The 57671-nt window shown below is 33.5% G+C and carries 60 protein-coding genes (2 of these 60 running past the window's edge); 39 read left to right on the top strand and 21 right to left on the bottom strand.

The window, feature by feature from the left end:
- From E0H99_RS09075 to E0H99_RS09180, 22 genes are all read left to right on the top strand, one after another.
- Window positions 1–337, top strand: partial view of a hypothetical protein gene (locus tag E0H99_RS09075; RefSeq protein WP_131994108.1) — the 3' portion only. 47 nt of this gene lie to the left of the window's left edge; 337 of the gene's 384 nt are visible here — the last part of the coding sequence; the start codon falls outside the window, past its left edge; the stop codon is at window positions 335–337.
- A 44-nt stretch (window positions 338–381) separates the two neighbouring features.
- Window positions 382–603: a hypothetical protein gene (locus tag E0H99_RS09080; RefSeq protein WP_131994111.1), complete on the top strand. Its 222-nt coding sequence runs from the start codon at window positions 382–384 to the stop codon at window positions 601–603.
- 167 nt (window positions 604–770) lie between these two features.
- On the top strand, window positions 771–1226 hold the full coding sequence (locus tag E0H99_RS09085) for a PA2169 family four-helix-bundle protein (RefSeq protein ID WP_131994114.1): 456 nt from the start codon (window positions 771–773) through the stop codon (window positions 1224–1226).
- A gap of 104 nt (window positions 1227–1330) precedes the next feature.
- The gene (locus tag E0H99_RS09090; RefSeq protein ID WP_131994332.1) at window positions 1331–2089 is read left to right on the top strand and encodes an MlaE family ABC transporter permease; all 759 of its coding nucleotides are present in this window, start codon (window positions 1331–1333) and stop codon (window positions 2087–2089) included.
- A gap of 1 nt (window position 2090) precedes the next feature.
- Window positions 2091–2867, top strand: a complete 777-nt coding sequence (locus E0H99_RS09095; protein ID WP_131994117.1) for an ABC transporter ATP-binding protein — start codon at window positions 2091–2093, stop codon at window positions 2865–2867.
- Window positions 2868–2885: 18 nt separating this feature from the next.
- Window positions 2886–3770: an MlaD family protein gene (locus E0H99_RS09100; protein ID WP_131994120.1), complete on the top strand. Its 885-nt coding sequence runs from the start codon at window positions 2886–2888 to the stop codon at window positions 3768–3770.
- Between the two features lie 204 nt (window positions 3771–3974).
- Window positions 3975–4742 (top strand): DUF4382 domain-containing protein, encoded by a 768-nt coding sequence (locus E0H99_RS09105; protein WP_165930182.1) that lies wholly within the window; start codon window positions 3975–3977, stop codon window positions 4740–4742.
- 171 nt (window positions 4743–4913) lie between these two features.
- Window positions 4914–5129, top strand: coding sequence for a hypothetical protein (locus E0H99_RS09110; protein ID WP_131994126.1), 216 nt, complete (start codon window positions 4914–4916; stop codon window positions 5127–5129).
- A 199-nt stretch (window positions 5130–5328) separates the two neighbouring features.
- On the top strand, window positions 5329–5514 hold the full coding sequence (locus E0H99_RS09115; RefSeq protein ID WP_131994129.1) for a CsbD family protein: 186 nt from the start codon (window positions 5329–5331) through the stop codon (window positions 5512–5514).
- Between the two features lie 61 nt (window positions 5515–5575).
- Window positions 5576–6037 carry a hypothetical protein gene (locus tag E0H99_RS09120; RefSeq protein WP_131994132.1) on the top strand — a complete coding sequence of 154 codons (462 nt, stop codon included), beginning with the start codon at window positions 5576–5578 and terminating at the stop codon, window positions 6035–6037.
- 198 nt (window positions 6038–6235) lie between these two features.
- Window positions 6236–6871, top strand: a complete 636-nt coding sequence (locus E0H99_RS09125) for a porin family protein (protein WP_131994135.1) — start codon at window positions 6236–6238, stop codon at window positions 6869–6871.
- Between the two features lie 132 nt (window positions 6872–7003).
- A complete protein-coding gene (locus tag E0H99_RS09130; protein ID WP_131994138.1) occupies window positions 7004–7156 on the top strand; it encodes a lmo0937 family membrane protein in 153 nt (50 codons plus the stop codon).
- 66 nt (window positions 7157–7222) lie between these two features.
- Complete coding sequence (locus tag E0H99_RS09135; protein WP_131994141.1) at window positions 7223–7375, top strand: lmo0937 family membrane protein; 153 nt, start codon at window positions 7223–7225, stop codon at window positions 7373–7375.
- A 30-nt stretch (window positions 7376–7405) separates the two neighbouring features.
- Entirely contained in the window at window positions 7406–7738 is a 333-nt protein-coding gene (locus E0H99_RS09140) for a YtxH domain-containing protein (protein ID WP_131994144.1), read from the top strand.
- Between the two features lie 53 nt (window positions 7739–7791).
- On the top strand, window positions 7792–8154 hold the full coding sequence (locus E0H99_RS09145; RefSeq protein ID WP_131994147.1) for a hypothetical protein: 363 nt from the start codon (window positions 7792–7794) through the stop codon (window positions 8152–8154).
- Window positions 8141–8479: a hypothetical protein gene (locus E0H99_RS09150; protein ID WP_131994150.1), complete on the top strand. Its 339-nt coding sequence runs from the start codon at window positions 8141–8143 to the stop codon at window positions 8477–8479. Before E0H99_RS09145 ends, E0H99_RS09150 begins: the two co-directional genes overlap by 14 nt.
- 179 nt (window positions 8480–8658) lie before the next feature.
- Entirely contained in the window at window positions 8659–9549 is an 891-nt protein-coding gene (locus E0H99_RS09155) for a diguanylate cyclase (protein ID WP_240723469.1), read from the top strand.
- Between the two features lie 397 nt (window positions 9550–9946).
- The gene (locus E0H99_RS09160; protein WP_131994153.1) at window positions 9947–11638 is read left to right on the top strand and encodes an Ig-like domain-containing protein; all 1692 of its coding nucleotides are present in this window, start codon (window positions 9947–9949) and stop codon (window positions 11636–11638) included.
- Window positions 11639–11642: 4 nt separating this feature from the next.
- Window positions 11643–13676, top strand: a complete 2034-nt coding sequence (locus E0H99_RS09165; protein WP_131994156.1) for an OmpA family protein — start codon at window positions 11643–11645, stop codon at window positions 13674–13676.
- A gap of 240 nt (window positions 13677–13916) precedes the next feature.
- Entirely contained in the window at window positions 13917–14396 is a 480-nt protein-coding gene (locus E0H99_RS09170) for a nuclear transport factor 2 family protein (RefSeq protein WP_131994159.1), read from the top strand.
- Entirely contained in the window at window positions 14386–14832 is a 447-nt protein-coding gene (locus E0H99_RS09175) for a DinB family protein (RefSeq protein ID WP_131994162.1), read from the top strand. The genes E0H99_RS09170 and E0H99_RS09175 overlap by 11 nt, the downstream gene beginning before the upstream one ends.
- A gap of 114 nt (window positions 14833–14946) precedes the next feature.
- On the top strand, window positions 14947–16035 hold the full coding sequence (locus E0H99_RS09180) for an AI-2E family transporter (protein ID WP_131994165.1): 1089 nt from the start codon (window positions 14947–14949) through the stop codon (window positions 16033–16035).
- A 1-nt stretch (window position 16036) separates the two neighbouring features.
- Here the strand turns inward: E0H99_RS09180 and E0H99_RS09185 are convergent, their stop codons facing one another.
- From E0H99_RS09185 to E0H99_RS09215, 7 genes are all read right to left on the bottom strand, one after another.
- Entirely contained in the window at window positions 16037–17083 is a 1047-nt protein-coding gene (locus E0H99_RS09185) for an o-succinylbenzoate synthase (protein ID WP_131994168.1), read from the bottom strand.
- Between the two features lie 70 nt (window positions 17084–17153).
- Entirely contained in the window at window positions 17154–18359 is a 1206-nt protein-coding gene (locus tag E0H99_RS09190; RefSeq protein ID WP_131994171.1) for a tetratricopeptide repeat protein, read from the bottom strand.
- A 169-nt stretch (window positions 18360–18528) separates the two neighbouring features.
- The gene (locus tag E0H99_RS09195) at window positions 18529–19206 is read right to left on the bottom strand and encodes a metal-dependent hydrolase (RefSeq protein ID WP_131994174.1); all 678 of its coding nucleotides are present in this window, start codon (window positions 19204–19206) and stop codon (window positions 18529–18531) included.
- Window positions 19207–19290: 84 nt separating this feature from the next.
- On the bottom strand, window positions 19291–20241 hold the full coding sequence (menA, locus tag E0H99_RS09200; protein ID WP_131994178.1) for a 1,4-dihydroxy-2-naphthoate octaprenyltransferase: 951 nt from the start codon (window positions 20239–20241) through the stop codon (window positions 19291–19293).
- Window positions 20242–20336: 95 nt separating this feature from the next.
- A complete protein-coding gene (locus E0H99_RS09205) occupies window positions 20337–21851 on the bottom strand; it encodes a PH domain-containing protein (RefSeq protein ID WP_131994181.1) in 1515 nt (504 codons plus the stop codon).
- Entirely contained in the window at window positions 21851–22372 is a 522-nt protein-coding gene (locus tag E0H99_RS09210; protein ID WP_131994184.1) for a PH domain-containing protein, read from the bottom strand. Before E0H99_RS09210 ends, E0H99_RS09205 begins: the two co-directional genes overlap by 1 nt.
- Before the next feature lie 110 nt (window positions 22373–22482).
- Entirely contained in the window at window positions 22483–23313 is an 831-nt protein-coding gene (locus tag E0H99_RS09215; protein ID WP_131994187.1) for a 1,4-dihydroxy-2-naphthoyl-CoA synthase, read from the bottom strand.
- Between the two features lie 257 nt (window positions 23314–23570).
- On the opposite strand from E0H99_RS09215, the gene E0H99_RS17555 reads away from it, so the two are divergent.
- Window positions 23571–23696: a hypothetical protein gene (locus tag E0H99_RS17555; RefSeq protein WP_262708569.1), complete on the top strand. Its 126-nt coding sequence runs from the start codon at window positions 23571–23573 to the stop codon at window positions 23694–23696.
- 347 nt (window positions 23697–24043) lie between these two features.
- Here the strand turns inward: E0H99_RS17555 and E0H99_RS09220 are convergent, their stop codons facing one another.
- On the bottom strand, window positions 24044–24898 hold the full coding sequence (locus tag E0H99_RS09220) for a S1 RNA-binding domain-containing protein (protein WP_114754132.1): 855 nt from the start codon (window positions 24896–24898) through the stop codon (window positions 24044–24046).
- Window positions 24899–25273: 375 nt separating this feature from the next.
- Between E0H99_RS09220 and E0H99_RS09225 the strand changes: the two genes are divergently transcribed.
- Window positions 25274–26626, top strand: a complete 1353-nt coding sequence (locus E0H99_RS09225; protein WP_131994190.1) for a M20/M25/M40 family metallo-hydrolase — start codon at window positions 25274–25276, stop codon at window positions 26624–26626.
- Window positions 26627–26704: 78 nt separating this feature from the next.
- Here E0H99_RS09225 and E0H99_RS09230 read toward each other — a convergent pair whose 3' ends face one another.
- Together E0H99_RS09230 and menD are read right to left on the bottom strand one after the other, a co-directional pair.
- Window positions 26705–27046: a DUF2853 family protein gene (locus tag E0H99_RS09230; protein ID WP_131994193.1), complete on the bottom strand. Its 342-nt coding sequence runs from the start codon at window positions 27044–27046 to the stop codon at window positions 26705–26707.
- 88 nt (window positions 27047–27134) lie between these two features.
- Window positions 27135–28796: a 2-succinyl-5-enolpyruvyl-6-hydroxy-3-cyclohexene-1-carboxylic-acid synthase gene (gene menD / locus E0H99_RS09235; protein WP_131994196.1), complete on the bottom strand. Its 1662-nt coding sequence runs from the start codon at window positions 28794–28796 to the stop codon at window positions 27135–27137.
- Window positions 28797–28890: 94 nt separating this feature from the next.
- Here menD and E0H99_RS09240 point away from each other — a divergent pair, with 94 nt between their 5' ends.
- Window positions 28891–29388 (top strand): GNAT family N-acetyltransferase, encoded by a 498-nt coding sequence (locus E0H99_RS09240; protein ID WP_131994198.1) that lies wholly within the window; start codon window positions 28891–28893, stop codon window positions 29386–29388.
- Window positions 29389–29495: 107 nt separating this feature from the next.
- On the top strand, window positions 29496–30446 hold the full coding sequence (locus E0H99_RS09245) for a tRNA dihydrouridine synthase (protein WP_131994201.1): 951 nt from the start codon (window positions 29496–29498) through the stop codon (window positions 30444–30446).
- 74 nt (window positions 30447–30520) lie between these two features.
- Here the strand turns inward: E0H99_RS09245 and E0H99_RS09250 are convergent, their stop codons facing one another.
- From E0H99_RS09250 to E0H99_RS09270, 5 genes are all read right to left on the bottom strand, one after another.
- Window positions 30521–31066, bottom strand: a complete 546-nt coding sequence (locus tag E0H99_RS09250) for a glutathione peroxidase (protein WP_131994204.1) — start codon at window positions 31064–31066, stop codon at window positions 30521–30523.
- A 139-nt stretch (window positions 31067–31205) separates the two neighbouring features.
- The gene (locus E0H99_RS09255; protein WP_131994207.1) at window positions 31206–33419 is read right to left on the bottom strand and encodes a TonB-dependent receptor; all 2214 of its coding nucleotides are present in this window, start codon (window positions 33417–33419) and stop codon (window positions 31206–31208) included.
- Between the two features lie 3 nt (window positions 33420–33422).
- Window positions 33423–34718, bottom strand: a complete 1296-nt coding sequence (locus E0H99_RS09260) for a tetratricopeptide repeat protein (RefSeq protein ID WP_131994210.1) — start codon at window positions 34716–34718, stop codon at window positions 33423–33425.
- A 109-nt stretch (window positions 34719–34827) separates the two neighbouring features.
- Window positions 34828–35382 carry a DUF4331 family protein gene (locus E0H99_RS09265; protein WP_131994213.1) on the bottom strand — a complete coding sequence of 185 codons (555 nt, stop codon included), beginning with the start codon at window positions 35380–35382 and terminating at the stop codon, window positions 34828–34830.
- 73 nt (window positions 35383–35455) lie between these two features.
- The gene (locus tag E0H99_RS09270; RefSeq protein ID WP_131994216.1) at window positions 35456–36109 is read right to left on the bottom strand and encodes a DUF4331 family protein; all 654 of its coding nucleotides are present in this window, start codon (window positions 36107–36109) and stop codon (window positions 35456–35458) included.
- A gap of 229 nt (window positions 36110–36338) precedes the next feature.
- Here E0H99_RS09270 and E0H99_RS09275 point away from each other — a divergent pair, with 229 nt between their 5' ends.
- Window positions 36339–36869: an RNA polymerase sigma factor gene (locus E0H99_RS09275; protein WP_131994219.1), complete on the top strand. Its 531-nt coding sequence runs from the start codon at window positions 36339–36341 to the stop codon at window positions 36867–36869.
- Window positions 36869–37654 (top strand): anti-sigma factor domain-containing protein, encoded by a 786-nt coding sequence (locus tag E0H99_RS09280; protein ID WP_131994222.1) that lies wholly within the window; start codon window positions 36869–36871, stop codon window positions 37652–37654. Before E0H99_RS09275 ends, E0H99_RS09280 begins: the two co-directional genes overlap by 1 nt.
- A 76-nt stretch (window positions 37655–37730) precedes the next feature.
- Here the strand turns inward: E0H99_RS09280 and ccsA are convergent, their stop codons facing one another.
- Complete coding sequence (gene ccsA / locus E0H99_RS09285; RefSeq protein WP_131994225.1) at window positions 37731–40937, bottom strand: cytochrome c biogenesis protein CcsA; 3207 nt, start codon at window positions 40935–40937, stop codon at window positions 37731–37733.
- A gap of 199 nt (window positions 40938–41136) precedes the next feature.
- On the opposite strand from ccsA, the gene E0H99_RS09290 reads away from it, so the two are divergent.
- From E0H99_RS09290 to E0H99_RS09340, 11 genes are all read left to right on the top strand, one after another.
- Entirely contained in the window at window positions 41137–41910 is a 774-nt protein-coding gene (locus E0H99_RS09290) for a Rossmann-like and DUF2520 domain-containing protein (RefSeq protein WP_131994228.1), read from the top strand.
- Entirely contained in the window at window positions 41894–42421 is a 528-nt protein-coding gene (locus E0H99_RS09295) for a KdsC family phosphatase (RefSeq protein WP_131994231.1), read from the top strand. The genes E0H99_RS09290 and E0H99_RS09295 overlap by 17 nt, the downstream gene beginning before the upstream one ends.
- 29 nt (window positions 42422–42450) lie before the next feature.
- Window positions 42451–43374, top strand: a complete 924-nt coding sequence (locus tag E0H99_RS09300) for a geranylgeranylglycerol-phosphate geranylgeranyltransferase (RefSeq protein WP_131994234.1) — start codon at window positions 42451–42453, stop codon at window positions 43372–43374.
- Window positions 43367–43951, top strand: coding sequence for a Maf-like protein (locus E0H99_RS09305; protein WP_131994237.1), 585 nt, complete (start codon window positions 43367–43369; stop codon window positions 43949–43951). The genes E0H99_RS09300 and E0H99_RS09305 overlap by 8 nt, the downstream gene beginning before the upstream one ends.
- Window positions 43952–43964: 13 nt before the next feature.
- Window positions 43965–44495, top strand: a complete 531-nt coding sequence (locus E0H99_RS09310) for a mechanosensitive ion channel domain-containing protein (protein ID WP_131994338.1) — start codon at window positions 43965–43967, stop codon at window positions 44493–44495.
- 190 nt (window positions 44496–44685) lie between these two features.
- Window positions 44686–45885, top strand: a complete 1200-nt coding sequence (locus E0H99_RS09315; protein ID WP_131994240.1) for an AI-2E family transporter — start codon at window positions 44686–44688, stop codon at window positions 45883–45885.
- A 114-nt stretch (window positions 45886–45999) separates the two neighbouring features.
- Window positions 46000–47820: a hypothetical protein gene (locus E0H99_RS09320; RefSeq protein WP_131994243.1), complete on the top strand. Its 1821-nt coding sequence runs from the start codon at window positions 46000–46002 to the stop codon at window positions 47818–47820.
- A gap of 535 nt (window positions 47821–48355) precedes the next feature.
- Window positions 48356–48838: a hypothetical protein gene (locus tag E0H99_RS09325; protein WP_131994246.1), complete on the top strand. Its 483-nt coding sequence runs from the start codon at window positions 48356–48358 to the stop codon at window positions 48836–48838.
- Window positions 48839–49018: 180 nt separating this feature from the next.
- Entirely contained in the window at window positions 49019–49558 is a 540-nt protein-coding gene (locus tag E0H99_RS09330) for a hypothetical protein (RefSeq protein WP_131994249.1), read from the top strand.
- A 139-nt stretch (window positions 49559–49697) separates the two neighbouring features.
- The gene (locus tag E0H99_RS09335; RefSeq protein ID WP_131994252.1) at window positions 49698–52229 is read left to right on the top strand and encodes a PIG-L family deacetylase; all 2532 of its coding nucleotides are present in this window, start codon (window positions 49698–49700) and stop codon (window positions 52227–52229) included.
- A gap of 122 nt (window positions 52230–52351) precedes the next feature.
- Complete coding sequence (locus tag E0H99_RS09340; RefSeq protein ID WP_131994255.1) at window positions 52352–54076, top strand: sodium:solute symporter; 1725 nt, start codon at window positions 52352–52354, stop codon at window positions 54074–54076.
- A 178-nt stretch (window positions 54077–54254) separates the two neighbouring features.
- Here the strand turns inward: E0H99_RS09340 and E0H99_RS09345 are convergent, their stop codons facing one another.
- The 5 genes from E0H99_RS09345 to E0H99_RS09365 all read right to left on the bottom strand — a co-directional run.
- Complete coding sequence (locus E0H99_RS09345) at window positions 54255–55100, bottom strand: DUF2911 domain-containing protein (RefSeq protein ID WP_131994258.1); 846 nt, start codon at window positions 55098–55100, stop codon at window positions 54255–54257.
- Window positions 55101–55151: 51 nt separating this feature from the next.
- Window positions 55152–55826: an HAD family hydrolase gene (locus tag E0H99_RS09350; protein WP_131994261.1), complete on the bottom strand. Its 675-nt coding sequence runs from the start codon at window positions 55824–55826 to the stop codon at window positions 55152–55154.
- A gap of 62 nt (window positions 55827–55888) precedes the next feature.
- On the bottom strand, window positions 55889–56602 hold the full coding sequence (locus E0H99_RS09355) for a ThiF family adenylyltransferase (RefSeq protein WP_131994264.1): 714 nt from the start codon (window positions 56600–56602) through the stop codon (window positions 55889–55891).
- Between the two features lie 25 nt (window positions 56603–56627).
- Complete coding sequence (locus E0H99_RS09360) at window positions 56628–57284, bottom strand: TatD family hydrolase (protein ID WP_131994267.1); 657 nt, start codon at window positions 57282–57284, stop codon at window positions 56628–56630.
- Window positions 57284–57671, bottom strand: the 3' portion of a protein-coding gene (locus E0H99_RS09365) for a DUF1684 domain-containing protein (RefSeq protein ID WP_131994270.1). Its footprint extends 215 nt past the window's final position; 388 of the gene's 603 nt are visible here — the last part of the coding sequence; the start codon falls outside the window, past its right edge; the stop codon is at window positions 57284–57286. The genes E0H99_RS09360 and E0H99_RS09365 overlap by 1 nt, the downstream gene beginning before the upstream one ends.

Below are 57671 nucleotides of genomic sequence, written 5' to 3' on the forward strand. Positions count from 1 at the left end.
ACATTTAATGGAATTCACCTCTAAGCATTTTGAAATTGAAACGATTGAATCAAAACTTAACAATCAGGAAAAAAATACAAATTCAGCAAAATCCGAAAACTCAAATTTTAGTAAAGAAAAAAAACAACTTTTTGATTACTATAAAAAAATTGGGGAAGCTATAAAAAATTACAAACGCGTAATTCTCTTTGGGCCTACGGATGCAAAAATAGAACTCTTTAATTTTTTGAGTGAGGACACACGTTTCTTAAAAATTAAATTCGAGATAAAAGACACTGATAAAATGACCGAAAATCAGCAACATAGTTTTGTTAAAGAATATTTTTCAAGAGCTTAATTTAAACTGTATAAAATTACATATCAACTTAAAAATTTTAAAAAATGAAAATAAAAACCATAGGAATCGTTATGATTATTTTAGGAATAATTATGTTGTTATATACCAGTTTTAATTATGTAACAACCGAAAAAGTGGTTGACATTGGCCCAATTCAAATCAACAAAGAAGTTAATCATCCCATAAAATGGTCTCCAGCTATAGGAATTGTACTCGCTGTGGGAGGTATCGCTTTAATAGTAGTAAGTAATAAAAAAGAAGCTTAATTCTGATACATACACCTTAACCTATTGAATGTGTGAATAATGAAACATTTTATAATAGTTATGTAACACATTTATCAGCAATTATAATGAACTTTGTAAAGCAGATTATTTTAAATAAAGAGTAGTGTAGTATAACCTAAGTTTAGTTACTGTTAAAATAGAATAAGATGAATAAAGAGAAATCAATTGTAGTATTAAATAATCTTATTGAAATCAATAATGATAGAATTCAGGTTTATGAAACTGCAACAATAGTTACCGAAGAAAGTGATTTAAAAAATTTGTTTTCTGAGTTCCAAAAGACAAGTGAAAATTTTAAATCAAAACTGGCTGAAGAAGTTCAAAAAATGGGCGGAATTCCTGTCGATATAATTAAAAAAAATGGCTTTTTTGTGAGTCTATGGATTAATTTTAAAGCAAGTCTTATCGATAAAGACCGAGAAGATATTTTGAATACTCTTGAATACAAAGAATTTGTAGCTATAAAAAACTACAAAGACACCTTAGCAGATAATTTTGATCATCTTACCGCTGAACTTCTTATTATGCTTAAATCACAACAAATTTTATTAACTGCACATCATGATAAAGTCAAAAAGTTAGGAGATTTAATGTTGTCTTAATCAAAATATTTTCTTCACTAATTTATTTTAAGTAAATGGTTGATTCGCATCCATAAAAAATACAATAATAAATGAATAATATAGTAACAGCAAAAAAAGAAAGTATAATCATCTATTTGAAAGAAACTTTTAATGATGTAGGCAATATTACATTATTTTCAATGCGTTTTTTTAAAGAAGTGATTAAGCCTCCTTATGAATTCAAGGAATTCATTAAACAATGTTATGTGATTGGATACAAATCTTTACCATTAGTAACCATCACAGGTTTTATAATGGGATTAGTGCTTACGTTGCAATCAAGACCTACATTGGCCAAGTTTGGTGCTGAATCTTGGTTGCCAAGTATGGTTGCTCTCTCTCTAATCAGGGAAATTGCCCCCGTAATTACCGCTTTGATTTGTGCTGGTAAAGTTTCATCCGGTATTGGTGCTGAGTTAGGTTCCATGAAAGTGACAGAACAAATAGATGCGATGGAGGTTTCGGCGATAAATCCGTATAAATATTTAGTCGTTACAAGGATTTTGGCCACTACGTTTATGATTCCGCTTTTAGTGATTTATGCTGATGGTATTGGGATCATCGGAGGATATGTAGGTATAAATATTCATAGCGATGTAAATTTGTATCGTTATATATCACAAGTTTTAGAATCTATTACATTTTTAGATATTTTTCCTGCAACTATGAAAACTTTTTTCTTTGGTTTTTTTATTGGCATGATTGGTTGTTATAAAGGTTTTAATGCTGCTAATGGGACCGAAAGTGTTGGAAAAGCAGCTAACTCTGCCGTTGTTACTGCATCGCTTGCGATATTTATTATTGATATGCTTGCCGTACAAATAACTGATTTATTTTTCTAAAATGATACAAGAAAAAACAATAATAGCTCCTGCTCCTATTTCTAAAACTAATGCTCCAGTTATAGAAATAAAAGAACTTTATAAATCCTTCGGGAGTAATGAGGTCTTAAAAGGAGTTACATTTTCTGTAAATAAAGGTGAGAATTTAGTGGTCTTGGGAAAATCAGGTTCTGGAAAATCAATAGCTATAAAATGTTTAGTTGGTTTAGTTGTTGCTGATAAAGGCGAAATACATGTATTTGGTACAGATATCACAAAAATAGATAACAATGAGCTTAATAAAATTAGAGTTCGAATTGGGTTTCTTTTTCAAAATGCAGCGTTGTATGATTCCATGAGTGTTCGAGAAAATCTAGGATTTACTTTGAAACGACACGCCAAAGATTTATCAGCTGAGGAAGTAGAAAATCAAATTAAAGACGTTTTGGAAAGTGTCGGTTTGAGTGAGGCAATTGATAAAATGCCTTCGGAATTATCAGGAGGAATGAGGAAAAGGATAGGTCTTGCCAGAACCCTAATTTTGAACCCGGAAATCGTATTATATGATGAACCAACCACTGGATTAGACACAATAACTTCGAGAGAAATCAGCGAATTATTGTTAGAAATCCAAAAAAAAAATAAAACGTCTTCCATTATTATTACTCATGATATGGCTTGTGCAAAACACACTGCTGATCGGCTTGTAATTTTAAAAGATGGGGTGATACATGCTGAAGGAACTTACGAAGAATTGGAAAAAAGCGATGACGAATGGGTTCGCTCTTTTTTCATATAACCAATAAAGAAAGAAAAAATGAATAAAGAATCTGGATACCAATGGAAATTAGGAATGTTTGTAACTATAGGGTTGATACTTTTTGTGACAACAATTTATTTTGTTGGAAAACAGAAAAATTTATTTGGTGCTACATTTGAATTAAATTCAAAATTTAATTCAGTGAACGGGCTTGAAGTAGGTAATAATGTTCGTTTTTCGGGTATCAATATAGGTACAGTAGAAGAAATTGAATTTCTTACAGATACTTCTGTAGTAATTAAATTAATCATAAAAGAGGAAGTTCGCAAATACATTAAAAAAGATGCTATTGCAAGTATCAATTCAGATGGTTTAATGGGCGACAAAGTACTCACAATATCTTCAGGAAAAAACTCTAAAATAATTGTAGAAGACAACGATAACATAGCTTCAAAACCAGCCATAGAAATGGATGATTTAATGGTTAGTGTTAAAAAAAGTGTTGATAATGCTGGTGTAATTACGGCTCAACTTGCCCAATTCAGTTATAGTATGAATAATGGAAATGGGGCATTATCTAAATTAGTCTCCGATGAGGAATTTGGAAATAGTATAAAAAACATGGTTGCTAATCTGGAAAATAGTTCAAGCGAATTTAAAAAATTTACTGTCAAAATGAATAATGGAAAAGGAGCACTGTCAAAATTAGTGAGTGATGAAAAAATGGGCCAGATGATTGATTCTACCTTGACAAACGTTAAGACCGGAACAGTGGGACTTAATGAAGTGATCGAGGCTGCAAAACATAATTTCCTGTTAAGAGGTTATTTCAATAAAAAGAAAAAAGCAGAAGATAAAAAACTGGAAGATCTAGAAGATCAGGAAGAAATAGAAATGAAAAAGGAATTAAACATAGGAGCAAAATCAGATACCATAAAATAGTTTTTTGACTAGTAACTTTGGGTAGCAAAACCTTAAAAAATTCATTCAAAAGCACACCGAATTAAGAAACCATTTCTTTTTTTAAAATACTTAGAAGTGAGAATCCTACAACTTTATAGCATAGTTGCATAACATTTGATTTTAAAGCGCATAGTATCTTTACAAACCTATATAAATATTTTGAACCCCTAAATTAAAATGGAAATGAAAAAAATGCAAATTATTCTGTCTTTCATCATGCTTGGATTTTTAATAAATTCTTGTAACAATGATGATACCAATGGTGGGAGCTATCCCTATGCTGTGAGATTGACTGATGCTCCAGGTCCTTATGATGAAGTAAATGTAGATATACAAGGAGTGGAAGTTACCGGTGAATCAGGAGAAAGTGTTTCTCTGAATGTAAACAAAGGAGTTTATAACCTACTCGATTTTTCTAATGGTGTCGATACGCTAATTGCTACTGATTCATTAGGAACAGCTAAAGTGAAACAAATAAGACTTATACTAGGGCCCAATAATACAGTAGTTCTTGATGGTGTAAGCTACCCTTTGAGTACTCCAAGTGCGGAACAAAGCGGATTAAAACTTCAAGTTAACCAAACGCTTCAAGAAGGTATATTGTATAGTGTTCTTTTGGATTTTGATGCCAATAAATCAGTTGTTAAATTAGGAAATGGCGGGTATCAATTGAAACCAGTTATCAGAACTATAGAAAAAGCAATTAGTGGTTCTATAAAAGGTAAAATTACTCCAATAGGAACAACGGCGGTAGTTACAGCAACTTCATCAACAGCTGTGAGCTATACAAGTAATGTAAATGAAAATGGAGATTTCTTAGTAATGGGACTTCCTCCCGGAACGTATACAATTACCATAACTCCTGCTCTACCGTTATTACCGGTAACAAAAACTGATATCGTGGTTACAGCTGGTATTACAACTGACATAGGAGCTTATATTTTATTATAAGATGATTGTTAAAAATGCTGTTTTTTAATTAAAAAAAGAGCATTTATATATAACCTGATAAATCTAAAATCATTAAAAACATCATTCAATATTACGATGTTTTTAATGATTTTATTTTTTTTGGGATTCGAATAAAAATACCAATTTAAATAATCTCAAATTTAATTCATCATGAAAACAGAAAAAGAACTCAATGAAGCAATTCTTAAAATTACTATGAAAATACGGAATGAGTATCCTGAATTATCTAAATATTTATCAGAGATGCCTTTAACAATCCCGGACATTTCAAATCCTGAAATAAACAATAAAATACTAACGGATTATTACGAATCATTAGAAAATATTTTGAAAAAATATATTCCCAATCATAACGAAACCTCCTAATTAATCAGCAAATTAATTATTGATTTTCAATGTCATGAAAATGTTTTTTTAGTCAAATAGTATCCTTTCTAGGAATTCTGTTAATTTTTATAAAATCAGTGAATAAAACAAGTTATTCCAAAAGTTATATAACTGATTTAATGCTTGAAAGCATCAACTTTGTAATGTGAAAACTATTTCGCATACAATACATAAAAAAATGAATTCAATAGAACTAAAAGGAAATTGGGTAGAGCAAAAAGGAAAATTAAAACAAAAATTTGCAGCTTTGACCGAGAATGATTTACTTTTTACAGAAGGTAAGAAAGAGGAAATGATTAGAAAACTTCAAATCAAATTAGGCTTAACAAAAGAAGAATTACTTAAGATTCTTGAGTCTATTTAATAATTTCATTTCAAAAAAATTTTTAATCACATCCAAAAATTTAATATTAAAATTATATAAAATGAGAAAGACACTTTATACCCTTGCAATAACAACTTTTATGACTGGAACCGTTTTAATTGGTTGTCAGAATTCTTCAAAAAAAGAAGAAGCAGCTCAGGATAATGTAGAAGACGCAAGAGAAAATCTTGATGATGCAAAAGAAGAATTGACTGATGCTAGAAAAGTAGCAACCCAAGAAGAATGGGAAACATTCAAAGCAAGTACTAATGCTACAATTACTCAAAATGAAATTCGAATAGCAGAAATGAAAGCTAGCATGAAAAAAACGGGTAAATCAATCGATGAGGTATATACTAAAAAAATTGATGATTTAGAACGAAAAAATAATGAGATAAAAGCTAAGATTCAAACTTATAAAAATGATACCGATAGTGATTGGGAATCTTTTAAACAGGAATACAATCGCGATATGGACGAACTTGGCGAGGCTTTGAAAAACCTCACAGTAGACAACAAATAGCAAATTAAAAAGACGAGTTTTTCAACTCGTCTTTTTTTTGTCTAATTATTTTTTTTCAATCCAAAAAACACTTGTAAAATGCTTGATAATAAATCATTAAAGTGTGAATAATGTAAATTTAACCAAAAGTATTGTAACAAAGTTAGACCGTAAGATGCTGATATTTGTAGTATAGAAATTCAATATAAAACAAATAAAATGAAAAATTCAAAAAAACTAATTTTTGCTTCATTAGTCATAACATTCATGACTTTAACTAATGCTAACGCTCAAGAAAACGTTTCGAAATTTGGTATAAAAGGAGGTGTAAACTTCTCTAACTTATATACTGAAGATGTTGATGACAATAATATGTTAACAGGATTTAATGTTGGTTTTTTTGCCAAATTACCTATTGCGAATAACATCGCTTTGCAACCTGAGATTTCCTATACTGGAAAAGGGGCAGAACTAGTTTACAATAATGCTTTTGTAAGTGGAACAGCTCAGTTCAAATTAGATTATATTGAAGTTCCACTTTTATTGGTAGTAAATGTTACCGAGAATTTTAATATTCACGCTGGTCCGTATGCTGCTTTTCTGGTTAGTGCTAAAACTACAAATAAGTCAGATGATGGTAGCTATAATTTTGAAGATAATATTGACACGGATGATTTTAACAAATTTGATGCAGGTCTTGCCGGTGGTGTTGGGATTGATTTAGAACCAATTAGTTTTGGAATACGCTACAACTATGGATTAACTAAAATTGGAAAAGAAGACTCATCAACTAGCTTTAGCTCTCCAGATGCTAAAAATAGTGTCTTGAGTTTCTACGCTGCTTTTGCATTTTAATTAGCAGAAAAAACATAGTCTTAATTTTATCATAAATGTACATAAAACACTGTAAAACAAATCGATACATATTTGTTTTATATGTAACTTTACTATATTTAATCTAAAAATAATCATTAAAAACTAAAAATCATGAGCAACCTTCTTTACACAATCGCAGTAATTTTAGTCCTTTTTTGGGCTATTGGATTCTTTGCATACAGCGCAGGATCAATTATTCATATACTTCTCGTTATTGCAGTTATTGCAGTTATATTTAGAATTATACAAGGAAGAAGAATCTAATGCTTCTTCCTATTAATTAAATTACAAAAAAACAAATAAAGTATAAATCATTAAAAACTAGAAATCATGAGCAATCTTCTTTACACAATCGCAGTCATTTTAGTCATTTTTTGGGCAATCGGATTCTTTGCATTCAACGTAGGGTCAATTATTCACGTACTTCTTGTTATTGCAGTTATTGCAATACTATTTAGACTTATACAAGGTCGAAGTATCTAATCAAATAATAAATAATCAAAATATATAATTATGAAAGCAGATAAAATAATATTAGGAGTTTTAGGAGGCGTAGCCGTTGGGGCATTATTAGGAGTATTGTTTGCACCTGAAAAGGGTGATAAAACAAGAAAAAAAATCATGGACAAGAGCAACGATTATGCTGATGAATTAAAAGACAAATTAGATACTTTATTGGGGACAATAAATAAAAAGTACGAAAAAATTTGGAGCGAAGGCGAAAATTTAATCGCTGAAGGAAAATCAAAATTTGGTGATGCAAAACACGAAGGTGAAACTTTAATAGCTGAAGGGAAATCAAAATTTTATGATGCAAAAAACGAAATTAAAAATACAAGTATCTAAAAAGAGGCTTCAATATTGAAATTTCTCAAGTAAATACGTTTACAATTTATATCATGGAAAACAACGCAACAACAATAGAAATGCTTTTTGAGAAAGCAGAGGATTATACTAAAACAACGATAGAATTGGTGAAGTTAAATGCGGTTGATAAAACTGCTGATGTCATGTCCTCACTTCTTTCTCGATTAACTGTTTCTATTGTTTTTGTTATGTTTGCCTTCCTTGCTAATATTGGTCTTTCCTTATGGATAGGCGAATTATTAGGTAAAGTATATTATGGCTTTTTTATAGTATCCAGCGCTTATCTTCTGATTTCAGTAGTGTTATACATTTATAAAGATCAATGGCTTAAAATACCAATCAGTAATTTTATCATTGTCAAAATGCTTAAAAAAAGTCAATATGAAAACGATTAACGAGACAGACACTCTTAAGGAAACGATACAGTTGCTTAAAATAAAACAAGCTAACGAATTAGTATATCTTAAAGATCAGTACTATCATACGTATGAAAGTTTAAAACCTTTGAATTTAATCAAAAATGCTTTTGGACAAATGGCTACCTCATCTGATTTTAAAGGAAATATACTTAGTAATGTTATTGGCATATCAACAGGTTATTTGACTAAAAAAGTTTTGTTGGGATCAACCCATAATCCCGTCAAAAGAATATTAGGAACACTACTACAATTTGTGATTACTAACCTTGTCACAAAACATTCAGATACTTCAAAATCATAACTACGATTAGAATTTTAGTATTGAATTGATTTATTCAAATACAAGGTTTTCCATAAATCAATAAATCCAGTATTATCAGTATAAATCATTCATTTATTCTCTTTTAACTAAGCTTATAAACAACGGTTTTTAGCTTGTTGATTTATTTAATTTAAGATATATATGGCTTCAAAACTAATTTGAAAGACGATGGGAAAATACTAAAAAAGGAAGCATTAATATTATTAAATAAAGAACTTGCGTTTCAAAACTTAGAAAAAGAAAAACGAGCTGCTGAATTGATTATAGCCAATAAAGAACTTGCCTTTCAAAATCAAGAAAAAGAAAAACGTGCCGCTGAATTAATTATAGCCAATAAAGAACTAGTTTTTCAAAACTTAGAAAAAGAAAAACGAGCTGCTGAATTGATTATAGCCAATAAAGAACTTGCCTTTCAAAATCAAGAAAAAGAAAAACGTGCCTCTGAATTGATTATAGCCAATAAAGAACTTGCCTTTCAAAACTTAGAAAAAGAAAAAAGAGCCACTGAATTGATTATCGCTAACAAAGAGCTTGCGTTTCAAAATGATGAAAAAGAAAAACGAGCCAATGAATTAATTATCGCTAATCGAGAACTTGCGTTTCAAAACCAGGAGAAAGAAGAGCGAGCAAGAGAACTAGATCTTGCAAATAAAAGACTTGCGTTTAAAAACCAAGAAAGAAGAATTCAAACAGCGGAACTAAACATTGCTAACAGAGAACTCCTTTTACAGAATGGAGAAAAAGAAAAACGATCAGCAGAATTAATAACAGCTAATTTAGAACTTAAAAGAGCCCAAGAATATCAAAAAGAATACATCAATGGACTGGAAGAAATGATGTTTATGACTTCCCATAAAGTGAGGCAGCCCATTGCTAATATTTTAGGTTTATCTTATTTGCTAAATGATCAATCTGTAAATTCACCCGATGAGCTGAAAGAATCGTTAGATTATATCAAACAATCTGCTTTGAGTCTTGATACTTTCACAAAAGAACTTACCTTATTTATTTTTAATTTGGGAGAAAAAGGAAAAATTGTATTCAAATAAAAACATTTCGGATATTACAATTTAATAATAAACACGACACATAAAAGTGTGTCCGTTTAAAAATTAAAGGGTTTAACTTTTGCATTAAAGTTAAACCCTTTTTTATGTCTTTTCCAATATCTATGTGAATCTTTTTCTTCAAAAGTATTTCTAACACAATATGTTCCAGATTAATTTTTTTTAGACATTCCTGATTTTAGGAAGAAAAAAATTTAAATAGAAAGATCCGTTTTTAACACCTTTTAAATTACAACTAATTGACTATCAATCACAAAATTGAATTTTACATTTTTAATAAGTGAATCTTACAACATCCATTTTTAATTATGTAACACTTCCAGCCAATAACTAAACAATCTTTGCTGTACAAAATACTTAATCCCCTAAAATCAATAAAATGAAAACTAAAAATTTACTATTAACGTTCGCAATACTATTTATTGCATTAATTTCAGGCTGTGCAGAAGACGATTTTATAGAAATCGAAGGCGTATGTCCAGTTGTGTTATCAACAGATCCTGACAATGGTACTATTAATGTTCCACTAGACAAAACTATTACAGTAATCTTCAATGAAGAAATGAATGCGGCAACTTTTAACCAATCCTCTTTTACTTTACAAGGGACAACGGCAGTTGCAGGAACAGTTTCTTTTAGCGGAACAACTGCTTCGTTTGACCCAACAAGTCCACTTGCGGCAAATACTACTTATACTGGCGTAATTAAAACATCGGTTAAGGATATAATGGGTAATGCTTTACAAGCGGATTATGTTTGGACATTTAGTACCGGTTCAACTTTAACACCTATGGTGATTTCAACAGATCCGGCTAACAATGCTACGAATGTATTCCTTAATAAAATAGTTGCTGTTAATTTTAATATGCCAATGAATCAGGCAACTATAAGCGCTACAACTTTTACATTAAAACAAGGAACAACATTAGTTGCAGGATCAGTTGCATACAATGGAACAACTGCTTATTTTGCCTCTACGGCTCTTTTAGCTGCCAATACCATTTATACAGCTACCATAACAACCGGAGTAAAAAATGTTCAAGGAACAACAATAGCAAGTAACTATACATGGACATTTACTACAGGATCTATTACTGCTCCTAACGTAACAATTACTGACCCTATTAACAATGCCTCGGGAGTTGCACTTAATAAAACCATTACAGCTAATTTTAGTATGGCAATGGATCCTTTGACTATTAGCGCCACGACATTTACTTTAAAAAATGGTTCCGCAATAATTACTGGAACCGTATCTTACTTAGGAACAACGGCTACATTTAATCCAAATAGTGATTTATTACCCGGAACTACTTATACTGCTACAATAAATACCGGTTCTAAAAACTTGGCAGGTATTTCTTTAGCAAATGACTACGTTTGGGATTTCAATACTAATCCAGCTGTAGTTGGTAATACCGTAAATCTTGGATCAGTTGAAAGATTTGGAATTATAGCAGGTGTTGGAGTAAGCAATAATGCTGGTTTCAGTATAATAAATAATATGGATGTTGGTATAAGCCCAGGAGTTCGTTCTTCAATTACAGGATTTCCTCCTGCAATTATAGTCAATGGTGCAATTTACGCTTCTGACGACATTGCCCCTGTAGGAATTGCTGCCATGCTAACGCAAGCAAAACTAGATCTTACTAATGCTTATCTTTTTGTCGAAGGAGCTTCTTATAGCGCACCAATAACTGTTTCTGGTGATCAAGGTGGAAAAACGCTTGTTGCCGGTATTTATAAATCAACATCTACACTTTTAGTACAAAATGGAGATTTAACTCTCAGCGGTAGCGCAACTGATGTTTGGATTTTCCAAGTAGCATCTGCCTTCACAACTGTTGGTGGAGCTGGTGGAAATATAAAACTTACGGGAGGAGCACTTGCTAAAAATGTCTTTTGGCAAACGGGAAGTTCAGCAACTATTGGAGATTATACTTCATTTGTAGGTAATATTTTGGCCCTACAATCTATAACAATGGGATCACATTCAACTGCACAAGGTAGAATGCTTGCCAGAAATGGAGCTGTAGTAATGACTCATACTAACATAATCACTAAGCCTTAAAAAAATGAAAACTAAAACTAATTTTAAAAGCAGATCCTGCATTGCATGGTCTACAAATAAACTGAGCTTCAAAAGTGTTGCAATAATAGCTTTAGCATGGTTAAGCAATCAAACTCCGGTTCAAGCACAGGAAACACAAGTAATTAAATATGCGAAACCTACTTGGTACTTTGGAGTAGCAGGTGGAGCCAATTTTAATTTCTATCGTGGCTCTACTCAACAATTAAATACTGGTTTTAAATCTCCAACTGCATTCCATGATGGGAATGGCACAGGACTTTTTATTGCGCCACTTTTAGAATATCGTCCAGCTGATTCAAGATGGGGTGTAATGCTACAAGCGGGATATGATAACCGTAAAGGTTCTTTTGACCAAGTAGTAACGGCATGCAACTGTCCTGCTGATTTAGCTGCTGATCTTAGTTACATCACCGTGGAACCAAGCGTACGTTTTGCTCCTTTCAAATCTAATTTTTACCTTTATGGTGGTCCGCGATTGGCTTTCAATATGGAAAAATCATTTACGTATCAATTAGGCATTAATCCAGCTTTTCCTGATCAGGCCCCTACTCCTGCAGTAACTGGTGAATTTAATGAGATTGAGAAAACTATTTTGTCAATGCAAATTGGGGCAGGATATGATATTCCGCTTTCTTCTGATACTAACAAAACACAATTTGTATTGTCGCCTTTTGTTTCTTTCCAACCATATTTTGGCCAAAATCCACGTTCAACAGAAACTTGGAACATAACTACAATTAGAGCGGGAGTTGCACTTAAATTTGGACAAGGAAAAAACATTCAAGAAGCAACGGATTTGGCTAAAGACCGTGAAGTGCAGTTCTCAGTAAATTCTCCTAGCAATGTTCCCGGAGAAAGAAGAATGACTGAGATTTTCCCACTTAGAAACTATATTTTCTTTAATGACGAATCAACGGAGATTCCAAATCGTTATGTTTTATTAACGAAAAATCAAGTAAAAGATTTCAAAGAAGATCAATTGGAAACATTTGCTCCAAAAAATTTATCAGATCGTTCTAAACGTCAAATGACTGTTTACTATAATGTGCTGAATATACTTGGAGATCGTATGCAAAAAAATCCTGCTTCAACTATTACTTTGGTAGGTTCATCAGAAAAAGGTCCTGCAGATGGACGTATTATGTCAGAATCAATCAAAACGTATTTGGTAAATGTATTTGCAATAAATCCAACTAGAATTACTACTAAAGGTCAAGACAAACCAAATATTCCATCGGAACAACCTGGTGGAACATTAGAATTAGTTTTGCTACGGGAAGGAGATCGCAGAGTTTCTATCGAAAGTAATTCTGCTGATCTATTGATGGAATTTCAAAGCGGTCCTGATACGCCATTGAGACCGGTTCAGATTATAGCTTCACAAGAAGCTCCTTTGGAAAGTTATGTTACCTTTAATAACAAAGGCGCTAACGAAGCATTGTCTTCTTGGTCATTACAAATAACTGATGAAAAAGGAAAAGTACAGTCTTTTGGGCCTTATACTCAAGATGAGGTAAAGATTCCTGGAAAAACAATTTTAGGTAGCCGTCCTGAAGGAGATTACAAAGTAAAAATGATTGGCCAGACTAAAAGTGGTAAAGTTGTAGAGAAGGAAACTCCGGTTCACATGATACTTTGGACACCTACAAAAATGGAAGAAGGCATGAGATATAGTATCATCTATGAATTTAATAAATCAAAAGCGATTTCATTGTATGAAAAATATCTTACTGAAGTAGTTACGCCAAAAATTCCTGCTGGAGCAACCATAATTATTAAAGGTCATACTGATATTATTGGTGAAGAAGTTTACAATCAGGATTTGTCATTAGCTCGTGCAAATGATGTGAAAAACATCCTTCAGAGCAGTTTAGCTAAAGCGGGTAGAAATGATGTTAAATTCGATGTATCAGGTTATGGAGAAAATGAAAACAATGCTCCATTTAATAACAAAACTCCTGAAGAACGTTTTTATAATCGTACCGTTATAATTGATATTATTCCTGCCGCTAAATAAACCGAAATAACAGAATACAATTTAATAAATTATAAAAGAGGATAGAAACTTAAAAGTCTATCCTCTTTTTTTATTAAAATTTGAAACCTATAATCAAAGCAAATCGATGAATCGCAGCCAATCAGCACTATTGATTTGTCCAAACTAGAAAAAAAGCACGTCTATTTTTTACATTAGTATTTTTAAAACCGAAATTTTAACAAAAAAAATTAGTATTTTTACTACTTACTTTATGTAGATATGACTGCAAACGAAAAAACCCTTATTAAGTTCTACACTGCTTTTGCCAATGCCGATGCTTCAAAAATGTGTGGATGCTATCATTCTAAAATTGAATTTCGTGATCCGGCTTTTGGTTTGTTAAAAGAAAATGATGTTTGCCAAATGTGGAAAATGCTAATTGAAAAAAGCAAAGGAAATATAAAAATTGAATTCTCAGATATAAAAGCAGATGAATACGTTGGTTCCGCGCAATGGATTGCTACCTACAACTTCAGTAAAACCAATAGAAAAGTAGAAAATGTTATTCGAGCGCAATTTCAGTTTAAAGATGGATTAATTATAAAACACACGGATGATTTCGACATTTGGAAATGGTCCAAACAAGCTTTTGGAATTACAGGATATTTATTAGGCTGGACCGGGTTTTTTCAGAAAAAAATACAACAACTAGCACTGTTGTCATTGAAGAAATATAAAGAAACTAAAAATGCTAATTGAAAGTTTAAAAATACTGTTCAACCGAGATTTAAATAAGCTAAAAACCGAAATTGAGTCATACCAAAATGAAAGTGATATTTGGAAAATTCAAAAAGGAATAGCTAATTCAGCCGGGAATCTATGCTTGCATTTGGTAGGAAATCTGAATACGTATATTGGTGCCCAGTTTGGAAACACAAACTACGTTAGAAACAGAGCACTCGAATTTTCATTGAAAGATATTCCAAGAGCAGAATTAATACAAAAAATCGAAGAAACCATTATTGTCGTTGACAATGCACTTAATAACTTATCCGAAGAAGAATTAAAAATAGAATATCCGCTTTTAGTTTTCAAAAACAAGACTACAACTGCCTTTATGCTCATTCATTTGACCACGCATTTAGCCTATCATTTGGGACAAATCAATTACCACAGGCGATTATTAGAATCTTAAAAACATTCGAAATAACAAACAATTTAGTGCCCTATTACACGTTTTAAATTTATACTTTAATCGCAAATAAAAGTAAAGGAAGAATAAGAAATAAAGGTTATAATACAAATTTGCATGTTACAATCTTCTAAAACACCCGTTCCATTTCAATCCAATAGGAGATTTTCTGTTTTAGAAATTCTTCAGTTTATAGTATTGGCCTCTTTGATTCTGTACTTTGGCAAAACATTATTTATTCCGTTAAGTTTTTCATTACTCGTTGGTTTTATTCTGTATCCAATCTGTAAATGGATGGAAACAAAAGGGATTAATAAAGGAATTGCAATTGTTATTTCTATTTTAGGAGTAACGCTTTTGGCGGGAGCAATAATCTATCTATTATTCTCACAGTTCTCGGAATTTCTGCAGGAATGGCAATCTTTGAGCGCAAAACTTACCGAAACCACGAAGCAATTGAGTATTTTTCTTTACGAAAGATTTGGTGTCAGTATTGAAAAACAAACGGAATTCATCAACAATACGATCAACAACTCCGGTTCACAAGCCTTTTCAATAATACGAGATACCGCTTATTCTGTTTCAGAGTCTTTATTTTTCTTATCAATGATTCCTGTTTTCTCGGCATTGATACTTTTCCATCGCCAGATGTTATCGAATGCTTTGTATGAACTTTTCCCTCCGGAGCGAAAAAAAACCATTCACGAAATCCTTATTGAAACTATTCACGCGTATTACAATTTTATCAAAGGAATGTTAGTGGTCTATTTAATAGTTGGATTGTTAAACAGCATTGGGCTATTGATTATAGGAGTGCCACATCCTTTTCTGTTTGGTTTTATAGCCTCAATCCTGACTTTTATTCCGTATGTGGGTATTATGATATCCTCGCTCTTGCCCATTGCAGTTTCCTGGATAACGTACAATTCGATTTGGTATCCATTAGCCGTTGTTGCAGTTTTTTCTATCGTTCAAGCACTCGAAGCCTATATTATATTCCCTTTTGCGGTAGGAAGCCGTTTAAAAATAAACACACTGGTCATTATTATTGTGGTAATCGTGGGAGGCATTATTTGGGGTGCTGCAGGAATGATTCTATTCATTCCGTTCATCAGCATCATAAAACTGATTGCGGACCGCACACCAAGCTTAAAGACGTTATCCGTTTTATTGGGAGATGGCGAAAAAAAGAAAACTACGAAATAATCTATTTCAAAAGAGCAAAATCAAACGTCCAATCCAGCTCCTTTTTGTACCACAATTGACCTTCTGAAACTTCCAGCGGACAGTCAAAATTATTAGTGTACAATGCTCCGGTTCCCAATCCCTGAGGCATAGAATTGTGCTGCAAAAAGGTCCATTGTGCAATTGCATTCAGTCCAATATTACTCTCCAAAGCGGAGGTAATCCACCACCCGATTTTATGCTTTTCAGCCAATGAAATCCACTCTTGTGTGCCTCGAAAACCGCCTATAAAACTAGGCTTCAAAATGATGTATTGCGGCTTGATTTTTACCAATAATTGCTCTTTTTCTGCCAAAGAAAACACACCAATTAACTCTTCATCCAAAGCAATAGGAAAAGGAGTGGTTTTACACAGCTCTGCCATACTGTCAGTGTGATTTTTTTGTATCGGCTGTTCTATGCTATGTAATTTAAATTCAGTTAATTGTATTAATTTATTTAAAGCTGTATTTTCAGTAAAAGCACCGTTCGCATCTACTCGTATTTCGACTTGTTCCGGAGTGAAATGCTCCCTAATAAACCGCAATAATTGCAGTTCTTTATAGAAATCTATCGCTCCAATTTTTAGTTTAATGCAACGAAAACCATTCGCTAATTTTTCCTCGATTTGCTGTTTCATAAACGACTCCTCTCCCATCCAAACTAAACCGTTTATCAGGATGGATTTTGTACCATTAGTAAAGTCCGAAGGAAAGAGTAAAAAAGGAGTTTCACTCCCCAAAGATTGAAATGCCATTTCGACTCCAAATTGTATCGAAGGAAACTCCAATAACGCTTCCCAAAGTTGGTCTTTTCCCAAATGGATATTATCACAAGTCCATTGCAATTTTTCTTCATAATCCGGTCGATCATCAATACTCAATCCGCGAAGAATCCCGCATTCACCAATTCCTTTTTTATCCTCTTGTTCCAAGACGATAAACCAAGTTTCTTTTTCGGTCATAACACCACGGGAAGTTCCTGACGGGCGTTTGAAATTGAGAATGTATTTGTGGTAAGTTGCTTTCAAGAAATTATAAATTATGAGTTATGAATTATTTTAATCTGGTAAACTTGTATCTAACTAATTTTATCAAAACTTAATCCATCAACTTCAAAATTCTTTCAAAATCACCGGAAGTTATTCCTGCCTTTTTGAAAGCTGCAAAATCTTGTTTTACTTTTTGGGTCCAACTCAAACTATCCGTAACGTTTTGAGATTGATATTCTTTATAAATGGCTTTTGCCGAGGCATAATTATCATTCAACAAATAGGCGTGCGCCAAATTCAGCTGTATTAATAACTCCGTACTATCAAGCTTCTCGCCTTCTTTCAGGAATTTGATTGCTTTCCCGTATTGCTTCGTCAAAAGATAACTGTTTCCTATGGCATTGTAATCCAAAGCAGTTGCTTTTCCGTCATTGATGATCGTTGTCAATTTCAGGATGGCTTCGCCTTGCTTTCCTTGTTTTGCCAATAAAGTCGCTTGCTTGCGCAAATCGCCATAAACACTTTTAGAAAGACTGGTTTCACCAAAACAACTGTTCCCAAAATCCTTGAACGCTTTAGCACGCTCTACAGCCAATAATTTTTGAAATTCCTTAAACTTGTACTTGGATTGGATTTTATCGAGAATACAAACGCAAAAATCATCTGAATTGGTCATTTTTTGAGCCAAATTAGATGTTTTGCATTGATCGATGATTGCTTTTCTGTTTTCAAGCGTCCAGCCACGGCTGAGTTTATCATCAACCCACGGCACGACTTCAAGGATAATTTTTTGATTCATAATCCAGTTTTTACTTTCGAAACCAAACCATAAGTTCCCAGAATTGGATTGCATACAAGCTGATTTCTCAGCAGAAAGTCGCTTGGCATCTTTGCTAACCGGCGTATCTTGCACCAAACATGCGTCATCGGTTTTTCCGTTTTCTTTGTATTTTGTCGCTAAATCCGTGCTAGAAAAAACCGCATACTTGCATTTGTCATCTCCAGAGATTTTAGACAAAATAAAAACCGCTCCTGCCGAACCCTGACTGATTCCTGTTGGGTCTGGAATGGCTTTTAAAACCGAAACCAAACTACCCGCCATCTGCTGATTTTTATCCAAAAGTGTAATTCTGTATACTACTTCAGTAGTTCCTTCAGGAAAATCTTGGGTTTTTATAATAATTCTGTCTCTGGCTGAAACCGTAATTTCTTCCGTTGTAGCGCGGGTTTTATCCCAATAGCCGTCTTTTTGAGAGAAAACGGTATTTACTGTAATTAGAAACAGAAATAAAACAATGAAATATTTATTATGCATGGTTGATTTGGAATTCTTTATAAAAAATTTAACCGCAAAGTTCACAAAGTTTTTCGCAAAGTTCACAAAGCGTTACGTCAACGATACCCCTCCCTTTACTTGCTTGCTACAAAGCAAGTAAAGATATGAGCAGATAGCAGGAGATTGCTTCGAAAAACTCGCAATGACATTACAATTCGATGGAATTTCCTATTTCCAGCAACATCAAATCTTTTCCTTTATTGAAGAATTTACGAATGGCATCTTCATGATCAATTTCGATATAACCAAATGTATCGTAATGATAACCCAGAATTTTATCGCAATCCAAGAAATCAGAAGCGACAATAGCCTCTTCGACATCCATGGTGAAATTATCGCCTATGGGCAAAATTGCCAAGTCAAGTTTAGTGCGCATGGGTATAAGTTGCATATCCATGGTAAGCGCCGTATCACCTGCAATATATACGTTTTTATGTTCGCCTTCGATGACAAAACCGCCCGGGTTTCCTCCGTAAATGCCGTCAGGAAACGAACTGGAATGAATGGCATTTACGTATTTTAGTTTCCCAAAGTCAAAATTCCAGCTTCCGCCGTGATTCATGGGATGCGATTGAAACCCTTTTTGGGAATAATAACCGGCAATTTCAGCATTGGAAACGATTACCGCATTGGTTCTTTTGGCAATTGCTTCCACATCCAGAATATGATCTCCGTGTGCATGCGTTATTAAAATATAATCTGCTTTTAAAGTGCCAATGTCAATATGTGAAGCTTTTGGATTAGCAGAAATATAAGGATCTACAATGATGTGTTTTCCGCCAACTTCTATACCCAATGAGGCGTGACCGTAAAATGTTATTTTCATTTGAATTAAATTTAAAATTTGAAAAACTTAAAGATTGTAATTGAAATTGATTTTTAAAATTATCATTGCAATTGACCTTTGTTTTTAATAACTATTCACGATTAAATCCGAAAAGAAGAAAATCATACACAAAGCCAATAACACCGAAAGTGCAAAAGTACTAAGTGCCAGTTTTTTTAATTCAGGATCTAACTCCTTAGGATTTTGATTTTTATAAACAGTGAGTAAATGTTTCGTTAAAGGGATGTAGGCCAGTAGGAACAAGTATTGATCAAAATGAAAATCGTCAATAATTGCAAAAATCAATACCAAAACCATCGCTGTTACAATCAGGCAGTAATGATATATTTTTGCTTTGGCTCCACCAATTTTTACGACAATCGTGTTTTTATTTGATTTTCTATCTGATGCTTCGTCACGCATATTATTCAGATTCAAAACGCCGACGCTCAATAATCCAATGGCAATTGCAGGTAAAACCAATTCAAAATCCAATTGTTTGGAGTATAAAAAATTCACACCTAAAGTACTTACCAATCCAAAAAACACAAAGACAAATACATCGCCAAATCCACGGTAGCCATACGCTGTATTTCCAACCGTATACCGAATCGCAGATACAATTGAAAGAATCCCTAACACTAAATAAAATAAGGAATACCATAAATTAGTATCGGTAAACGCATAATAAATCAACAACATCGCCGAAAGCAACGTCAATGCCGAAGTAATTATAATTGCGCGCTTCATTGCTTGGGGAGTAATCACACTGCTTTGTATGGCGCGTTTTGGCCCTACTCTGTCTTCGTTATCCGTTCCTTTCATACCATCGCCGTAATCATTGGCAAAATTGGAGAGTATTTGCAATCCTAATGTTGTCAATATGGCAAAGCCAAACAGTCTCCAGTTAAAAACTTCTGTAGGCGTCAATATAGTATCTGTTGGGTGCGCCAAAGCATACATACTCCCAACTATTATTCCAGAAACCGATAAGGGTAATGTGCGTAAACGTGCGGCTTCAATCCAATGTTTCATATTTTTCTGTTTAAAAATTTAAATGTTCATTCGGTTATTTGAGTATTTGTTTAATCGTTTGCCGAATAAACAAATACTCAAATAACCTCTTTAAACTACATCCAATTACTATCGGAAGTTTCTATTTCGTACAACCAAAGGTTGACTTGTTGTTTTAGTATTGAATAATTCCCTAACTGAAAAGCTATATTTCCTCCTGCAGTATGCAATGTTATTGAACCAATATTCAACTTTTTATGCCAGAAAAGCTGCGAAGTTGTAATCGCTTGTATTTTACTGGGCTCAATAATATCATTGCTGACATCCCAAGCACCGCTTTGTTTTATTATAAAATTCTCGTTAATGAATAATCGGTTATTTATAAATTTAAAATACTGGATCAATCCAATAAAAACAGCATAAATCGGCACGACATAACTGTATTCAAAAAATAGAGGCTCAAGCCAATTCCCAATCGCCATAAATCCCAACAAAGGTAATCCTAATGAAAGAAAAACAGAAAAGACAAGTTTACGAAAATTAGGCTGAAGCATTAATCCTTTTTCCGGAATTTTATGGAACAATAATTTCAATATCGAATCTCTCTCGGTCTCACTGCATCCCGGAATTTCTATTACCGACTTGCGTTCCTCTTTTTCACCGCTGGTCGCTTGTTTGATTTTTAGTTCTAAAATTCCCATTTTCTTTTGGAAATAATTTCTGGTGACGGTCGTAATCTGAACCTTTTCGGGTTTAATAATCGTACTTTTCGTATTCAACAACCCAAAAGATAACAATAAAGACCCTTTTTGTCGGGTTATTTTATAATCATAATACTTAAAAACAGTACGTATTATATTTACAACCAAAACAATACCGAACAACAATGCAATCGATATTAAAATAGTTTGCAACACTAAGTTTTTATCGATGTAAGACCCCACTTTTTCTTTGTAAACATTGTTCGCATCTCCAAAATTTTGAAAATTCTCGTAAATCGTACTAAAGAAAATCACCAGTAAAGCGATACTTCTGCCATAATTAGACGTAATTCCAACTTTCAGCAAACTCAAAAAAGGTATTTTTATGAAAGGATGCGCAGCTTCAAATAGTTTTTGTTCAGTTTCCTCCAATGAAGTCTCTTCAATTCCAATTGTACTCTTTTTTTCTTCATTTTCCAACAAACGGAATTTCAACTCCAAAGCCAATTCATGCGAAATCGCTTTGATGGCGCCTTCTTTTTTATTGCTTCCTGCAGTATCTACATCCAATTCATAAACACCAATTAACTTTTGAATAAAAGACTGATTGATATTTACCTGTTGGATTTTACGCAGCTGAATAGCGGTTTTTGTTTTATTGAAAACTCCGTCTGTAATGATAAATTCTTCGTTTTCTGAATCTAAGAAAAAAGTAAAATTCAGATATTTCAAATAAGAAACAACTCCAATACTCACAAAGACGGCAATCATCCCAAGGAAAAGATACAATTTGTTAATCTCATCAAACTTGAAAATCCAAATCACAATCATAGGCCACAACGCTCTGGAATATTGCTGAAGCGTGTAAAAAAACATCACCAAAATTCCTATTACAGATTGTCTTTGTGGCTGACTAAAATCGACTCCCATTACAATTGCTTTTGTATTTTACCCATCAACAACTGCTTGATATTTTCGGCTTGTTCTTTTTCGATTCCCGGAATTTCAATATCACTGGAACTTCCACCGGCTGTGAAAATTTCTATTTTGGCCAGACCAAAAAAACGTGAAACTAATCCTTCATGCAACGCTACATGTTGTACTCGATTATAAGGAATTACGACGGTATTCACAGCAATAATCCCGTGTCTAAAAAGCACGTCGTGTTTCCTAAATGCAAATCCTTTTTTCTGGAATCCAATATAAGAAAACACAATAATCAAAAGTGAAATTATCGGAATAAAAGCTCCTAAAACTAACCAGACCCTTCCTGAGAACAGCTCTGGCTTGAAAACAGAAATTAGTACCGGAACAAGAATAAGTATTCCTATTATTATGGCGACATTGATTAATACTACTCTTATATATTTAGGATGTAAATTCGTAAAAGTGACTTCCTCAAATTTAGGAAGTTGATTGATATCAATTATTTCGTTTGTGAAATTTTCCATTTAAACTATTTTTTTTACCACAAAGACGCTAAGGCGCTAAGTTTTTTTATGCATTGTTTTGTGTCTTAACACTAATCCAGAAGTGTCTGAACTGAACACTGATTACTCCATTACGGCAACCATTTTTTCTCAAAATTTGGTTTTCTTTTTTCCAGAAAAGCATTTCTTCCTTCTTTGGCTTCTTCGGTCATATACGCCAAGCGAGTTGCTTCACCGGCAAAAACCTGTTGTCCTACCATTCCATCATCCGTAAGGTTCATGGCGAATTTCAACATTTTAATAGCCATCGGTGATTTTTGCAATATTTCCTGTGCCCATTCGTAAGCCGTATCTTCTAATTCATCGTGCGGAATTACCGCATTAACCATTCCCATATCCATAGCGTCCTGAGCCGAATAATTGCGTCCCAAGAAGAAAATCTCGCGCGCTTTTTTCTGTCCCACCATTTTGGCTAAATACGCTGAACCGTATCCTCCGTCAAAACTCGTTACATCGGCATCAGTTTGTTTGAAAATTGCGTGCTCTTTACTTGCCAAGGTCAAATCGCAAACTACATGCAAACTGTGTCCTCCACCCACGGCCCAACCGGGAACTACAGCGATAACTACTTTTGGCATAAATCGGATTAAACGTTGAACTTCTAATATATTCAAACGGTGCTGCCCGTCATCGCCCACATATCCTTGATGTCCGCGTGCGTTTTGATCGCCACCGCTGCAAAAAGAATACACGCCATCTTTAGATGAAGGCCCTTCGGCAGAAAGTAAAACGACACCAATAGACGTATCTTCCTGAGCGTCATAGAATGCATTGTACAATTCGGCAGTCGTTTTTGGACGGAACGCATTGCGCACATCCGGTCTGTTGAAAGCAATTCTGGCAACGCCATTGCATTTCTTATAAGTGATATCTTCGTATTCTTTGGTAGTGATCCAATCCATTACAATTGATTTAAATTATTTTAGTGTAAAAATAAATCATTTTTTACATTTTATCTATTCTATTTAGACAAGCTTATGGTAATCCTTCTCTGATTAAAGGCTCTAAAATGTTAAAAAACAATAAAAAAGCACCATTTTAACAGTCGGTAATTCAAATTATTTCTAAATTTAAATAATGCTAATCAGATGGATACAAATTGTTTATCTTGATTAATTATTGATTCTTCACTGATTTATTAACCTAAAAAAAGAATGCATTGAATACAATTAAAAATGTTGTCGCTCCTTTTTCTACGGTAATAGCTTATAAAAATATTTTTAAAGCCCCGATTAACGAGTTAATGTTACAACCATTTGCCCCAGCAGTAAAAAATAAAAAGTAACACCTACGGTTAAATAAAGATTTATTTTTCTTGTTCCTTGCGAAAGTGAGACATTAATAAACAATTGTTTTAGAAAATTATCTTCCAATATATACAAAACCAACGGCTTTATCGTGAAATTATTTCTTAACTCCTAAGCAAGTGATTGGACATTTAAAGACAAACTATTCTTTAGAGTACTTACGCTTAAGTTAATATTTTTAAAATAGTATAGAGCATACTATTATTCTTAAAGGCGGATAAAGCTACTTTAAACTTCAAATTTATTTTAGTGCTGCTAGAATTTAATATTCTAAAACAGCATTAAAAAGAGAAAGACTAACCGTTACGATTAGTCTTTCTTTTTTTTATTCCTTAACCAAGTAAATTCCGTCTTCCTTGATTTCGATTAATTTCTCTCGGTACAAAGCACCAATGGCTTTCTTGAAAGTCTTTTTACTCATTTTCAAAACCGTTTTAATGTCTTCCGGATGTGAATTATCAGTCAAACGCAAGAACCCTCTGCTGGCTCTTAATTCATCAAGAATTTTCTCCGCATTCGGCTCTATACTTTGATATCCTTGAACTTGCAATGCCACATCTATTTTATTATCAGGACGAATCGTTTTAATGTAACCACGCATGCGGTCACCCGTACGAATCGCATCATCATAGACTTCATCTTTATACAACAAACCTTTGTACTTTTCGTTGATGATCACGTTAATTCCTAATTCCGTGATATGGGAAACGATTAAATCTACCTCTTCTCCTTTTTCAACTGTAAGGTGGTCATTTTTTAAAAACTGATTCAATTTACTAGAAGCTACCAAACGATTGGTTTTTTCATCCATATAAAGGTAAACCAAGTAGCGTTTCCCTTTTTCCATAGGACGCGCCTGCTCTTTGAACGGAACCAAAATATCCTTTTCCATTCCCCAATCCATAAAAGCACCAATCTGATTGGTATAATTCACACGCAAAAGTGCAAACTCATTCAACAATATATACGGCTCTAATGTCGTGGCAACGGGTCTTTCTTCGTGGTCTAGATACACAAAAACAATCAACTCCTCACCTATTTCAAATTCGTTTGGCACGTATTTGTTAGGCAACAGAATATCATGAATTCCTTCAGGGTCTTCTTCTGGATTTCCCAGAAACAAACCCACTTTGGTATCGCGTAAAATGGTAAGCGTATTGTATTTTCCTATTTCAATCATTTTCTTTCAATTTCTAAAGTGCAAAGGTACGAAGTTTGAAAATAGTAAATTAAGAAACTGTCTACAAAAAAATAAAGCCTGAATCCGACAATTTTTTTATTTTCCAGTAGCATAACTTTCCGTTTTTTCATAAGGAGTTGTCCCGCTGTACACAGTATCTTTCCAGTCCTGAACTTGTTTCAGGATCCTGAAACAAGTTCAGGACTGGAAAGGATACTTGCTTCCATCAGGGCTAGATTAGAACGTTTTGTTTTTCAAAATGATTAATTCTTAAAAATCTTGAACATACTTAACGATGAACAATCCCTAAAATCCAATTTCCTCGCAATTTCTTTTTCTTTTTCCCTAACTTTGAGAAAACTAAAAAAACTATTAATGAAACCAACCTCAATTCTTTGTTTATTACTACTACTATTCATTTCTCAAACTAATTACGCACAAACCACAGTCGATGACCCGGAAATAAAAAAAATGGTCGCTGAAGTAAAATCGGAAAACATGGAGGCTACGGTTCGAAAACTCGTGTCTTTTGGAACCCGACATACTTTGAGCGACACCAAAAGTAACACGCGCGGCATTGGCGCGGCGCAACGCTGGGTAAAATCAGAATTTGATAAATATGCTTTGGCATCTGGCGGAAGACTGACTTCCGTTATTGATTTTTTCACCATCAAAGCCGATGGAAAACGTATTGCAACCGACAGCCAATTGGGTAATGTGATGGCAACCTTAAAAGGAACTGATCCTACGGATAATCGTGTATTAATTATAAGCGGTCATTTGGATTCTCGTGCTTCGGATGTAATGGATGCTAAATCAGATGCGCCCGGTGCTAATGATGATGCTTCCGGAGTAGCCGCCATGATGGAATTGGCCCGAATAATGAGTCAAAGAGAATTCCCTTTTACGCTGATTTTTGTGGCTGTAGTTGGTGAAGAGCAAGGATTGTACGGAGCCAAACATTTAGCCGATGTTGCCAAAGAAGGAAAATGGAATGTTATTGCCATGATCAATAATGATATGATTGGAAACAGTTTATCCAGTGGTACTTTATTGAGAGACAACACTAAAGTTCGCGTTTTCAGCGAAACAATTCCGTTCTTAGAAACGGAAGCCGAATCAAAAATGCGTAAATCGACCAATCGTGATAATGACAGTCCATCCAGACAATTAGCCCGATACATCAAAACGGTTACCAATCAATATGTGGAACAACTGGACATTAATTTAGTATATCGCAACGACCGATTTTTACGTGGAGGCGACCATACGCCTTTCAGTCAAAATGGGTTTACAGCCATTCGTTTTTGTGAAATGAATGAAAACTACGATCATCAGCATCAAAATGTGAGAAAAGAAAATAACATCCAGTATGGTGATCTTACTGAATTTATGGACTTTGAATACCTGAAGAAAGTAACCTGTTCTAACTTGGCTACTTTCAGTAATTTGGCTTGGTCTCCAAAAACACCAACAAACGTAGGAATTGAAGTGAAGGACCTGACTAATTTTTCTACTTTAATTTGGACCGCTCCTGAAGGAAAATCGGTTTATGGATACAACATTCTTATCAGAGAAACGGCATCGCAACATTGGGAAAAAGCAATATTCGTAAAAGATACTAAAGCTGAAATTCCCTATTCTAAAGATAATTTTTTCTTTGCTGTACAAGCTGTAGATGCATTTGGACATTCTAGTTTACCGGTTTTTCCAATGCCAATTCGTTAAAACCAGGACAAATAATAAACAAAAAAGCGTTTGCCGAGGCAAACGCTTTTTTTATGGGTAACATTCTCAAATTAAGTATTAATTGTAAACACTCTCTTTTTTGAAATGAACAGCCAATAAATAATAGAGCACTGCTCTATATTTATTTTTATTGGAACGGCCGTATATTTCCATAACAGCTTCTATTCCGGCATCTAAATGAGCTCCGTCAACTAGCTCTAATTTTTTGATTAGAAAGTTGTTTTTCACCGTATCCAATTCTGATTGTTGGCTTCCGGCGACAGTCGCTGAATCCGCATTATAAATGGACGGACCACAACCAATAGTTACTTTTGTCAACAAATCCATATCTGGATTTATACCACATTTGTCTTTCAAATCGGCAGCATACTTTACAATTAATTCGTCTCTTGCACTCATAAATAAGAGTTTAATGTTTGATTAATAGTTTTTTACACTCTCAAATTTAAACATTTAATCATGCCTTTTAACGAACACCCGAAAATAATTAGACCAATTCTTTAAAATATTGCAGTAAAATGCTGTTGTTTTCCAAAGTGGGTGTGAAAATTTCCAAAATACTTGGTTTTTCATTTTGAGCATACATAGCGGTCAAACTTGTTTCTAAACTCGTTTCATCACTCGCAATACTATATTCAAAACCATACATTTTAGCCAAATACTCTGCTCTCAAACAATGAGAAGTTTCAAAGAATGTATTAAAAACAGGAGTTTCTTCATGTCCGGGTAAAATCCTAAAAATTCCGCCACCTCCATTGTTGATTAGAATAATCTTGAAATTTTTTGGAATGTAATTATTCCATAACGCATTGCTGTCGTACAAAAATCCAACATCCCCCGTTATGAAAATGGTTTGTTTTTCATTGGCAATAGCCGCACCAATAGCCGTAGAAGTACTTCCGTCAATTCCGCTGGTACCGCGATTGCAATACACTTCAATCGAAGGATGGACATCTATTAATTGCGCATAACGAATGGCTGAACTATTGCTGATTTGTAATTGACTGTTCGTAGGCAAACACTGAATCACTTTTTCGAAAACTTTAAAATCCGAAAAAGGAATTTTAGAACGATACAAATCACTTTTTAGCTTTCGCAACACTTTTACGGCATCCAATTGCTTAAAATAATTACTTTCTATTGAATTTGTAAGTGGCAAGAAAGTATCAAAAAATACATTTGGATCTACTTCAAAATGTTTGGTCAAAGCGCCAAAAGTATCATACGCTCTCCAAGAATCAATATGCCAATGGTGTTTTGGTTTGTATTTTCTTAAAAAAGCCTTGATTCGTTTCGAAACGATCATTCCGCCAAAAGTCACTAAAATTTCTGGGCGAAAATCCTCAAAATCGTCATGGGTAAAAGGCGTAATTATCGTGTCAATGTTGCTTATAAAAGTATCATGATGTAAGTTAGAAGTGGTTTCAGTCAAAACTACAACTGACTCCTCTTTGGCAAAAGCTTCAATTATTTTTTCGTTGATGGCATTGGGTTCATTCACGCCAACTAAAATCAATTTTTTGGTGGAATTGTTCCAAATCGTTGCAAATTCCGAAACTTCTTCAATGGAAATTGTCTGAGTAGCATTTGCGGAAGCGATGATATTCACTTCTACTGAAAGTTCCGAAACGGTTTCATACAAAGGTTCTTCAAAAGGCGCATTGATGTGAACGGGACCTTTTTGAGTGATTGCCGTATTGATGGCTTCGTTGATTTTTAAATCATTTTCGGTCGAAGCCACTTCGTGTAAATTAGCATTGTACAATGAATGGTTTTCAAATACATTTTCCTGTCGAATCGTTTGTCCGTCACCAATATCAATTTTGCTTTGCGGTCTGTCTGCCGAAATCACTATCAAAGGAATCTGGCTGTAAAATGCTTCCGCAAAAGCCGGATAATAATTCAATAAAGCAGAACCGGAAGTACACACCAAAGCCACTGGCTGTTTCGTTTGTTGTGCAATTCCCAATGCAAAAAAAGCAGCTGCACGTTCGTCAGCAATACTGTAACATTGAAAGTCAGGATTACTCACAAAACCTATTGTTAACGGTGCATTTCTAGAACCCGGAGAAATAATTATGGTGGTGATTCCTTTGGCCAAACAAATTTCAATAATGCTTTGTGCTAAAGGTATTTTGGGGTAAATCATTGTTTTAGTTTCAAAAGAACAAAGATACAAAGTTGCAAAGGTTTTTCTCTTATCTTAAATAGTTTTCTTAAATTTGAAGGAAAATAGATTCTATATGGAAATCAAGATAAGACCGGCTGTTTTTACCGATTTAGATACAATATTGGAAATCATCAATCACCAAATACTTCACAGTACTTCGATTTATGATTATGAGCCACGTGATTTTGAAACCCATAAATTGTGGTTTGAAGAAAAATTGGCCCATGATTTACCTGTAATTGTAGCTGAAACTGAAAATGGAACGATTGGATACGCTACTTATGGCTCTTTTCGTCATAAAATAGGCTACCGCTTTACGGTGGAACATTCTGTTTATGTTGCAGAAGAATTTTTAGGAAAAGGTATTGGAAAATTATTATTGGCTGAACTTATCCAATTGGCAAAAAAACAAGGATATCACACTATGATTGGCGTTATTGACTCCGAAAACAAAGGCAGTATCGCTTTTCATAAAAAATATGGTTTTGAAACAGTTGGCGTTATTAAAGAATCTGGCTATAAATTTGATCGTTGGCTCAGTTCGGTTTTTATGCAATTGATTTTAAAGTAAATCAATTTGTACCACAATTTGCTTCATTTTCTAATATGTTTGACTTTAAAAACTTTATGACTTTAAGACCTGAGACTTTATAGTATATTTGCACAACTAAAAATTTCATGGACTATACCTTACTTTCATCACCTTTACAGGGATTTACTGACTTTCGTTTTAGAAATGCCCAAAACAAAATTTTTGGAGGAATTGACACGTTTTACTCGCCTTACATTCGCTTGAACGGAAAAATGGTTATCAAACCGTCATACGAAAGAGACCTGCTCCCTGAAAACAATATTGGTTTAGAGGTAATTCCGCAAGTTATAACGAACGATGCCGATGAATTTTTATTCGTGGCTAAATATGTTCGAGAATTGGGTTATAAGGAATTAAACTGGAATTTAGGATGTCCTTATCCTATGGTTACCAAATCTGGTATGGGTTCCGGGTTGATCAGCAATCCAGAGAAAATCAACAACATCCTTCACAGAGCACACACTGAATCTGACATTATTGTGTCTATGAAAATGCGTTTGGGTTATGATAACAGTGAAGAAATTCTTGATGTTTTGCCTATTTTAGATACCTACCCTATTAAGAATATTGCAATACATGCACGCATTGGGAAACAACTTTATAAAGGTGGCGTGAATCTGGATGCGTTTCAGCAATGTATTGATAACACAATACATAAACTGTATTACAATGGGGATATCACTTCACTGGCTAAATTTCATGAAATGCAAGAACGTTTTCCTACCATTGACCATTGGATGATAGGCAGAGGATTAATTTCTGATCCATTTTTACCAAGTATGATAAAAAACAATACTTCTGAATATCCTGCAGACAAAATGGAACTGTTCAGTGCGTTTCACGATACTTTATATGCTATTTATAGTGAATCCCTTTCTGGTTCGACACATATTTTATTAAAAATGTACCATTTATGGGAATACTTTTCGGCTACATTTTCTAATCCGCATAAGGTTTTGAAAAAAATAAAAAAAGCGCAAAGTATCCGAAATTACGAAGCAGCTGTTGCAGAAATCTTCAAAAATGAAAAATTTTAATTTGTAACTGTTTTAAAATAAAAAAGCGATTTTCGGGAAATTGAAAATCGCTTTTTTATTTTATTATTTCTTGATTATCCTTTAATCCAATTTACAATTGAAGCATCTGTTGGTAACGTTTTTGGAGAAATCACTTTTTCTAATTCTCCTTTTTCGTTGATTAGGTATTTTTGAAAATTCCATTCCACAGTTGAATCTTGTAGTCCATTTTTAGATTTTTGAGTCAAAAACTGATAAATAGCAGCCATATCATCGCCTTTTACAGAAACTTTATCCATCATAGGAAACGTTACTCCGTAATTCAGTTGGCAGAAAGTAGCAATTTCTTCATTCGTTCCTGGCTCTTGTGAAGCAAAATTATTAGCTGGAAATCCTACAATCACCAATCCTTTGTCTTTGTATTCTTTGTACAATGCTTCCAAATCTTTGTATTGTGGCGTCAAGCCACATTTTGAAGCAGTATTCACAATCATGATTTTTTTACCTTTCAAAGAAGCAAAATCAAAACTATTTCCTGATAAATCTTCTACTTTGTACTGATAAATATTCTGCTTCGTCTGAGCTTCGCTTTGAATGCTAAAAAGAAATATAGCACAACTGGCTAATACTATTTTTTTCATAATTATTTTTTTTATAAAATTAAGTAATAAATTGTCTTCTGAAAATTTATTTTGGTTAAACACACGTTAAAAAAAAGAAGTCTAACATTATGAAAATGTCAGACTTCCAAACAAATAAACAACAAATCTTCAATGTGTATTAAAAGGTATAGATAATTTTGCCTTTCATAAAAAAAGGTGTTCCGGGAGTAAAATGAATCTCTTCTACACTCTCTGGTTCATTTTGCAACCTTGATTCTGTTGCAAATTGTGTTTCATTCCATGCTGTATCAAAAATATTCTCTACTGAAATTCCAAAATTCACATTCTTATATTGATAATTAATATTCAAATCCGAAATAAAATAGCCTTTGGCAACAATAGAATTATCTTCATTTGCCGGACGATTTTTTAAATAACGATACCGGATTCCTCCTGAAAAACCATTCACTTTTTGAAAACTTAAACCTCCAGTAGTGGTGAAGTCCGGTGCTAGCGGAATGTAATCCTGACCTTTTGGTTCATCTATACTTCTCGCGTATGTATAATTGGCATCAGCATCAAAATACAACCAATCGTTCAACTGATAACGCAAACCGAACTCAGCTCCCATACGTTTTGATTTTCCGCTTGGCTCAATAATTCCGGCATCTCCCACATAAACAAACTCCTGTTCCAAAAATAAATACCATAAAGCTGAATTAACGATCAACTTTGGAAATGGTTTCCAAATGGTACCAATATCGGTTCCGATAGCGGTTGGTAAGATTTGTTTTCCACTGTTTTGAACCACCACTCGGGCATCATTTGAATGGAAACCCACTCCTGATTTTATAAAAAACTGCAAATTGTTATTTTGCGAATAAATGAAATTCAGCTTTGGAGAAAATTTGACTTTGGATTCCGATTGTGTTTTGTAATCCGTAGTCAACTTATCTTGATAATTGAATTTGAAATAATCCAATCGAATGGCTGGATTAATCATTAGTTTTCCAAAAGTAAATTCAGAATTCAAATACGAAAACAAATTTGACTCATCAATATCTCCTAATTTTATATTTTCTAAAACCGTTCTTCTGTTCAAAGTGTGTGAAAGCTCCGTGTCTTTTGTAGCATCCGCACGAAAACCTCCTCCAAATTGTAACAAAACATCTACATCATTTAATTTCGTTTTCTTGTTCAATTCCGCATTCATTCCATAAATGTCCCTGTTTTCTTTCTGTTTAATTTGGTCTCCGTTTATTGGATCTTCCAAAAAGAAAGTAAAATTAGAATACAATTCAAATTGATATTTCGAATAAAAAGCATTGGCCTTCAAGAATGTATTTTCATCAATTGGCTTGCTCAAACTCGCATTGAAGTTCGTTCGGGACGTATTTCCGCCTTCAGTATCATCAACAGAACCAAATCTTGAAATCGTTCCATTGTCAATCAAACGTTGCGGAATTTGTCCAGAAGCATCCCATTTGCTGGAAAAGCGAGAAGCCAAGATTGAAAACTTACTGTTATCATTCAAAATAGCTGAATATTTACCTAACAGATTGATTCGATTAAAATTTTGGGGAGAATCAAATGGACCATCCGTTAGAATATATTCTGTTGCAATATAGGCGCTTTGTGTTTTTTGGTTGCCCAAAAGATTAAACAATCCTACTGTTCTCATCGTGTTGAATTGTCCTATTTCGAGACCGATACTACTTTTTTCGATTTTATCTTTAGTTTGAAAAGCAACGTATCCTGCCGTTGCAAAATCCCCTTTGTTGGCATAATACGTTCCTTTTCCAAAATCTATTTTTTCTACTATTTCCGGAATTACAAAATGCAAATCGGCGTACCCCTGACCATGTGCATGAGAAACCATATTTACTGGCATTCCATCTACTGAAATAGCAATGTCTGTTCCGTGGTCAATATCAAAACCTCTCAAAAATATTTGCTCCGCTTTTCCCCCACCGGCATGTTGACCGATGAATAATCCGGGTACTTTTCGCAGAATTTCCTGCGAAGAATTTACCGGAGTCGTTTGCAAATCTATCTTCGAAATTATATTCATAGCCGAAAGTTTCGGTTGGATTACGATCTCATTTAATCTAAAAATATCATCTTCTAAAATAATTGTATCATCTGAAGAAACAATGGTGAAATTTGATTTTTTATATCCTAAAGCAGTTATCTTGATCACATCTCCCAAAACTGTTTTATCCAAGCTAAACAATCCGAATTCATTCGTATGGGCATGACTTTCAGAATTTATATTCACTAAATAAGCGTTTTCAACAGGATTTCCATCACTATCCAACACTTTTCCCTTTTGAATTTGGCCATAGGAAGACAACCCAAAAAGGGTAATCATCACTAAAATAATATTTTTCATACGCTACAATTGGTTTACCTTTTTGTCAAAATTGGGTCCTAATTCATACAAACTGGATAGTAATTCTTCCTTAATAGGTTTCGCTTTAAGCGCTAAATTATTCGATTTGTAAATCATTGCCAAGTGGTATTGCACCTTTGGTTCAAAGGATTTTCCAACCACATGGTTCTGAGCAACTTCCAATGCTTTTTTATTTTCGCCTACATTTAAGTATGCCCAAGCCAATAAATCATAGGAATCAGCTGTAGGTCTGTGCTCCACTTCAATTTTGGCAATTTCTAATGCTTTTGAAGCTGTTTTTTTGTCATCGGCATAAATCAAAGCATTGTATTTGTTGTACATCGCGCCATAATTATTATTTTTCATCATAGAAAAATAAGCGTTTCTGTTTTTTATCTCCTTGTTTTTATTTCCTTCAAATTGAGCAATTTGAGATTTCAATAAATAAAAATCAGGCGTATTATGGGTTACAGCTATAGCATCAATAATTCTATTTGCCTCCTTTGTATTTCTTTCTTTGGAGAAAACTATCCAAGCAATTCCTTTTAAAGCATAGGAATAATTAGGGTCTAATGCTAATGTTTTAAGAAAACTGTCATACGATTCCTGAATTCTTCCGGCATGACCATAAAAATCTCCAAGGTTAGAATAGGACCAAATTTTAAGTCCTTTATTGTCGTCTTTTTCAGCAATATCTCTTGCTCTTTCCATTAAAGTTATTGCAGTATTCAAGTCACCTTTGTGATCGTTCCATTTTGCCAAGCGAATCAAATAATCAAAACTATTCATGTCTCTAATAGCATTCAGATTTTTAACTGCTTCGGGATAATTTCCCAACTCCATTTGAACGTCGAAAAGTAATTTTTGAGTTTCTTTTTTTCCTTCGCCTATTGCTAATGCTTTATTAGCTAACACCAATGCTTCTTTAAAACGGTGTTGTGAAATATAATTTCTTGCCAAAGATCGAACAGTAGAAACTCTGGAGTAATCATACGCTTCGTTTGATTTTGCCAATAATTCTTCTGTTTTATATAGGTTTTTAATATCGCCTGTATATTCGAAAAGCATGTTGTAATTTGATGCTAATTGACTTAAATAACTGATTTGATTTGGAGCTGCATCAAATTTTTTCTGCCAAAAGTCAATTTCTTTATGTGCAAAAGTCACTGATTTATTGTCTTTTAAAGTCAAATATTTATTGTAGTCTTCCGTATTTGTAATTTGTTCTGATTTAGTCTCGCAACCGAAAATGAATAGGATTGTGAAAACTAAAAATGATATTGTTTTTAAAGCTTTCATCTCTAATTGTTTTGTTTGTTTGTTTGTTTGTTTGTTTGTTTGTTTGTTTGTTTTGTAAAAAAACAGAGCGAAGATTATTACATACACTCTGTCTTTTTTTATAGAAATACTACCAAGCTGAAGCTAAGTAAGGGAAAGTTGTTCCAAATGCTTTATCATTTGCATTTACATTATCTTTAGTAAGAGTAGGATTTGAAGTACCTGCTGATCCTCCAAAAATCAATAATAATTCCACATCAATTACATCATCGGCCAAAGCTCTTCCTGTCAAGACATTAGTTCCATCAAAGAAAGTCGTTTTTGCTGTTTTAGAAACTCCTAATACATCTGTAGCCAAAAGACCTGTAAACTGAGCAGCTGTTTGCCCTAAAGCATTTGTAGAATACGCTGGGTTTAGAGCCAATAATCTAGATTGAAAAATAGATTGGTATTTAGCTCCCATTGCTGAAGGAATTGCAGCATTAAAATCATCTTTAGGTTGCCCTGCAGCGATGAATACAGTGTTGATTGCCGGTCTTGCCATTTGATCTTGCTGAACATAAGTTCCTGTAAAATCAAGGCTTACAGTAGAATCACCGTTAGAATCGTCATTATCACAATTTACTGAAACAACTGCAGCTACTAGTGCGATTGTTATAATTTTGAATTTATTTGTTTTACTCATGATCTTTATATTTAAGTTTTTTTGGAAATCGTGAATCTCGATTTCATGTTTTTACTTTTTTAAATAAAATTAATTATTGCTTTTTCTTAGTTTCAGCCCAAACATTAACTGTACTTGAAGAGCCTAACATTGCTTTTGGAACTTCTACTACTATTGACATTACATTAGTTCCTGCAAATGTATCTGTTCCCGGATTTTTAAATCCAGTTGCTGTTCCTCCAAGTATCGCTTTAAATTGACCTAAATCAAAAAAGAATGGATCGTCTCTTGGTCCTGCAAAAAATTTCATTCCGTTTTGTTCAGCAGTTAAAGCAGCAGCACCATAAGAAGATATTGTAACACTGCCTGAAGCAGCTGCCGTTTTAACCGTACTCGATGTTCCTGTAGTTTCTGGAGCAACCGGTCCAAAGAAATACATCTTGTCACCTCTCTTGATTGCTTGAATCACTAAGTCTTCAACATTGTCACCTGTGTTATCAATGTTGATTTCGACCATTACATTTTCTTTAAATGTAGCAGCACCTGTAGCATTAGGACTTAACAATCCTTGTGTGTTCACTGTAAATACTAAATTACTTGTGTTTTGCCCTTGAAAAGCATACACATCAGTAATGTCGCCTGCGTCACCAGACATTGTTGCCGGAGCATCGATGTGATCCGCAGCTACTAATATTAAGCCCGAAATCGCCACTAGCGATAGACCTAAAATCATTTTTGTTTTTTTCATTTTGTTATAAGTTAAAAGTTTATAAAAGCATTTACGGGATTGTATTTATTTTGGTTTTAAAAATCTTAATAAAAAATTAATTTATTTTTCAAATAATTGATAATCAGCGCTTTAAATACTTAAAAAAATCACAACTATTTTACTTTTAATTATTTTTTTATGTAGTCAATCACAAAATCAGTCATTTGTGAATAAGAATGTATAAGTTTGTAATAGTAAAATATAAGATATGAGTCAAGAAGAGTTATTAGTATTAATTTATAAGAAAGACGAAAGGGCATTTACACATCTTTACGATATGTATTCCAAAAGTTTATTTTCGGTTATTAATGTTCTTGTAAAAAATAGAGAAGAAGCAGAAGATGTCCTTCAGGATGTATTTGTAAAAATTTGGAAAAACATAGATTCCTATCATGAAAGTAAAGGAAGATTCTATACTTGGATTCTGAACATTGCCAGAAATACTTCTATTGATAAGCTGCGTTCTAAAAACTTTAATAACAGTCAAAAAAACCTTTCCACTGATAATTTCGTAAATCATTTTGAAGACAGTTCTAAACTTGCCGACAAAATGGATGCTATAGGTATGCAGGAATTTGTAAAAAGACTAAAACCGAAATGTATTCAAATAATCGATTTACTGTTTTTTAAAGGTTACACCCAACAGGAAGCTTCGGACGAATTGGTAATTCCTTTAGGAACGGTAAAAACACAAAATAGAAATTGTATTAATGACTTAAGAAATTATTTGAAAGTATAATGGAAACAAAAGAATATATAGGATCAGGCATACTAGAACTCTATGTTTATGGTTTACTCAGTGAGCCTGAAAACGAAGAGGTAAACATCATGGCAAAAAATAATCCGGAAATTAACGACGAAATTATAGCGATTGAAAAAGCCATTATTGCTTTGTCTTCCAGCTTTTCGCCGTTCCATTCTGTGGCTAATTTTGAAAAAATAAAAGAAAAATTAGAGCTTAAACATGCAGCGGTAATTCAATTAGAGCCATCCAAAAATTGGTCTCAATACATTGGTTGGGCAGCGGCAATACTATTATTAGTGGGAATTGGTTACCAATATAATCAATTGGATCAAACCAATACACAAGTAGTCAATACTGAAATTGAGAAAGCCAAATTAGAAAAAGAATTTAACGTCTTAAAATTAAAAAATACAACAAACGAAACCAGTTTAGCGATTGTAAGAGACACAAAAAATACTGTTGTTGCTCTTGGAGGACAAGCAGTTGCTCCAGAATCTTTTGCAAAAGTGTACTGGAATCAAGAAACTAAAGTAGTTTATATTGATGCTGCCGGTTTGCCGGAACCACCTAAAGGAATGGTATATCAGGTTTGGGCATTGAAATTAAGCCCGTTGACTCCAACAAGCATTGGATTATTGGAAAACTTTGATGTAAATGAACAAAAATTATTTGCGGTCAATAATGCTAATGAAGCAGAAGCTTTTGGAATTACACTTGAGCCTGCCGGTGGAAGTTTGACTCCTACAATGCAACAATTATATACGTTAGGAAAAGTGTAAAAAACATCATTTTCAGATAAAACTAAAAAAGGTTCAACTATAAAGTTGAACCTTTTTTTATGAGAATTATCAAATTTTATTTCTTGTAATACTTCTTATATTTTGGATACGAAACAGCACCAAATAAAGCTATTCCTCCTAATGAATACCATATCCAATTTAAGGAATGGGCTTCTCCGCTCGCATAGGAATGCAATCCTACCAAGTGAAAATTCACACCATAATACGTAAACAAAATAGATATAAAGGCAAACATGCTCATCAAATTAAAAATCCATTTTCCACGTAAAGAAGGTACAAATCGAGCATGAATTACAAAAGCATATACCATAATACTAATTAAAGCCCAAGTCTCTTTTGGATCCCAACCCCAATAACGTCCCCAACTTTCATTAGCCCATTGTCCACCAAGAAAGTTTCCAATAGAAAGCATAATCAAACCTATTGTCAATGCCATTTCATTGATATACGTGATTTCCTTAATATTCAAATCCATTTTGGCTTTGTTTTTTTCATTGGTAAACAAAATCAGTAACAGTGAAACAGCTCCTAAAATCATTCCTAGCGCAAAAGGTCCATAACTCGCCACAATTACTGCAACGTGAATCATCAACCAATAGGAGTTCAGAACGGGTTGTAAATTTGCAATTTCCGGATCAATCCAGTTTTGATAAGCAGCCCAAAGAATCATTGCGGTTACAAAGGCTGATGAAGCAACAGTCAATTTTGATTTTATATCAAATGCTAAACCAAAAAACATGGTTGCCCAAGCTATATATATGATCGATTCATATGCATTACTCCAAGGTGCGTGACCGGAAATATACCAACGGGCAATTAAGCCTGCAGTATGCAATACAAATAATAATCCTATAATAATATGCATTGTATTTACTGCTATAGCTAATACTTTGCGCTCTTTGAAGATTTGCAAAATCGTAAAAAACAACATCAAAATCGCCGCTAAAATATACCAATAAGGAAGTTTCTTGAAAACATCATATGTATTATACAATATTTCGGTCGTGATTTTTTCTTCACTTGGTCTCACTTTGCTGCCAAATCTTTTTTGGAAACCGTTCATGCTTTCCAGTAATTCATCGGCTGTTTTATAATCATTGGAAACGGAAGCATTAGCCAACGAACCAAAATACAATGGCAATACACTCTTAGTATAGGTAGCTTCCATTCCTTTCAGACCGGATTCATTCAATTCTAAATAAGAAATCCATTTGTTGTTTTTATCCTCTGGAATGGGGAAAATTTTCAATATTCGTCCGCTTAGCGCAGATTCCATCAAGTTTACTTTTTTATCAGTTTCGATAAAACCTTTCTCGAACTGGTTTGGATTCGCTGATTTGAATGACTCTTCAAGATATTTAGAAAGTTTGTAATTCCCTTTTTCATCAAAAAAAGCGACAAAAGGAGCGTATTTTGCTTTTTTATCGATACCAATAATTTTTCGGATACTATCGTTTTCCGGTTTGATGTAGATAATTGGAATTTCAATCCAATAACTCGCATATTGTGTCATGGACAAAAATACTTGATCAGAATTCATTCCTTTATAAGAATCATCATGACTTACTTTTCGCAACAATTCAGAAGAAAACGTATTGATAGGTTTCATCCTTCCACCAGCATCCTGAATAACTAATCTTCCGAATTTTGCAGCATGCACTTCTGGAACTTTATATTTAGTAATCAAAGCATTTAGTTCGTCTTGACTCAATACTTTTTTAGTATGATTTGCATGTGCTGCCGGCGTTGCTTCGGCTTCAGTATGAGCTTGCCCTTCATGATCCGCGTGATTGTGTTCTTGCTCCTGTGCGAAACTATTGAAACTGAACAACAAAAGCAAAATTGTCAAGAGCTTCGCTTTCTTCATTTTTACAACTTCCAATTTTCTTTTTACATCTGCAAAACGGGAATATTTAGTAAACATAATCGCCATCATCGCAAAATACAGCATAAAATAACCAATATAGGTAATTGTAGTTCCCCAGAAATCGTGGTTTACGGATAATATTGTTCCCTTTTCATCAGGATCAAACCCCGATTGAAAAAAGCGATATCCATCATGATCCAACACATTATTCATATATATTCTGGCATCAAAAGGTTCTTTGTCCTCAACGGTAACTTTACTCTCAAATGAGGAATAACTTTTCTCTGTTCCCGGATATTTCTGTGCAATGAAATCATTCAATTTTATCTTGAAAGGCAATACATACGCTTTACTTCCGTAAAAAAAAGTATAATCGATTTTACCTATTTTCACTGTTTTAGAATCTCCTAATTTACCTTTGGAACCTAGAACAGTAACCGTTTTTTCTTGGCCATCGGCAGTAATTTTTATGGATAATGCATCTTCATGGTTCTTTGCTTTAAAATCATTCTCAGATTCATAATCAACAACACCTTTTACTGCAGGATCTGGAAATACAAATCGCATTTCGCCAATACTGTATAACGAACGCATCATCAATGGCTGTGCAGTATCCTTAGTCACTTTGCCTTGTAGTTTATCAGCCATTCTCATGAAGTTTCCTTCAAAAGGCGTTAGAATCGTATAAGCACTTCCTGTCGTATTAATGTTTATGGCTCCGTCAGTATGTTTATTTAAAGCAAATAATACATTATGAATATTTTGAACTTCACCGTCTTTCAAAAAATGCTCGTGACGACCGCCGTCTCCGGCTTCTACAATTTTCAAAAACACAGTTCCTTTAGGATCGGGTTTGATGTATTCTTTGGCTCCCATGATGAAATTTTCATATTCTACTTCAAATGGTGTATCCGCAAACTTACCTGAAATACTGAAATCATTGTTGGTAGCAGGAGAAAGCAGTACTTGTTCTTCAAAAACCCTGCGTTTCATTTCCCCATTATATTCCCCGTCTGCAAAAACAGTCAGGAACGTTTTATCTGAAAAAATTTGATTTTCAGTTGCGCCTTCGCGAATAGGCATCATCCCTTCATAACTGATGTAACGTGTTACAAAAGCACCAGCAATAATGAAGATAAAAGACAAATGGAGTAATAAAGTGGCCCATTTTTCTTTTTTTAATAACTGATAACGCTTGATATTTCCAATGAAATTAATCATGAAAAATACATGTATGGCCTCAAACCACCAGGCGTTATAAATTAAAATTTTTGCTGTGTCGGTATTGTACTTGCTTTCGATAAAAGTTCCGGTAGCCATTGCAACGGCATAAGAAATAAATAAAAGGGCCATTAATCGAGTAGAAAACAAAAAAGAAAATATTTTTTTATCCATTTTTATGGGATTATGTTTTGTAAAAGTGCCACAAAAGTACTTAAAAATGTTGACTTCTATATTCGCGCATTTGTTAATTTAATCCAAAATTAAGTTGCTCTGTTTTCTGGGATAAAAGTATATTTTAATTGATGTTACAGTTTGTTACCCAATCGAAAATTGAATAAAACTCTTAATATTTTTTTGCTAATTTTGTCATATGACTAAAGTTATAATTATTGGTTCAGGAAATGTAGCGCAACATCTGATTGCGGCATTTCAAAATTCTCAAAATCTGGGAGCTGAAATCGAATTGGTTCAAGTTTTTTCAAGACAAACAGGAAGCGTCTCTCACCTACTCGATTTAAGTCAGATTACAAATGATTTGGATACTTTAGCTGAAGCCGACTTGTATATTATTGCCGTTTCTGATGATGCCATTGAGGTCATTTCTTCGCAACTTCCTTTCAAAAATCGTTTGGTGGTTCATACCTCCGGAAGCGTTCCTTTGAAAGCTTTGGATGACAATAATCGAAAAGGAGTTTTCTATCCTTTGCAGACTTTTACTAAGAACAAGGCGGTTGATTTCAGAACAATTCCAATATGTTTAGAAAGCGAAAATGCAACAGATTATCAATTATTGGATAAAGTGGCCAAATCAATTTCTGATAAAATCTTCGCTATCAACTCCGAACAGAGAAAAGCATTGCATGTTGCAGCGGTTTTTGTCAATAATTTCACCAATCATTTGTACCAAATAGGCCAGGAAATTTGTCAGGAACATCAGGTTCCTTTTGAAATTTTAAACCCTTTAATTACAGAAACAGCTCAAAAAATAATGTTACTTTCGCCGTCAGAAGCTCAAACTGGACCGGCAAAACGCAATGACAATGCAACTATCGAAGCACATGAAGCTTTTTTATCCAATGAAAATCACCTTAAAATTTATAAAACACTAACACAATCAATACAAGAGAATGGCAAAAAGTTATAAAGAAATAATGAATGATATTACTACGTTTATATTTGACGTAGACGGCGTACTTACTGACAGTTCTGTTTTTGTAACCAATGAAGGAGAAATTCTTCGCACCATGAATATTCGTGATGGTTACGCCATGAAAGCTGCGGTAGAAAGCGGTTATAATGTTTGTATTATTTCGGGAGGAAGCAACGAAGGTGTTCGCGTTAGATTACGAAATCTGGGAATTACTGATATTCATTTGGGTACACCAAATAAAGTAGAAACATTTGATGAATATACTGATGTATACCAAATAAATCCAGAACACGTTTTGTACATGGGCGATGATATTCCAGATTATCACGTTATGAAATTAGTGGGATTACCAGCTTGTCCGCAGGATGCAAGTCCTGAAATCAAAGCTATTTCCAGATATATTTCACATAAAAACGGAGGAAGAGGAGCTGTACGAGATGTTATTGAACAAGTTATGAAAGCACAAGGGAAATGGATGACATATTTTGATGGGAAACACGATTAGTTATTATTTATAAATTTTAAATGAAATAAATGCTGCCATTTCTAAAACTAATCCGTTATCAAAACCTACTGATGCTTGCTTTTATGCAGCTTATTTTCAGGTTTGTTTTTTTTAAATTTCAGGATATTCATTTGGCATTAGCCGATTGGCAATATGGATTATTGGTTTTATCAACCATTTTAATCGCTGCGGGAGGGTATGTTATCAATAATATTTTTGATCAAAATACGGATACTATCAATAAACCGAACAACGTAATAGTAGGTAAAACCATCTCTGAAACCAATGCGTATAATTTATACATTGGACTTACTGTTGCCGGTGTCGCTATTGGCTTTTATCTGTCAAATGTTATAGTAAAACCTGGTTTTGCGTCTATTTTTATTCTGATTGCAGCCACGCTTTATTTGTATGCAACAAGCCTGAAACAAATGGTGGTTATTGGTAATATTATTGTGGCATTGTTGCTTTCTTTTAGTGTGATTATCATTGGGATTTTTGATTTATTCCCGACGATTCATGAAGGAAATCAACAACAAATGGGCGTTCTTTTTTCAATTCTTTTAGATTACGCGTTATTTACTTTCTTTCTTAATTTCATGAGGGAAATAATTAAAGATATAGAAGATGTTGATGGTGATTATAACCAAGGAATGAATACTTTACCAATTGCAATAGGCAAATCGAGAGCCGCAAAAATAGTTTTTGGATTGAGCTTTATCCCTATTCTTTTTATGCTTTATTACATCAATAAATACCTCCTTGAGTTAATATTTACAACTGTATATCTATTGCTTTTTGTTGTGGGACCATTGTTTTATTTTGCCGTAAAAATTTGGACTGCAAAATCTAAAAAAGAGTTCCATACGCTGAGTCTGCTGTTAAAATGGGTTCTGCTATTTGGAATTCTATCCGTTATTGTTATAAGTTTAAATATAAAATACAATGCTTAAAAATAAATTAAAAAAGTACACTTTAATTCTGGCTTCGGGTTCACCGAGACGCCAGCAATTCTTCAAGGATTTAGACTTGGATTTTGAAATTCGATTGAAAGAAATTGAGGAAGTTTATCCTCCGGAATTGAAAGCGGAGCAAATCACTAATTATCTGGCTGAATTGAAAGCCAGCGCTTTTGAAGGAGAGTTAAAATCGAATGAAATTCTGGTAACCAGCGACACCATCGTTTGGCATAACAATAAAGCATTGGGAAAACCAAAAGACGAACAAGATGCCTTTGAAATTTTGAAATCATTATCAAATGCGACGCATGAAGTAATAACTTCCGTTTGTTTTAAAACCAATGAAAAAGTGGATGTATTGCACGAAGTGACCAAAGTTACTTTCAACGAATTAAGCGACGAATCGATTCGCTATTATTTAGAAAACTACAAACCTTACGATAAAGCTGGTGCTTATGGTATCCAGGAATGGATTGGTTTTATAGGTGTTTCAAAAATTGAAGGTTCGTATGCGAATGTAATGGGAATGCCTACGGACAAAGTGTATGAATATTTGATTAAATTAGCGTAATTAAATTATGGATATGGCCTTTTTTCAAGAATATACAAGAGAACTAATTGCAACAGGAATTCTGGGAATTTTACTGATTTTATTCCGTATTATTTCAACAAAGCTGGTACGACGCTACGCTAAATCAAACCAAACTCTTGAGCATAGAACCAATTTAGTGATTAAATACCTTCACTTATTTATCAATATTTTGGTAATTATTGCCTTAATAATAATTTGGGGAGTTCAGACCAAAGACATTTTTATTGGACTTACCTCTGTTACAACCGTTGTGGGTGTTGCTATGTTTGCCCAATGGTCTATTTTGAGCAACATCACATCAGGTGTTATTTTGTTTTTTTCTTTTCCATTTAAAATTGGGGATGTCATAAAAATCCATGATAAAGATTTCCCCATTGAAGCAGAGATTGAGGATATTGGTGCTTTTCATGTCTACTTAAAAACCATTGATGGAGAAAAAATTATTTATCCAAATAACCTGCTTTTGCAAAAAGGGATTTCAATACTGAAAGACCATTTTGAGCATAGAGAATTCATGGATTAATTGTAATTTTACAAAAAGTTAATTACCAATTCATTCTATTTTGCAAATCAATTGATTAAAAGTGATAATTTTACAACTATTAATGAGAAATATATAATACTTTAATTTCTTTAACACTTCATATTTGTCAATTAGAAACAATGCGATTCATAATTGAATAATAAATTCGTTATTTAAAAAATAAGAGAATATGAATGAGATCTTAAAACTTCCATTTTATGCTAAATTAACCCTGATTTTATTGGGATTGATGGCTCTTCTTTTTGTTTTTTATATTGGTCAGGATATATTGGTTCCCATAATGATGTCGTTTTTATTTGCAATATTATTGTATCCTATCGTTCAATTTTTAAAATCAAAACTCCATTTCCCACATGTATTGGCAGTAATGATTTCAGTACTTCTTTTTGTATTAGTTTTTATTGCTCTTTTTGTATTCCTCTCCTTTCAGATTAGTGATATTGCCAATGATTTTGATAAAATTGAAAGAAATATAAATATTCATATTAGAAATATTCAAGGGTTTATCAAAGATAATTTTCATTTAAGTTCTAGGGAACAAAAACAATATTTGGATACTGCCACCGAAGATTCCATGGAAAAAGGAAAAGAAATGATTGGTACGACTATAATGTCATTTACGGATACCTTAGTCAATTTGACTTTAATACCCATTTATACTTTTTTAATACTACTGTACAGAACACATTTCATGCTGTTTTTATCTAAACTTTTCAAGAAAGAGAATCATGAACAGTTAAAAAATATTTTAACTAATATTAAAATAGCCATCAACAGTTATATTGTTGGATTAATTATAGAAATGATTTTAGTTTCAGTAATGACTACGCTCGGATTCATGCTTATTGGTGTTAAGTATGCTATTTTACTAGGCATAATTACAGGGATTTTAAATCTAATTCCTTACATAGGAATACTTTTTGCAGGAGTGCTGAGTATTGTGGCTTCGCTTACAGGTTCACCAGATTTATCCATAATAGTTGGGATAATTATTATTACCATAATTGTTCAGTTAATTGACAATAACATTTTGGTCCCTATGATTGTAAGTTCTAAAGTAGAGATAAATGCGTTTGTATCGATTATTGGGATTATTATAGGTGGCGCAATTGCAGGAGTTTCCGGTATGTTTTTAGCACTTCCAGTTCTGGCAGTACTTAAAGTAATTTTTGACAGGATAGAACCCTTAGAGCCCTGGGGATACCTGATGGGAGATCATTTACCAAAAACGTATACTTGGCGTAATATTAAATTACCGCTGTTTGATTCAGAATCTACACCAAAAAAAACCATCATTAAAACAGATATTATAGTTCCGGTGTTTACTGAAACTACAACAGAAAAAGACGCTAATAAAACCAATGAATAGTTTCTAAAATAGTAAATTCGAATATTCAAATTCTGAATTTTGTTAATTCGAACTAGTACTTAAAAGATTTTTTCTTTTGTTTTGTTAACAATGTTTATAATTATTTTTTTTATCATGTTTAAAAAACAAAAACTGATTCTAACTATTTTGATTTTCTGCTGCTATCAGATTTCTTTTGCTCAAGTAGACAAGAAGGAAAAAGATTCTTCAGTAGTGTATAAGCAAATTCAAACCTATTCCAAAAAAAATAAATTTACCAAACTCTTTCATAAATTAGTTTTCAGACCTGTTAATGCAAAAAACAATAAGGAAAAAATAGTGCCAAAAAAATTCAAAAACTTTGAAGGAAAAATTATCAGGAAAATCAATATTGTTACATTAGATCCATTTGGCTATTCTGAAATTGATACTACAAAACAACCTAAAAACTGGGCTGAGCGAACTGGAAACAGAATTCACATCAAAACAAACAGGCTTGCCATTAGGAACTTATTGCTTATCAAAAAAAACAAACCCTTAGATTCCTTATTAGTAAAAGAATCTGAACGTTTAATAAGAACTCAAAGATATATCAGTCGGGTTGATGTAACCCCGCAATTGATTAGCAATAATAAGGATTCAGTAGATGTTTACATTCGGGTTTTAGATACGTGGAGTATTATTCCAAAGGGTTCCATATCAAGTTCGAGAAGCAGTTTTGAACTAAATGATCGTAATATTTTGGGTTCAGGTCATGAATTTAATACTGAATTCACAAACAGATTCAGCGATGGCAAAAATGCTTATCGTATACAGTACACCATTCCCAACTTCAAGAATACATTCATTAAAACCACCGTGAATTATCATATCGATTTAGATGATTATTATAGTAAAAGTATAAACATCGAACGACCATTTTATTCTCCATTCACAAAATGGGCTGGTGGAATCTATTTTGACAAACAGTTTAGAAAAGATACAATTCCTGATACTAATGCCGTATTTGCTTTCCAAAATTTCAAATACAATTCACAAGATTTATGGTTTGGTCGTGCTTTTAGGATTTTCAAAAAAAATACGGAGAATGATAGAACTACGAATTTAGTAGTTGCTGGTCGATTTTTGAATGTAAAATATCTGGAAAGTCCAATAATTGATTATGATCCTAATGATTTTTATTCTGATGAAAAATTTTCATTTATAGGAATTGGTATCACTTCCCGTAAATTCGTTCAAGACAGTTATATTTTCAAAAATGGAATTATTGAAGATGTACCTATTGGAAAAATATTTGGAATAACTTCGGGCTATCAATATAAAAACAATCTGGGCCGTTATTATTTAGGAGCTCGGGCAGCTTTTGGGAATTTTTATAAATGGGGATTTCTAAGTGCTAATTTGGAGTTGGGTACTTTTTTTGAAAAATCAAATACTAAACAGAATGCTTTTTCTTTTCAGGCTAATTATTTTACTAATTTAATGAGTTTTGGAAAATGGAAATTGCGGCAGTTCATTAAACCTCAATTAATTATTGGTTCCAATCGCGTGGATATTATTGGCGATCAACTTAATATTAATGAAAATTACGGTATTCACGGATTTAATAGTGCTGATTACGGAACCGAAAAAGCAATACTGACTTTGCAAACTCAAGCTTATGCACCTTGGAATCTTTGGGGATTTCGATTAAACCCCTATTTTAACTATTCAATTGCGATGCTGGGAAATCCCGAAAAAGGATTATTGGAAAATAAAGCCTATTCTAAAATTGGGATTGGATTAATAATAAATAATGATTTTTTAGTATTTAGTTCTTTCCAAATTTCACTTTCGTACTATCCATCAATACCGGGAAATGGTGAAAATATTTTCAAAACCAACGCTTTTGAAACTACTGATTTTGGCTTTCAGGATTTTGAATTAGGCAAGCCACGTACCGTAATTTTTAAATAACAAAAGTTCCTTTTAGCAGTCACCATTTTGTGCAAATCAATTTAAAAATCTGATTTTAAAAACATTAAACACTCTTAATATTCCAAAAGTGAAAATTATGTAATTTAATATCATAATTATATAAGATTACATTAAGTAATATAGCTTACTTTTATAGTACAGAAATTAACAACTAAAAACCTATAAAGAAATGAAAAAGGCACCTTTTACTTAATGATGTTGGTATTGTCATTAAGTGTTGTTCCAACTCAAATGTTAGCTGCTGAAAAAAACCAACTTTGGTTTTAAACACTCCAAAAGAAGTTCCTGCAAAAGTTAAGGTTTTGCTTAATCGTCTTAAACTTTTATTGCAAATAAATTTATAGCTGTAGAAAAAGGAAATGAATCATTGTTTATTTTTTTTATGAAATCTTACCGAACCCAATTAAATGTTAATGAGTTCCTATTGGTACAATTGTTGACTTTACTATAAAATGGAATAAAAATAGTAATTGAAAAGTTACTATAAATTGATTACTAATTAAAATTTTGAAAAATGAAAACATTAAAATTAATCATCGCAGGAATGATACTTTTAGTATCCAGTAATACGATGCAAGCACAAGTTTCAGTAAATGTAAATATAGGTAGTCCTCCAGCATGGGGCCCAGTTGGTTACTCAGCTGTAGATTATTATTATTTACCGGATGTTCAAGCGTATTATGATATAAGAGCAACTCAGTTTATTTATTTTGGTGGAGGAAAATGGATTCGTTCGAGAAACTTGCCGTATCAATACCGAAACTATAATTTATATAATGGTTACAAAGTAGTACTAACCGATTATCATGGTTCAAGACCATACAGTAACTTTAATAGTCATAAAGTAAAATATTACAAAGGATACAAAGGTAAACCTCAAAAATCAATAGGTTCCAATCGTAGTAATAAAAACAAAGTATATAAAGATAATGGGAATAAAGGAAATGGGAATAAAGGAGGAAAAGGAAATAATGGCCATGGAAATGGGAAAAATTAATACTGATTTCATATAATTTAAAAAGAGAGTTCCAAAAAAATTGGGACTCTCTTTTTTTTTAAGCACAAAGATATAATTAAATGGTTTTTTTTTGTTTTGGCACAGTTGTTGGCTTAATGAAAAAAGCACCGTAATAAAGAGTTATTATAGAAAGCTATTATTAATTAAATATTTGAAAAAATGAGAACATTAAAATTACTCGCCGTAGGAATTATCCTTTTTGCATCAAGTTCAATACATGCACAAGTCTCAGTAAGTGTAAACATAGGTACGGCTCCATCTTGGGGACCTGTAGGATATGCAGAAGCTGAATATTATTATTTGCCAGATGTTGAAGCGTATTACGATGTAAGAGCCACTCAATTCATTTATTTTGGAGGCGGAAGATGGATACGTTCAAGATATCTACCAAATCAATATAGAAACTATGATCTATATGATGGATACAAAGTAGTATTAAACGATTATCATGGTTCAAGACCGTATAGCCACTTTAATAATCATAAAGTAAAATATTACAGAGGATATCATGGAAGAGAACAAAGAAATATAGGGTATAACAATAACCGTAGAGTATATGTAAGCCAAAGAGGGAATGATAATCATAGAAGATATGATAATGATAACCGCAGAGAATATAGAAAACATGATAACCGAAATAAAGGAAATAATGGACATGGAAACGGAAACGGGCGCGGAAATGGACATGATAGAGATTAATCCCAATTTTATTTAAAAGAGAGAGAGAACCTTAATGGGTTTTTCTCTCTTTTTTTTATTATTAAAGAAAACCCAAAACATTTCAGAAAAAATTATTTAATTCCTACATTTGAAGTTACTGCAAATTAAATTTAAAAAAATGCAAAAAAAATACGTACCAACTATTCTAACCTTTCTTTTATGTTGCCAAATAACAATTGCGCAACAACCCCAAAAACTAAATTCTGTTGAAATTTACAATCAAATTCAAAAGCTTAATTTTCTAGGTTCGGTACTTTATATAGCAGCACATCCTGATGATGAAAACACCCGATTAATTTCTTATTTATCCAATGAACAAAAAGCAAGAACGGGATATTTGTCTTTGACACGTGGTGATGGCGGCCAAAACTTAATAGGTACACAATTACGGGAATTACTAGGAGTGATACGAACTCAAGAACTTATCGAAGCCCGAAAAATTGATGGAGGAGAACAATTTTTTTCTCGTGCCAATGATTTTGGTTTTTCCAAAAATCCGACAGAAACTTTAGAAATTTGGGATAAAGAAAAAGTATTGGCTGACGTTATTTGGGCAATTAGAAAATTTCAACCCGATGTAATTGTCAACAGGTTTGACCATAGATCAGCCGGAACTACCCACGGTCATCACACTTCATCGGCATTGTTAAGCGTAGAAAGTTTTGAACTGGCCAATAATCCTGCTATTTTTCCCGAACAATTACAATTTGTAAAACCTTGGCAAACCAAACGCCAGTTTTTTAATACTTCTTGGTGGTTTTATGGAACTATAGAAAAATTTAATGCAGCTGATAAAAAGAATTTAATTGCTCTGCAAACTGGGGCTTATTATGCTGGATTAGGGAAATCAAATCAGGAAATAGCGGCATTAAGCCGCAGTCGCCATCAATCGCAAGGCTTTGGAAGCACAGGTACGCGTGGCGAAGAAACAGAGTATTTAGAGTTTATAAATGGAGACGCTTTAAAAGAAAAAAAATCACTTTTTGAAGGAATTGATACCTCTTGGAACCGGGTGAAAGGAGGAAAAGCCATCGGAGAGTTATTGACAACTATTACAGCTGAATTCGACCACAATAATCCTTCGGCAAGTATTCCAAATTTAGCGAAAGCCTACTCCATGATGGAAGCATTAGATGAAAATCACTGGGCACCCCTGAAATCGGCAGCCATAAAAGAAATTATAGCAGCTTGTTCAGGTTTGTATCTTGAAGCCGTAGCCCAAAATCAGGAAGCTACTCCCGGAAGCGTTATCAAATTGAAACTCGAAGCCATTAACAGAAGTTCAGCGTCAATACAATTAATGAGCGTAACCACTTTACCGGAACAAATAAATACCGCTCAAAATCGCGAATTAAAAAATAATATTTTAAATAACATAAACTTAGATTTAAAATTACCCGAATCTATTGACTACACACAACCGTATTGGTTAAGAGAAAATGGAACCGTTGGAATGTACTCCGTAAATCAACAACAAAACATAGGGATTCCAGATGTTATTCGGGAAATTAAAGTGGTTTTTAATATTCAAATTAACGGAATAGAAATCCCATTTGAGCGAACCGTTATTTATAAATACAATGATGATGTAAAAGGCGAAGTGTACAATTATCTCGACATCGTTCCTGAGGTTACCACTTCAATTTTGGACAAAGTATTACTTTTTAAAGACACAAAAATTAAATACGTAGGTGTAAAAATTAAAACGGGTAAAGATGCCGTAAAAGGAAATCTACAACTTGAACTCCCAAAAAACTGGGGTGTTTCTCCAAAATCAATTCCTTTTAACATCGAAAAAAAGGGAACTGAGCAAATTGTTTATTTTGAGGTAACTGCGCCAAATAAATCCGAAGAAGCCGTAGCCAAAAGTGTTGCAATTATTGACAATAAACGATTTGACAAAGAACAGATCATCATTAATTATGACCATATCACTAAACAGCAAGTTTTAAAATCAGCTGAAGCCAAATGTATCAAAACTGATTTAAAAACAAATGAAGAGAGAATTGCATACATCATGGGTGCCGGAGATGAAGTTCCTAGCAGCCTGACCCAATTGGGATACAATGTTACACTGCTTAAACCCGAAGAAATAACACCCGAAAAATTAGAAAATTTTGATGTAGTTATGACTGGTGTTCGTGCCTACAATACTGTTGCAGCATTAGCAAATAAACAAACGATACTTTTTGACTTTGTAAAAGGAGGAAAAACAATGCTCGTTCAGTACAATACAGCTGGTGATCTTGTAACCGAAAATATCGCGCCTTATCCATTGAAACTGTCCCGCGACCGTGTAACCGAAGAAGATGCTGAAGTTCGATTTTTAGCGCCAAACCATCCCGTTTTGAATTTCCCAAACAAAATCACTTCTAAAGATTTTCAAGGTTGGAAACAAGAGCAAGGATTGTATTACCCAAGTGAATACGACAAAGCCTTCACTCCTATTCTATCTTCAAATGATAAAGGGGAAAGCCCTAAAAATGGTGCTTTACTGATTGCTCCCTACGGAAAAGGACACTATATTTATACGGGCTTAAGCTTTTTTAGAGAATTACCCGAGGGCGTTACCGGTGCTTATAAATTAATTTCCAATATCATTTCGTTACAATCATCCGAAAAAATTCCTATTCAAAAAATCAAGCCCTAACCCAATCTAAAATGGAAACAAAAAAAGTAAAAACCTGGAAGAAGAATTATACCTGGGTACTTGTAGCCAATGCTATATATATCTTGATCTTTTGTCTCATCATGAAATTATACTCTTAAATTATGCAATTATTTGATTGGGTTATACTCATAGTTACTTTATTGTTCATTGTAATTTACGGTGCTTGGAAAACCAAAGGAAGTAAAAATGTTGAAGATTTTATTCTGGGTAGTAATGAAACGCCTTGGCATATTGTGGGACTTTCTGTTATGGCCACACAAGCCAGTGCAATTACGTTTCTCTCTACACCAGGGCAAGCCTATCATGATGGAATGGGATTTGTACAATTCTACTTTGGATTGCCTATTGCCATGGTGGTAATCTGCGTCACTTTCATTCCTTTATACCACAAATATAAAGTATATACTGCTTATGAATATCTGGAAAATAGATTTGATTTAAAGACCCGTTCACTTGCAGCAATCCTTTTCTTGTTCCAAAGAGGTTTAGGAACCGGATTGACCATTTATGCGCCGGCAATTATTTTATCGGCAATATTGGGTTGGAATCTAACGTACATGAATATTATTATTGGTGTTTTAGTCATCATTTATACCTTTTCCGGAGGTACAAAAGCAGTCAATGTAACTCAAAAACAGCAAATGTTTGTGATTATGTCCGGAATGCTAATCACCTTTTTTCTGATATTGCATTATTTACCTAATGATATGACATTTACCAGTGCATTGCATATTGCTGGTGCAAATGACAAAATGGACATTGTCAATTTTTCTTTTGATCTGGAAGAAAAATATACTTTTTGGAGCGGAATCACAGGAGGGTTTTTCCTTGCATTGGCTTATTTTGGAACCGATCAATCTCAGGTAGGACGCTATTTATCAGGGAAATCAGTTCGCGAAAGTCAAATGGGACTGATTATGAATGGTCTTTTAAAAGTACCGATGCAGTTCTTTATTTTACTGACCGGAGTTATGGTTTTTGTTTTTTTTCAATTCAATCCTGTTCCGTTAAATTTTAATCCAAACAACAAAGCCATGATTGAAAAATCGGCTTACAAAGGCGAATACAATGCTTTGGAGAAAAAATTAGATGATCTATCCGAAGATAAAAAAGTAATTAATCTGTTGTACATCGATCAGCTCAATCAAGATTATGACAATCCAATCCTTCGAAAAGAATTAGTGGCTTTGTCCAATAAAGAAAAAGATTTAAGAGATCGTGCTAAAGAAATAATCTTAAAAGCCGATAGTAACAGTGAAACCAACGATAAAGATTATGTGTTTTTTCACTTTATCCTTAATTATTTACCTAAAGGACTTATTGGTTTATTGTTAGCCGTAATCATTTCAGCAGCAATGTCATCTACCGCTTCGGGACTGAATGCACTGGCATCTACAACCGCAATTGATATTTACAAACGCAATCTAAAAGAAGAAAAATCAGATAAGCATTACCTCAATGCAACTAAATTCTTTACATTATTGTGGGGAGTTATTGCAATACTATTTGCTTGTATCGGAACGCTATTTGAAAATTTAATTCAATTGGTAAATATCATTGGATCCATCTTTTACGGTACTGTATTGGGAATTTTTCTGGTTGGGTTTTATATACACAAAGTACAATCCAAAGCTATTTTTTATAGCGCCGTAGTAAGTCAGATTACCATTTTTATCATTTACTATTACGCTATTTATATTTTTCCAAGCGGAGAAGAAAAACTGGGTTATTTATGGCTTAATTTCATTGGAGCCATGTTAACGATTGTTATTTCGTTACTGTTGCAATGGACCATTTTTAGAAAACAAAAAGCGATTACAGCCTAAAATCATTGAGAGGATTCCTTTTTCATAGGACACGAGCGACAGCGAACTTGCGAAGTAATGTCAATACTATAGGTCATTTATGTTCTACATTTAAAACCATAATTCCTTATTTTAAAAAAAAAAAACCCGTCTCGATAATCAAGACGGGATTTTTTTGTTTGTAAAACAGTTAGAATAATTAGTTCTTACTCCACTCTGCGATACTATCTTTATTCATTTTTACGTAATCTTGGTTTTTAGCAATTTCAGCCGCTGCAAGAGATAATTTTGCAGTTTCGATAGCACCTTTTTTATCTCCAAGTTTTGCTTGAATCAATGACTTCAATCTGTTGTACCAAAACGGTTTGTCTTTAGACATATCCAACGCTTTGTTTACATAAACCAATGCTTTTGCATTGTCACCATTCGATTGAAATAAAAACTGAGCTGCAGAAAAATAATCTCCAGCAGTTGGTCCTGCTAATGCTTTCTCAATATTAGCAGTTGCTTTTTGTTGTGTAGGGACTTCAAATTTTATAGCTGCATACGAATTCTCCCAGTATATTTCTAAAAATGCAAAATTGTTGTCTAAACCACTAACTCCAATAGTAAATGTTTCTACACTTCTATTTAACGTTTCCGGTTTAACGGTAGCTCTAAGTGCTACATTTTCTTCTTTCCACTCTTCTGGATTACCCCAGTTATCAGTAGTTCTATAAAATATTATTTCCCAGCTTTCTATTTTCGGAATCGTATACAACGAATATTTTCCTTTTTTCAACGTTTTACCATCAATAACAACATCGTCGCTAAAAGATACTGTTGTATTTTCATTAGCTCCAGTTCTCCATACTTTTCCAAAAGGAATCAAATTACCAAAAACAGCTCTTCCTCTGGCACTTGGTCTTGAATAATTAATCTCTACATCTGTCAAACCTACTGCTTGCATAAGTGTAGATTTCGGACTTGATTGAGGTGTTTTTACTTGTGCCTCAATGGTGAAATTTGCTATAATAATGGCAAATACAATAATTATTTTTTTCATGTTATAAATTTTTATGTTTTCCAAATTTACAAATTCAGTGGCTCTCAAATGTTAATTATTCCTTAATTTAGAATCAATATTCTTAACTGCATCAAAACCCAATTCGTTAAAATGATTAATAACAACATCTGCTTCCGATAAATCTTGTGCTTCAGAATGAATACTATTGTACCCCACACACAAAATCCCGGCAGCTTTCGCCGCTTTTATTCCATTCGTGCTGTCTTCAATAACGATACAGCTTTCCTTTGGTGCAACTGATAAACTTGCTGCATGCTCAAAAATAGCGGGATGTGGTTTCGATTTAGGAAAATCTTCCCCGCTTACCACATGCGTAAAATAGTCATGCAACTTAAACCGGCTAAACACACGCTCAATAGTAACTTTTGAAGCCGAAGAAGCCAGAATCAATTGCATCCCGTTTTGGTGTAATTCTTTAATAAGATTTTCAACACCTTCCAATAATTCCAAATCTGCTTTACTATCAAAAGCATCATTAAAAATATTGCGTTTTCTTTGAATTAAATCTTCTACTTCCTGTTCTATTACGAAAATTTCTTTCAATTTCTGAAATATATTCCGAGTAGAATTTCCTGTAAATGAAGTATACATTTCTTCTGTAACAGCTATATTTAACTCATCAAATTGTTTGAAATAAGCATAACGGTGAACGGGTTCTGTATCGACAATTACACCATCCATGTCAAAAATTACGGTTTGTATCATTTGTAATTATAAATTATTAATTATGAGTTCTAATTTCTGAAACGGAGACTGAACACTGAACACTATTTCTTAAGTAAATAGCGAATCACGGTTTCTGCAGCATACAAACCAAATAATCCTGGCATATAACTGTTTGTCCCGTAAAATGATTTTTTAAAATTGGATCCGTCGGTCATTTTTAAACTCGTTTCGTCTTGAATTTCAGAAGAGAACACCACTTTCAGTTTATCAATTTTTACTTCTTTCAATCGTCTTCGGATGGTTTTAGCAAAGAAGCAATTCACGGTATTGGTAATATCCGTCACTTTCACTTTAGAAGCTTCCATTTTTCCGCCAGCACCCATACTGCTTATGATTTTTACTCTTTTTCGCTTTGCGCCAATAATCAAATTCAACTTTGGAGTCACACTGTCGATGCAATCCAAAACATAATCAAATTCCTCCGAAACAATTTCGAAAGCACGCTCCGGCGAAAGAAATTCTTGCACACGAGTCAATTTCAATTCTGGATTGATATCCATCAATCGATCCCCAACAATAGTAACTTTGGGTTGTCCCACGGTAGAATGTAAAGCGGGTAATTGTCGGTTTATGTTTGTAATATCAACTACATCGCCATCAACAATAGTCATGGTACCCACTCCTGCTCTTGCCAAAAATTCGGCAGCGAAAGAACCAACACCCCCAAGTCCTACGACCAAAACATTTGCATTTTTCAAATTATCTAAACCTTCTTTTTTGAATAAAAGTTCGGCTCTTTCTGTCCACTCTGCCATAATAAAAGTTTATTTGTTAATTTGGTTATCTGTTTATTTGATTAAAAACAGTATTAAAATTATTATTCACCAGTTCCTGTATTTCTTTGACTGAAACTCCTTTGTATTTTGCTGCCAATTCATAAACAACCCCAATTCCTTCTTCAACAGTATCTGTTTCCAGAAAAAATCGATTATTGGGAACGCTTTTAAAAACAGCTTCTAGTTCCTTATTTAGCAATAAATATTTTCCAAACGAAATATAAAATCCATTGTCCATTAATTGTTTGGCAACTTGCATATTTTTTGAAAACCCATGCATCAACATTGGAACTGAAATATTCAATTTTTTCTTAATCGCAATCAGTTCCTGAAAAGCCGCAACGCAATGTATCACAACTGGTTTTTGATATTGCTGTGCCAAAAGCAATTGCTTTTCGAAAACCATTTGTTGCAACTCCATTGGAATATCGATGCGTTTGTCCAATCCGCATTCGCCAACAGCGAGACAATTTGCCTCTTGTAATTTACTTTCGATTATCGTCAAGTCAGCTTCTATGCGCTCTGCAACGATAAACCACGGATGAATCCCGATGGAATAATACGGAATTGTGGCATCAAATTCCTGTGGATATTGATTCACTAGTTCCAACACATTAGGTTGATTGGTATATTTATGCGTATGCAGATTAAAGAATTCCATTAGTCGTGAAACTTTTTAACCCCAGCTTTTATCTCGATATTCAAATCATTTTCCAAAGGGACTTTTGGACAGGAATATTTAGGGTTATAAGCGCAATACGGATTGTATGATGTATTAAAATCAATCACAATCGTATCTCCTTTTGGGATTCTTAAATCGATATATTTACCGCCAATGTAACTTTCGTTGCCTGAAGTCAAATCTGAAAACGGTAAAAATAAATAGTCTCTGTATTCCTCCTTTTTCGAAAGCTCAATATTCTTGTACACATTCAGTTTAAAATCCCGACCATCGATTGTAAAAGAAAGTTCACCATATTTTACATACAATGGTTTTCTGTCGGTTGATGTTTTCATTTCAAAAGGCTGTTCCTTTTCTGTTCTGACA

Source organism: Flavobacterium sp. GT3P67 (assembly GCF_004349155.1).
GTDB lineage: Bacteria > Bacteroidota > Bacteroidia > Flavobacteriales > Flavobacteriaceae > Flavobacterium > Flavobacterium ranwuense.

What these genes read in the sequence shown, in the direction of transcription:
- E0H99_RS09080 (WP_131994111.1), top strand. Translation starts at nt 382, where the DNA reads ATGAAAATAAAAACCATAGGAATCGTTATGATTATTTTAGGAATAATT.
- E0H99_RS09085 (WP_131994114.1), top strand. Translation starts at nt 771, where the DNA reads ATGAATAAAGAGAAATCAATTGTAGTATTAAATAATCTTATTGAAATC.
- E0H99_RS09095 (WP_131994117.1), top strand. Translation starts at nt 2,091, where the DNA reads ATGATACAAGAAAAAACAATAATAGCTCCTGCTCCTATTTCTAAAACT.
- E0H99_RS09100 (WP_131994120.1), top strand. Translation starts at nt 2,886, where the DNA reads ATGAATAAAGAATCTGGATACCAATGGAAATTAGGAATGTTTGTAACT.
- E0H99_RS09105 (WP_165930182.1), top strand. Translation starts at nt 3,975, where the DNA reads ATGAAAAAAATGCAAATTATTCTGTCTTTCATCATGCTTGGATTTTTA.
- E0H99_RS09110 (WP_131994126.1), top strand. Translation starts at nt 4,914, where the DNA reads ATGAAAACAGAAAAAGAACTCAATGAAGCAATTCTTAAAATTACTATG.
- E0H99_RS09115 (WP_131994129.1), top strand. Translation starts at nt 5,329, where the DNA reads ATGAATTCAATAGAACTAAAAGGAAATTGGGTAGAGCAAAAAGGAAAA.
- E0H99_RS09120 (WP_131994132.1), top strand. Translation starts at nt 5,576, where the DNA reads ATGAGAAAGACACTTTATACCCTTGCAATAACAACTTTTATGACTGGA.
- E0H99_RS09125 (WP_131994135.1), top strand. Translation starts at nt 6,236, where the DNA reads ATGAAAAATTCAAAAAAACTAATTTTTGCTTCATTAGTCATAACATTC.
- E0H99_RS09130 (WP_131994138.1), top strand. Translation starts at nt 7,004, where the DNA reads ATGAGCAACCTTCTTTACACAATCGCAGTAATTTTAGTCCTTTTTTGG.
- E0H99_RS09135 (WP_131994141.1), top strand. Translation starts at nt 7,223, where the DNA reads ATGAGCAATCTTCTTTACACAATCGCAGTCATTTTAGTCATTTTTTGG.
- E0H99_RS09140 (WP_131994144.1), top strand. Translation starts at nt 7,406, where the DNA reads ATGAAAGCAGATAAAATAATATTAGGAGTTTTAGGAGGCGTAGCCGTT.
- E0H99_RS09145 (WP_131994147.1), top strand. Translation starts at nt 7,792, where the DNA reads ATGGAAAACAACGCAACAACAATAGAAATGCTTTTTGAGAAAGCAGAG.
- E0H99_RS09150 (WP_131994150.1), top strand. Translation starts at nt 8,141, where the DNA reads ATGAAAACGATTAACGAGACAGACACTCTTAAGGAAACGATACAGTTG.
- E0H99_RS09160 (WP_131994153.1), top strand. Translation starts at nt 9,947, where the DNA reads ATGAAAACTAAAAATTTACTATTAACGTTCGCAATACTATTTATTGCA.
- E0H99_RS09165 (WP_131994156.1), top strand. Translation starts at nt 11,643, where the DNA reads ATGAAAACTAAAACTAATTTTAAAAGCAGATCCTGCATTGCATGGTCT.
- E0H99_RS09170 (WP_131994159.1), top strand. Translation starts at nt 13,917, where the DNA reads ATGACTGCAAACGAAAAAACCCTTATTAAGTTCTACACTGCTTTTGCC.
- E0H99_RS09175 (WP_131994162.1), top strand. Translation starts at nt 14,386, where the DNA reads ATGCTAATTGAAAGTTTAAAAATACTGTTCAACCGAGATTTAAATAAG.
- E0H99_RS09180 (WP_131994165.1), top strand. Translation starts at nt 14,947, where the DNA reads ATGTTACAATCTTCTAAAACACCCGTTCCATTTCAATCCAATAGGAGA.
- E0H99_RS09190 (WP_131994171.1), bottom strand. Translation starts at nt 18,359, where the DNA reads ATGCATAATAAATATTTCATTGTTTTATTTCTGTTTCTAATTACAGTA.
- E0H99_RS09195 (WP_131994174.1), bottom strand. Translation starts at nt 19,206, where the DNA reads ATGAAAATAACATTTTACGGTCACGCCTCATTGGGTATAGAAGTTGGC.
- menA (WP_131994178.1), bottom strand. Translation starts at nt 20,241, where the DNA reads ATGAAACATTGGATTGAAGCCGCACGTTTACGCACATTACCCTTATCG.
- E0H99_RS09205 (WP_131994181.1), bottom strand. Translation starts at nt 21,851, where the DNA reads ATGGGAGTCGATTTTAGTCAGCCACAAAGACAATCTGTAATAGGAATT.
- E0H99_RS09210 (WP_131994184.1), bottom strand. Translation starts at nt 22,372, where the DNA reads ATGGAAAATTTCACAAACGAAATAATTGATATCAATCAACTTCCTAAA.
- E0H99_RS09215 (WP_131994187.1), bottom strand. Translation starts at nt 23,313, where the DNA reads ATGGATTGGATCACTACCAAAGAATACGAAGATATCACTTATAAGAAA.
- E0H99_RS09220 (WP_114754132.1), bottom strand. Translation starts at nt 24,898, where the DNA reads ATGATTGAAATAGGAAAATACAATACGCTTACCATTTTACGCGATACC.
- E0H99_RS09225 (WP_131994190.1), top strand. Translation starts at nt 25,274, where the DNA reads ATGAAACCAACCTCAATTCTTTGTTTATTACTACTACTATTCATTTCT.
- E0H99_RS09230 (WP_131994193.1), bottom strand. Translation starts at nt 27,046, where the DNA reads ATGAGTGCAAGAGACGAATTAATTGTAAAGTATGCTGCCGATTTGAAA.
- menD (WP_131994196.1), bottom strand. Translation starts at nt 28,796, where the DNA reads ATGATTTACCCCAAAATACCTTTAGCACAAAGCATTATTGAAATTTGT.
- E0H99_RS09240 (WP_131994198.1), top strand. Translation starts at nt 28,891, where the DNA reads ATGGAAATCAAGATAAGACCGGCTGTTTTTACCGATTTAGATACAATA.
- E0H99_RS09245 (WP_131994201.1), top strand. Translation starts at nt 29,496, where the DNA reads ATGGACTATACCTTACTTTCATCACCTTTACAGGGATTTACTGACTTT.
- E0H99_RS09250 (WP_131994204.1), bottom strand. Translation starts at nt 31,066, where the DNA reads ATGAAAAAAATAGTATTAGCCAGTTGTGCTATATTTCTTTTTAGCATT.
- E0H99_RS09255 (WP_131994207.1), bottom strand. Translation starts at nt 33,419, where the DNA reads ATGAAAAATATTATTTTAGTGATGATTACCCTTTTTGGGTTGTCTTCC.
- E0H99_RS09260 (WP_131994210.1), bottom strand. Translation starts at nt 34,718, where the DNA reads ATGAAAGCTTTAAAAACAATATCATTTTTAGTTTTCACAATCCTATTC.
- E0H99_RS09265 (WP_131994213.1), bottom strand. Translation starts at nt 35,382, where the DNA reads ATGAGTAAAACAAATAAATTCAAAATTATAACAATCGCACTAGTAGCT.
- E0H99_RS09270 (WP_131994216.1), bottom strand. Translation starts at nt 36,109, where the DNA reads ATGAAAAAAACAAAAATGATTTTAGGTCTATCGCTAGTGGCGATTTCG.
- E0H99_RS09275 (WP_131994219.1), top strand. Translation starts at nt 36,339, where the DNA reads ATGAGTCAAGAAGAGTTATTAGTATTAATTTATAAGAAAGACGAAAGG.
- E0H99_RS09280 (WP_131994222.1), top strand. Translation starts at nt 36,869, where the DNA reads ATGGAAACAAAAGAATATATAGGATCAGGCATACTAGAACTCTATGTT.
- ccsA (WP_131994225.1), bottom strand. Translation starts at nt 40,937, where the DNA reads ATGGATAAAAAAATATTTTCTTTTTTGTTTTCTACTCGATTAATGGCC.
- E0H99_RS09290 (WP_131994228.1), top strand. Translation starts at nt 41,137, where the DNA reads ATGACTAAAGTTATAATTATTGGTTCAGGAAATGTAGCGCAACATCTG.
- E0H99_RS09295 (WP_131994231.1), top strand. Translation starts at nt 41,894, where the DNA reads ATGGCAAAAAGTTATAAAGAAATAATGAATGATATTACTACGTTTATA.
- E0H99_RS09300 (WP_131994234.1), top strand. Translation starts at nt 42,451, where the DNA reads ATGCTGCCATTTCTAAAACTAATCCGTTATCAAAACCTACTGATGCTT.
- E0H99_RS09305 (WP_131994237.1), top strand. Translation starts at nt 43,367, where the DNA reads ATGCTTAAAAATAAATTAAAAAAGTACACTTTAATTCTGGCTTCGGGT.
- E0H99_RS09310 (WP_131994338.1), top strand. Translation starts at nt 43,965, where the DNA reads ATGGCCTTTTTTCAAGAATATACAAGAGAACTAATTGCAACAGGAATT.
- E0H99_RS09315 (WP_131994240.1), top strand. Translation starts at nt 44,686, where the DNA reads ATGAATGAGATCTTAAAACTTCCATTTTATGCTAAATTAACCCTGATT.
- E0H99_RS09320 (WP_131994243.1), top strand. Translation starts at nt 46,000, where the DNA reads ATGTTTAAAAAACAAAAACTGATTCTAACTATTTTGATTTTCTGCTGC.
- E0H99_RS09325 (WP_131994246.1), top strand. Translation starts at nt 48,356, where the DNA reads ATGAAAACATTAAAATTAATCATCGCAGGAATGATACTTTTAGTATCC.
- E0H99_RS09330 (WP_131994249.1), top strand. Translation starts at nt 49,019, where the DNA reads ATGAGAACATTAAAATTACTCGCCGTAGGAATTATCCTTTTTGCATCA.
- E0H99_RS09335 (WP_131994252.1), top strand. Translation starts at nt 49,698, where the DNA reads ATGCAAAAAAAATACGTACCAACTATTCTAACCTTTCTTTTATGTTGC.
- E0H99_RS09340 (WP_131994255.1), top strand. Translation starts at nt 52,352, where the DNA reads ATGCAATTATTTGATTGGGTTATACTCATAGTTACTTTATTGTTCATT.
- E0H99_RS09345 (WP_131994258.1), bottom strand. Translation starts at nt 55,100, where the DNA reads ATGAAAAAAATAATTATTGTATTTGCCATTATTATAGCAAATTTCACC.
- E0H99_RS09350 (WP_131994261.1), bottom strand. Translation starts at nt 55,826, where the DNA reads ATGATACAAACCGTAATTTTTGACATGGATGGTGTAATTGTCGATACA.
- E0H99_RS09355 (WP_131994264.1), bottom strand. Translation starts at nt 56,602, where the DNA reads ATGGCAGAGTGGACAGAAAGAGCCGAACTTTTATTCAAAAAAGAAGGT.
- E0H99_RS09360 (WP_131994267.1), bottom strand. Translation starts at nt 57,284, where the DNA reads ATGGAATTCTTTAATCTGCATACGCATAAATATACCAATCAACCTAAT.